Raw genomic sequence first — 43,958 nt, forward strand, 5'->3', positions numbered from 1 at the left:
CGTCCAGGCCCCGCCGCCGCTTCGCCGCTCTGCCGCGCCCGCCCCGCCCCGCCCCGCCCCGCCATCCAGGCCCCGCCGGCGCCACGCTGCGCCCGCCGTCCACGCCTCTGGACGAACCCGCCTTGACCGGCTCCCCATCAGCGTGTTAGAGCTACGCACATCAGGTGTTCAGAACACTGGTGTTCAGAACGCGCAACGGGGAGCACCGGCCGACCCGGCCGGAGGGGAGAGGGACATGAGGAACTCATTCGCACGGGGTCGCGCCACGCGCACCATCGCCGCCGCCGCGGCGACCGCGCTGGTCGCCGTCGCCGCCACGGGCTGTGGCAGCGCGAGCGACTCGGGCTCGTCGTCGGCCGGGGCGTCCGACGGGCCGAAGTCGGGCGAGAAGTTCGTCATCGGCTTCGAGCAGCCCCTCGGCGGCCAGCCGTGGCGCGAGATGGGCCTCGCGACGCTGCAGGCCCTCGCCAAGCAGCCGCAGTACAAGGACAAGATCGAGCTGAAGATCGTCCGTACGCAGGACAACGACCCTGCCCAGCAGGCGGCCGCGATGCGCAACCTGATCTCGCAGGGCGTCGACGCGATCATGTTCGACCCGGCGTCCCCGACGGGCGCCAACCCGGTCATCGCGCAGGCGAAGGCCAAGGGCATCCCGATCATCGCCAACGGCGGCCCCGTCGCCTCGAAGGACGCCTACGTCGTCTCGACCGACTGGGTCAAGGCCGGCGAGACGGGCGCCAAGTGGCTCGCCGAGAACATGAAGGGCTCCAAGAACGTCGTCGTCCTCGAGGGCTTCAAGGGCGTGCCGATCAACGAGGACGCGATGCCGGTCGTGCGCAAGACGCTCGAGGCGGGCGGCGCGAAGATCATCGCCCAGGACACCAACGGCTGGGACGAGGCCACGGCCCAGAAGAACATGGCCAACATCCTGCGGTCCAACCCGAACATCGACGGGGTCTACTCGTTCCTCGCCGGTGGCCAGGGCGTGCCGGAGGCCTTCAAGCAGGCCGGCCGCAAGTTCGTCCCGACCGTCGGCGGATCCGGCTACAACGGCGAGGGCTGCACCGTCAAGAAGTACATGGGCGACGGCCTGACCGCCGACCTCGTGTCGGGCCAGCCGGCGATCTACGCCAAGGGCCTGGAGGAGACGGTCAAGCTGCTCGAGGGCCAGAAGATCGAGCGCGAGCAGTACTTCGCGCCGCTGGACCTGCAGACCGAGGACGCCGCGAAGCGCTGCCTGGCCGACAAGCCGCCGCTGTTCGCCATCGGCTACGAGTTCCCGGGCCTGGACCTGCCGCTGCCGGCCACGCTGGCCGAGTACAAGGGCTGAGCGGCGGATGACCTCGCCCACCAGCACGCTGCCCGGCGCGCCCGCCGGCGCGTCCCACCCCGCCCCGGCCCCGGCCGAGGCGGGCGGCGCCGCCCCGGGATCCCGCGGTGACGCCGCCCCGGTCCTCGTCGCCGAGAACCTGACGAAGAGCTACGGCACGGTCCACGCCGTCCGGGACGTCAGCCTGGCGTGCCTGGGCGGGGAGGTGCACGCGCTGGTCGGCGAGAACGGCGCCGGGAAGAGCACCGTCGCGAAGATGCTCGCCGGCGCGGTCGTCCCCGACACCGGGGCCGTCCGCGTCGGTGGGCAGGCGCTGTCCTCGGGCAGCGTCCGCACCGCCCGCCGCCACGGCGTGCAGTGCGCGTTCCAGGAGCTCGCGCTCGTCCCGGACTGGACGGTCGCCGAGAACCTCTGCCTGCCGGACGGGTCGTCGCTGCGGCGCTTCGCCCGCGGGCGCGAGACCCGTGACGCCGAGCGCGTCCTGGCCGCCTTGGACCTCGAGCACATCGATCCGCGGCGGCCCGTCCACGAGATGCCGCTGGCCGACCGCCAGCAGGTCGAGATCGCCCGCGCGGTCTCCGGCGACGTCAAGGTCCTGATCCTCGACGAGGCGTCCTCCGCGCTGACGCCCCCGGGCGTCGAGTGGCTGTTCGCCCGGATCCGCGAGCTCACCGCCCGAGGCGCCGCCGTCGTCTACGTCTCCCACCGCCTGGGCGAGATCCGCGAGATCGCCGACCGCGGCACCGTCCTGCGCGACGGCGCCGTCGTCTCCGACTTCCAGCGCGGGTCGTGGACCGACGACGAGCTGATCTCGTCGATGGCCGGCCGCACGGCCGCCCGCGCGTTCCCGGCCCCGCCCGAGCTGCGCACGAGCGACGCCCCGGCGGCGCTCGAGGTCGAGGGCCTGTCCGGCGAGGCGGTCCACGACGTCGCGCTGACCGTCGCGCCGGGGGAGATCCTCGGCGTCGGCGGCCTCCAGGGCCACGGGCAGGCCGAGCTCCTGCGCAGCCTGTGGGGCGCCGAGCCGGCGACGGCCCGCACCTGGAAGGTCGCCGGCAGGGCGATCAGGCGGCTGGACCCGGTCCGCGCGGTGCACGCCGGGATCGGCTTCGTGCCGGAGGACCGCAAGCGCGAGGGCCTCGCGCTCGAGCTGGGGGTCGGCGAGAACCTGCTCGCACCGTGGGTCAAGCCCCACCAGCGTGGCGGTGCGCCGCGCCTCAAGCGCGAGAAGGGCTGGATCGACGAGGTCCTGGGCGGCCTGTCCGTCCGCACCCGCGGCGCGAAGGAGCGGTCGGGCGCGCTCTCCGGCGGCAACCAGCAGAAGCTCGTCTTCGGCCGGTGGGTCGGACGCGACCGCAAGCTGGTCCTCCTGCACGACCCGACGCGCGGCATCGACGTGCGCGCCAAGCAGGAGCTGTACGACGCCATCGTCGCCCTCGCCCGGGAGGGCGTCGGGGTCGTGTGGTTCTCCACCGAGGTCGAGGAGCTGGTCCACGTGTGTCACCGAGTCGTCGTCCTCTACCGCGGTGCGGTGGCGGACGAGCTGCAGGGTGAGCGCCTGACCGCGGACGCGGTCGTCGGCGCCGCCGTCGGACGGAAGGTCGCCGCATGAGCGCCCCCGCGATCCCACTCGGCGCGCGCTTCCGGCGCTCTCCGGGCCTCGTCGGCCTCAAGCGCGAGGGTGCGATCGCGCCCGTGCTGGCCTTCGTCCTCTTCTTCGTGATCTACGTCGCGATCAACCCGGAGCTGCTCACGCGCTTCCAGCTGCAGACCGCCGCCAACCTCGTCGCCCCGCTGGCGCTCGTCGCGCTCGCCCAGCTCCTCATCGTCCTCGTCGGCGGCATCGACATCTCCGTCGCGGCGGTCATGAGCCTGACCAACGTCGTCTTCGCCACCCAGCTGGAATCCGCCTCGCCCGTCGTCGCCGGCGTCCTGGCAGTCGCCGTCGGGATGGGCTGCGGGCTCTTCAACGGCCTGCTCTCCGCCTACGGGCGACTGCCGGTGATCGCGGTGACCCTGGCGTCGTCGTTCATCTTCGGCGCCCTGGCCACCGAGGTCCTCGACCGCCCGGGCGGCGCGGTCTCCGAGGGCGTGACGCTGGCCACCAGCGGCGAGCTCGCCCCGTACGTGCCCGTCGCGCTGGTCTGGGTCCTGGTCGCCGCCGCGCTCCTCTGGCTGCTGCTGCAGAAGACGTCGCTCGGCCGCCACATCTACGGCGCGGGCTCCAACGCCGAGGGCATGCGGGCCGCCGGCCTGAACGCCCGGGCCGCCCAGCTGACCGCGTTCGTCCTCGCCGGCGGGCTCGTCGCGCTCGGGGCGATCCTCCTGGCCGGCTCCACCGCCACGGGCGACCCGAAGAGCGGCGACCCGTACCTGCTCAACGCGATCGCCGCCGTGGCGCTCGCGGGCGCCAGCTTCACCGGCGGCAAGGGCAGCGTCGTCGGCACGATCTGCGCCGCGGCGATCCTCGGTCTCGTCGGCAACGTCCTGTTCTTCGCGGGCGTGGACTCGTACTGGCAGTACGTCGTCGGCTCCGTGATCATCGTCGCCGTCGTCGGGATCCCGGTGATCGTCCGACGTCTGGGCGTGCGGCTGAAGGGGGCGTCGGCATGAGCACCGTCGCGGCCCCGCCCCGCCCGGGCACCGAGAGCGACGGCGACGCGCGGCACCGGCTGGGCGAGGCCGTGCGCCGCGTCCCGGCCGCGGCCTGGCCGCTGGTCGTCTTCGCGGTCCTCTTCCTCATCGGCGGCATCGTCCGGCCGAACCTCCTGACCCTCGAGGCGCTGTGGTCGACGGCGGCCTTCGCGATGATCGTGGCGATCGCCTCGTCCGGCCAGACCCTCGCGGTCATCCAGGGCGGGATCGACCTGTCGGTCCCCAACACGATCACCCTGTCGGCGCTGACGTTCCTCTCCGCCGTCGACAGCCTCGGCGCGTTCGGCGCGTTCGTCGCCGCGATCGCCGCCGGCGCGGTCGTCGGCCTGGTCAACGGCACGATCATCGCCAAGCTCTCGCTGTCGCCGATCGTCACGACGATCGCGATGAACGGGTTCCTCTTCGGCGTCGTGCTGCTGACGTTCGACTTCTCGCAGCTGACGGACATCCCGAAGTTCGCCTCCGACATCACGTCGGCGAAGATCGGCTTCCTCGGGACGGAGGTCGCCGCGGTCGTGCCGGTCGGGCTGGCCCTCCTGCTCGCGCTGCAGGCGCTCCTCTCCTGGACGGGGTGGGGCCGGGCGCTGTTCCTCGTCGGCGCGGCGCCGGACGTGGCCCGGCTCGCCGGCCAGCCCGTGGACCGGATCCGGATCACCGCCTACATGCTCTCCGGGGCGCTGGCGGCGTTCGCCGGCATCGTCATCGTCGGGTTCTACGCCCAGACGTCGACCGGGATGGGTGCGCCCTACCTGCTCGGATCGGTCGCGGCGGTCGTCGTCGGCGGCGCGTCGATCTTCGGCGGTCGCGGATCGATGATCGGCACCCTCGGCGGGGCGCTGGTGCTCGGCCAGGTCGCGACGCTCGTGGCGGTCGCGAACCTCGGCGTGAACATCCAGCAGCTGATCTACGGCGTGATCATCCTGTTCGTCGTCGCGCTCTACGGGCGGCGCGCGGCGGCCTGAACGGCGGCCGGCGGGCCGATGGCGGCCCGCCGGGCGGTCCTCGCGGATCCGCACAACCGTTGTGCGATCCCCTCCGTACAAGCAGGGGACGGTCCGCGCCGGGCACGCGACGCGGACCGCCTTCCTTGTCTCTGCCCGATCGGCCGGCGTCCGACGCACCCGGGCGACCGATCCCGTCGCCGGACCGGTCCGGCGGGGCGCCCGTCGAGCACGAGAGCCGTCAGTGCAACAAGCCATCGCCACCGGGATCGCCCTGGTCTACAAGTCCGCCTACGGCCGCGGACCGACCAAGGTCACCGCGCACGCCCTGCCCGGCGCCGTCGTGGTGGTCCTCGAGGACGTGACCACCCCGGCCGAGGCGATGCTCCTGGAGCTCGGCGAGACCGACCTGGTCGACACGGTGCACGCACGGCTGCAGCGGGGGCTGGCGCCGCGGCTGGTCGCGGTCGTCGAGGACCTCACCGGCCGCACCGTCCGCAGCTACGTGCCGGGCCTGGACGCGGCGAACGGGACCGCGGTGGACACGTTCCTGCTCGCCCCGGCCGTCGCCGAGGCCTGAAGGGCCCGCCGGCGGCCGGACGTCGGCCGCTCAGCCCTCCGCCGCCCCGGCGTGACGGGCCCGCCCGAGCGCGCGGACGGTCCCCGTCAGGTCGCCGCACGGGGTGCAGAGCAGCGTGTCGATGCCGCCGGCCGAGAACCGGGCGAGCCGCTCCTGGAGGGTGTCCGGGGTCGCGGCGATCGTCACCGCGTCCAGCAGCTCCGTCGGGATCGCCGCGGCCGCCGCGGCCTGGTCGCCGCCGAGCCAGCGGTCCTGGATCTCCTCGGCCGCGGCCCCGTAGCCGTAGGCGTCGACGAGGTCGACGTAGAAGTTCTTGCCCTTGGCGCCCATCGCCCCGAGGTAGAACGCGATCCACGGGCGCACGGCCTCGCGGGCCTCGTCCAGCGTCGGCGCCACCGACGTCGGGACGATGCAGCAGGTCTCGAACGTCTCGTCGTCGGCGCGGCCGGCGTCGGCCAGCGCCGAGCGCAGCGGGTCGAGCAGCGGGCCGGGGCGCTCCGGGTCCACGAGGAAGCCGATCCAGCCGTCGCCGATCGTGGCGCACTGCTTCAGCCCGCCCGGCGCGGAGGCGCCGAGGTAGATCGGCACCGAGGTGCGCTCCGGGCGCACGAGCAGACGCAGCGGCTTGCCCAGGCCCGAGACGCCCTCCGCGTCCTCGGACACCTGCACCGGCACGTTCTCCCCGGCCAGCGCCTGGCGCAGCGTCGCGACGTACTCGCGGGTCCGCTTGAGCGGCTTGCCGAACGGCTCGCCGTACCAGCCCTCGGAGACCTGCGGACCGCTCGGGCCGATGCCGATCGTCAGCCGGCCCTTCGACATCACGTCGAGCGACGCGATGGCCATCGCCGCGCTCGTCGCCGGGCGGGCGGGGACCTGCATGATCGCGGTGCCCAGGCGGACGTTCTCGGTCAGGACCGACAGCGCGCCGAGCATCGACACGGTGTCCTGGCCCCAGGCCTCGCTGACCCAGACCCCGTCGAGGCCGAGGTCGTCGGCGAGGACCGCCATCTCGACCTGCTGGGCGTACGTGAACCAGGGCCAGTAGGCCAGCGAGATGCCGAGCTTGGGGATGCCGGTGCCGGTCGGGCTCATCGCGACGCCTCGGCCGGGTCGCCGGCGAACTGCGGGCGACGGCGCTCCGCGAACGCGGTCATGCCCTCGCGGGCCTCGTCGGTGGCGACGCGCTCCAGCAGGCTCGCGCGCTCCGCGTCGAGCTGCTCGCCGAGGGTGGCCCCGAGGCTGCCCCGCAGCAGCCCGCGGATCGCGCCGATCGCCCCGGTCGGGCCCTGCGCCAGTTGCCCGATGACCTTCGTGGCCCGCTCCTGCAGCTCGTCGTCCGCGACGACCTCGGTGACGATGCCGGCCTCGCGCGCCGCCTCGGCGTCGAGCGTGGGGTTGCGCAGGATCATGTCGGTCGCCCGCGCGACGCCGACCTTGCGCGGCAGCGTCCAGGTCATCCCGCCGTCGGGGGTCAGGCCGACGTTGGAGTAGCCGGCCATGAACTTCGCCGACGCGCCGGCGAGCACGACGTCCGCGATCGAGACGAGGCTGAGGCCGACGCCCATCGCGGGTCCCTGGACCACGGCGACGATCGGGGCATCGCCCTGGGACAGCGAGAGGACGGCGGCGTGCAGCTGCTCGGACATCGTGTCGAGCGTCGCGCGCGGGTCGTCCGAGCCGGCCATGAACGCGACGTCGCCGCCGAAGCAGAAGACCTTGCCGGCGCCGCGCAGGACGATCACGCGGACGTCGTCGCGGCCGGCGACCTCCTCCGCCGCGGCGAGCAGGTCCGCGGCCATCGCGGTCTCGAACTGGTTGCCGGCCTCCGGGCGGTTCAGGGTCAGCGTCGCGACGCCGCCCTCCACCTCGAGCAGGAGCGTCTTGTCGGCGCTCACGAGCGGCCCCCGGACCGGGTCGGTCGCCCCGCGGGTCGGGGGACGGCGTCGAGGATCGGGCGCGGTGCTCGCATGCCCTCATCCTCCCCGGTGGAGGGCCCCCGCAACCATGACCCGTGGACGGTGTCCTTCTCTCCCGTCCGGTGGAGGCGCGGGGCACGGCACCCCGAGCCGGTCGTGGGACGTGCGTACGGCCGCAACCCCCGATCCGCACTGGCATCTCGACGTGATCACCGGGGCGGACCACGGGTCCGCCGGCCGGGTGGGCTCCCGATGGACGACGTGTCCGATATCCCGTCCCTCCGGTACGGTCGGCCGGACGGCGCCCGGCCGTCGACGGCGGAGAGGACCACGATGAAGCGGACCCTGTACAGCGACGAGCACGAGGAGTTCCGGCTCTCGTTCCGGCGGTTCCTGGAGCGCGAGATCGCGCCGCACCGCGAGGAGTGGGACCGCGACCACGCCGTCCCGCACGACGCCTTCCGCGCGGCCGGGGCCGCGGGGTTCCTCGGCATGGCGGTGCCGGAGGAGCACGGGGGCGCCGGGATCGACGACTTCCGGTTCAACGCCGTCCAGGGCGAGGAGATCCAGCGGCTCGGCCTCATGGGCTTCGGCATGGGCCTGGGGCTGCACAACGACCTCTGCCTGCCCTACCTGCTCGAGTTCACGACGGACGAGCAGAAGGCGCGCTGGCTGCCGGGCGTCGTCTCGGGCGACCTGCTGCCGTCGATCGCGATGACCGAGCCGGGCACGGGGTCGGACCTGGCGAGCATCGCCACGACGGCGATCAAGGGCGACGACGGCGCCTACCGGGTCGACGGGGCGAAGACCTTCATCTCCAGCGGCATCAGCACGAACCTCGTGATCCTCGCCGTGAAGACCGACCCGGCGGAGCGCCACCGGGGCCTGAGCCTCGTCGTGGTCGAGGGCGACACGCCCGGCTTCGAGCGCGGGCGGCAGCTCGAGAAGATCGGCCTGCCCGCCCAGGACACGGCCGAGCTGTTCTTCTCGGATGCGCGCGTCCCGGCGGAGAACCTCCTCGGCGAAGAGGGCCAGGGCTTCCGCTACCTGTCGCGCAACCTCGCGCAGGAGCGGATGTCGATCGCGATCCAGGCCGTCGGGGCGGCGCAGGCGGCGATCGACTGGACCGTCGAGTACGTCCGGGAGCGCAAGGCGTTCGGCAAGCCGATCGGGGCGCTGCAGAACACGCGGTTCGTGCTCGCCGAGTGCCGCACCGAGACCGACGTCGCCCAGGCGTTCGTCGACGGGTGCATCGCCGAGCTCGTCGAGGGCACGCTGTCGGCGGAGGACGCCGCGAAGGCGAAGTACTGGTGCAGCGAGGTCCAGGGCCGCGTCGTCGACCGCTGCCTGCAGCTCTTCGGCGGCTACGGCTACATGACCGAGTACCCGATCGCCCGGGCCTACCAGGACGCGCGCATCGCCCGGATCTACGGCGGGACGACCGAGATCATGAAGGAGATCATCGGCCGCTCGATGCGCCTGGAGGGCTGAGGGGCCGCGGGGCGCGGATCACGGCTCGACGGAACCGCGTCGCCTGGTGACCGACCCGCCCGGTCAGCTGCGGCAGCGCACGAAGGACTCGACGACGGCGACCGGCGTGGAGTCCTGGAACGACTGGCCGCGGTAGGGCCAGCGGCCGTCCTTCGGGCACGAGGTCGTCGCGATCCAGTTCTTCGCCGTGGTGCGCAGCCGGCCCTCGATCAACGAGATCGGGGTGCCGGCGACGACCTGCAGCTCGTCCGGGATCGTGGCGGTCAGGCGGTAGCCGCCGTACTTGCCGCCCTTCTCGACGACGCCGGTGATCGGGGTGGTCACCCGGGCGGGGTTCTTCAGCACCGTGTAGAGGTAGACGCGCTTCGCGCCGCCGTTGACGAGCTGGAACGTCGGCCGGGTCTTCACCGTGTCCGCCCACGCGGTCGCGGTGCCGGAACCGGTGACGGCCTTCGCGCACTTGCCGGTCAGCCGGTCGCGGTCGTCGAGGCGGGCGCGGTCGAGCTCGGCCTTGCTGCAGCGGTACGGGTAGGACCCGCCGAGGTAGAGCGAGCCCTTCGGGAAGTCGATGATCCCCTTCTGCACGATCGGCTTGTTCACGCCGTCGGGCCCCGACGTGCTCCAGGCGACGCTGACGTCCAGCCGCACCGACTGCGGCTTCTTCGGCGTCCCGGCCTTGTTCGGCGTGACGATCGGCTTCACCGTCAGCGTCGTCACGGCCTCGGGGGCCTGCGCGGCGGCCGGCAGGGCGGCGACGGCCAGCACGGCGACGCCGGCCAGACCGGGGACGAGAGCTCGGGGTGTGCGCATCGGGGGCTCCTGGACGGGGACGCGGGGACGCGGGGACGCGAGCCTACCCTCGGAGGGGCGGTCGCAGGGAGCCCTGGCCGGGTGGTGCGGGACGAGGCCGGCGTCAGCAGAGCGGGGCCGTCGCGAACGACCCGCCGACGGTGACGATCTGCTCGTCGCCCCGGGCGTCGCGCGCGGTGCACTCCCACGCGTCGTCGCGTGCGGTGCATCGGGTGATCCGCCGCTGCCCGTCCGCGCCGCCGCATCGCACGAGGGCCCGTGCGGCGGCGATCGCCTGGTCGCGGGTCAGGCCTCCGGGCGGATCGGAGCGGCCGGCGCTCACGAGCACCGCCGCGACCGGCACGGCGACGATCAGGACGAGGACGACGACGAACACGCGCACGCACGCAGGGTATGCGGCGGGTCCCCGACCATCGGCATCGGGCCCGGCATCCGGCCCGGGGCGCCCCGGGCCCGGCCCCTACGCCCCCGCGCCGTCCCCGAACCCCTCGGCCAACCTCCCGAACGCCTCGTCGAGGAGCGACAACAGGTCGCCTCCCTCCTCGATCCAGACGCGGAAGGCGGCGGTCGAGGCGCCCAGGGCGGCCTGGGCGACGACCGCCGGCTCGAGGTCCTCCGGGCGCAGTCCGCGGCGGGCGGCGACGAACTCGGCGATCGCGTCGCACCACTCGGCGTGGCGGAGCATCGCGTGGCCCTGGAGCGCCGGGACGCTCGTGATCAGGCGCATCCTGGTGCGCAGCTCGGGCTCGGCGTCCGGGCCGTAGTCGTTGAACGCGACGACGCTGCGGCGCAGGACCTGCATCGTCGGCTCGTCGTCCGGGGCCGCGGCGAGGGACTCGCGGAAGCGCGCGACCTGGCCGGAGAAGTCGCCCCACACGATGTCGTTCTTGGACGGGAAGTAGCGAAACAGCGTCCGGCGGCTGATGCCCGCGGCCTTCGCGATCGCGTCGACGGTCGTCGCGTCGTAGCCATCGCGCTCGAAGAGGTCGAGCGAGACCTCGGTGATCGACAGGGCGTCGGTGGCACGCGGTCGCCCGCCGACGGCGGCGATCTCGGCGCTCGGGGGCCCGGGGGTCGACGACACGCGCCCAACTGTCCCACGAACGGTTGTCGCACCGGGTGCCGAAAGTTCTGGCATCGAGTGCCGAAACCTGGTATTCGTGTCGGGACGCACACAGCGACCACTCCCGAGAGGCAGCGATGAACCCGAGCACCGACAGCACCACGAGCGTTCCGGACGAGGACGTCACGACCGAGGCCACGGCCACCGTCGAGGCCCCCGCGCCCGCCGCCCTCGTCGAGCAGGACCTCCTCGTCGAGGACGTGTCGATCGACGGCATGTGCGGCGTCTACTAGTCCGATGAGCACGCCGACCATCACGTCCGCCGGCGCGGACGCCCCGACCGCGACGACGCCCGAGCAGGCGGACGTGGTGGCCCGGCGCCGCCTCGACTTCGACCCCGCCGCCGCCTGGACCCTGCACCCGCAGGTCGCCCTGCGCCCCGAGCGCTTCGGCGCGCTGGCCTACCACTTCGGCACCCGCCGGCTCTCGTTCCTGAAGAGCCCCCGGCTGCTCGCCGTCGTCGAGGCCCTGGCCGACCACCCCACCGCCGTCGACGCGCTGGAGGCCTGCGGCATCGCCCCGGCCGAGCGGCCCGCGATGGAGACCGCGCTGGCCACCCTGGCGCGCACCGACATGATCGCCCGCAGGAGCCCCGCATGAGCACCGTCCTCCCCGGCCCCACCGCCGCGAACGCCGCATCGACCCGCACCCCGATCGACGCGGTCCTCGCGGCGTCGGCCGCCACGGCCGCTCCGGCCCACCGGCCCGTCGGCCGCCTGGTCGACGAGTTCCAGTCCGGCCTCGACGCCCCGATCTGCCTGACGTGGGAGCTGACCTACGCCTGCAACCTGGCGTGCGTCCACTGCCTCTCCTCGTCCGGCCGCCGCGACCCGCGCGAGCTGTCGACCGCCGAGTGCAAGTCGGTCATCGACGAGCTCCAGCGGATGCAGGTCTTCTACGTGAACATCGGCGGCGGCGAGCCGACGGTGCGCAAGGACTTCTGGGAGCTCGTCGACTACGCGACCGCCCACCAGGTCGGCGTCAAGTTCTCGACCAACGGCTCGCGCATCGACGCGGCCGTGGCGCAGAAGCTCGCCGGCTCGGACTACGTCGACGTGCAGATCTCGCTCGACGGCGCCACCGCCGAGGTCAACGACTACGTCCGCGGGCCCGGCTCCTTCGACACGGCCATGACCGCGATGGGTCACCTGAAGGACGCGGGCTTCTCCGGCTTCAAGCTCTCCGTCGTCTGCACCCGCCAGAACATCGGCCAGCTCGACGAGTTCAAGGCGATCGCCGACCACTACGGCGCCCAGCTGCGCCTGACCCGCCTGCGCCCGTCGGGCCGCGGCGCGGACACGTGGGACGAGCTGCACCCCCTGCCGGGCCAGCAGAAGGAGCTCTACGACTGGCTCGTGGCGCACGGCGAGGACGTCCTGACGGGCGACTCGTTCTTCCACCTCGCCGCCTACGGCGACGCCCTGCCGGGCCTCAACCTCTGCGGTGCCGGGCGCGTCGTCTGCCTGATCGACCCGATCGGCGACGTCTACGCCTGCCCGTTCGCGATCCACGAGGAGTTCCTCGCCGGCAACGTGCGCTCGGAGGGCGGCTTCCAGACGGTCTGGCGCGAGTCCGAGCTCTTCCTCGAGCTGCGCGAGCCGCAGTCCGCCGGCGCGTGCAACTCGTGCCAGTTCTTCGACAAGTGCCGCGGCGGCTGCATGGCCGCGAAGTTCTTCACCGGCCTGCCGATGGACGGCCCGGACCCCGAGTGCGTGCTGGGCCACGGCGAGGAGCTCCTCAAGCAGCGCGGCGACGCCCTGCTGCCGAAGCCGTCGATGGACCACTCGAAGACGCTGTCCAAGCGCCAGCGCCTCGAGGCCGCCGCGAAGAAGCGCGGCATCGAGCTGCCGCCCGAGGGCGCGTCCGCCGAGACCCCGCCGCTGGACCTGCGGGCGATCGCCGCCATGCCCGACAAGGCGTGCGACGAGAATCCGCTCGCCGGATTCGGATCGGCCGAGGTCGTCGACCGCGCCGCATCGGGAGGCGCGGGCGACCGCTCCGCCCTCGCCGGCTTCACCGTCCGCAACGCCCAGGAGGGCTGAGCCGTGGCCAGCACCAAGGACTGGTTCGAGTCCGTCGCCGAGGCCCAGCGCCGTGCGAAGAAGCGCCTGCCCGCCTCGGTCTACGGCGCGCTGATCGCCGGGGCCGAGTCCGGCGCGACGGTCGACGACAACACCGCCGCGTTCCGCGAGCTCGGGTTCTTCCCGCGCATCGCCACCGGCCTGAACGAGCCGCGCGAGCTCGGCACGACGGTGATGGGCCAGGAGCTGTCGATGCCGGTCCTCGTGTCGCCGACCGGCGTCCAGGCCGTGCACCCCGACGGCGAGGTGGCCGTCGGTCGCGCGACCGCCGCCGCCGGCACCGCGATGGGGCTCTCGTCGTTCGCCTCGAAGTCGATCGAGGAGGTCATCAAGGCCAACCCGAAGACCTTCTTCCAGGTGTACTGGATGGGCGGCCGCGAGCGGATCGCGCAGATCCTCGGCCGGGCGAAGGCCGCCGGCGCGCCGGGCATCATCCTCACGCTCGACTGGACCTTCGCGCACCGTCGCGACTGGGGCTCGCCCGCGATCCCCGAGCACCTCGACCTGCGCGCGATGGCCAAGCTCTCGCCCGAGGTCCTGCGCCGGCCGCGCTGGCTGGCGGAGTTCGTGAAGTCCGGCGCGCTGCCCGACCTGACGGCGCCGAACATGACCCACGGCGAGGGTCCCGCACCGACGTTCTTCGGGGCGTACGGCGAGTGGATGATGACCGAGAAGCCGTCCTGGGACGACATCGCGTGGCTGCGCGAGCAGTGGGACGGCCCGTTCCTGATCAAGGGGGTCACGCATCCCGACGACGCGCGGCGCGCGGTCGACGCGGGCGCCTCGGCGATCTCCGTCTCCAACCACGGCGGCAACAACCTCGACGGCACGCCGGCCACGATCCGCGCGCTGCCGGCCGTGGTCGACGCGGTCGGCGACGAGGTCGAGGTGCTGCTCGACGGTGGCGTCCGTCGCGGCTCCGACGTCGTCAAGGCCGTCGCCCTGGGCGCGAAGGCCGTCATGCTCGGCCGCGCCTCGCTGTGGGGGCTGGCCGCCAACGGCGAGACGGGCGTCAACAACGTGCTCGAGATCATGCGCGCGGGCATCGACGAGACCCTCGTCGGCATCGGCGTCCGGTCGATCCACGACCTGACGCCCGAGGCGGTCGTCGTGCCCGACGGGTTCGTGCGCCGCCCGACGATCACGGTCTAGGGTCCGGGCGGTGCCGGCGCTCTCGGACCTGCGCTGGACGGAGCTCCCCGACCCGTCGGGGCTGCTGCTCGTCGTCCCGGTCGGGGCGACGGAGCAGCACGGCCCGCACCTGCCGTTCACGACCGACACCGACATCGCGGTCGCGCTGGCCGAGGCGCTGGACCGCGAGCGGGACGGGGTGGTGGTCGCCCCGGCCGTCGCGTTCGGCTCCAGCGGCGAGCACCAGGCGTTCCCCGGCACGCTGTCGATCGGCCGCGAGGCCACGGAGCTCCTGCTCGTCGAGCTCGGCCGCTCCGCGACGGAGACCTTCGACCGGGTGCTCTTCCTCTCGACCCACGGCGGCAACGTCGACCCGGTCCGGGGCGCGGTGGGGCTGCTGCGCCGCGAGGGCCGTGACGTCCGGGCGTGGAGCCCCCGCTGGGAGGACCTGCACGCCGGGCACGCCGAGACGTCGGTGCTGCTGGCCCTCGCGCCCGAGCGCGTCCGGGCGGACCGCGCGGTCCGCGGCGACGTCCGGCCGCTCGCCGAGGTGCTGCCGCTGCTGGCCCGGGACGGGGTGCGCCCCGTCAGCCCGACCGGCGTCCTCGGCGACGCCACCACCGCGAGCGCCGACGCCGGACGGACGCTGCTGCGCCGCGCGGCGGCGGACCTGGCCGCGTTCGTCGCACCGTGGTCCGCGGCAGCGGGCGAGACCCGCGAGCCGTCGGCGGTGGGGCGTGCCCGGAGCTGAGCCGGGGCCGGAGGTCGCGGCGTTCCCGGACGCGTTCGGGCTCGTCCTCGACGCCGCGACGTCGGTCGGGGACGGCGGGCGCGTGCTCGTCGGCGGCAGCCCGCGGCGGGTCCTGCGGCTGAGCGCCGCGGGGGGAGCGGTGGTCGCGGAGCGGCTGGCGCGCGGGCCGGTGGCGGAGGAGATGCCGATCGCCGCGGAGCATCCGACGGGCGCCCCGACCGCCCCGACCGCCGCGGCCCGCCTGGCGCGGCGCCTGGTCGACGCCGGGGTCGCGCACCCCGTCCCGCCTCCCGGGGCCGGGGACGTCCGCGACGTGACGGTCGTGATCCCGGTGCGCGACCGGGCGGCCGAGCTCGCGCGGTGCCTGCGGGCGCTCGGCGGCCACCCGCACGTCCTGGTCGTCGACGACGGATCGGTCGACGCCGCGGGCGTCCGCGCCGCGGCGGAGGGCGCGGGCGCCGAGCTGCTGCGTCGCGACGGGTCCGGCGGTCCGGCGGCGGCGCGCAACACGGCACTGCCCCACGTCCGGACGCCGCTGGTCGCGTTCCTCGACAGCGACTGCGTCCCGCCGCCCGGCTGGCTCGCCCCGTTGGTCGCGCACCTGGAGGACCCGGCGGTGGCGGCCGTCGCGCCGCGGGTGCGGGGGATGGAGGACGGGGGCGCGTCGGCGGAGCGCCGCCCGTCCACCGTCGCCCGCTGGGGCGCCGCCCGCTCGCCGCTGGACCTCGGTCCGCGACCCGCCCGCGTCGTCCCGGGCACCGCGGTCTCCTTCGTGCCGACCGCCGCGCTGGTCGTCCGCCGGTCGGTCCTGGGCGAGGGCTTCGATCCGGCGCTGCGCCACGGCGAGGACGTCGACCTGGTCTGGCGGCTGCACGACGCCGGGCACCGCCTGCGGTACGAGCCCGCGGTCGTGGTCGGGCACGACGAGCCGGGCGCGGCGACCTCGTTCCTGGTGCGCCGGTTCCGGTACGGCACGTCCGCCGGACCGCTCGCGCGTCGCCACGGGGACCGGCTGGCGCCCCTGGTCCTCGCGCCGCGGCCCGCGGTGGCCGCGGGGCTCCTCCTCGCCGGCCGTCCTCGGGTGGCGGCGCTGCTCGTCCTCGCCGAGGCCGCGCGCGCGGAGCGGGGCCTGCGCGGACCGGGCGTCGCCCGTGGCACCGGCGCGCGTGCGGCCCTGCGCACCGCCGGCTCCACGCTCGACGGCCTGTCGCGGTCGGCGGCGATGTTCGCGCTGCCGCCGCTCGTCGGCCTGGCCGTCGCCCGCCCCGCGGCGCGCCTGCCGGTCGCCGGACTGCTGGTCGGCGCACCGGCGGCGGAGTGGGTCCGTGCCCTCCGCGACGGCCGGACCGCCGGGCTCGATCCCGTCCGCTGGGTCCTCTGCGGGCTCGCCGACGACGTCGCGTACGGCAGCGGCGTCTGGGCCGGGGCGGTGCGGTCGCGCGCGCCGCGGGCCGTGCTGCCGAAGGTCGTGCGGACGTCTGGGCCCTCGCGCTCGACGGGACCGGGCGGATGAGCGCCGGCTCCCTCCGTCCCGACGTCGTGATCGTCGGCGCCGGCTCGGCCGGGTGCGTGCTCGCGGCGCGGCTGAGCGAGGAGGCCGACCGGTCCGTGCTGCTGCTCGAGGCCGGTCCCGTGTTCGCGGACGCGGCGACGTACCCCGAGGTGCTGCGCGACGAGCGGACGTTCCCCCAGGACCACCTGTGGCGCTACGACGGCTTCCACGGCGCCGACGACGTGTCGCCCGCGGCGATCGTCCGGGGCCGCGTGCTCGGGGGCTCCGGCGCGGTCAACGGCATGCTCTGGCAGCGCGGGCTGCCCGAGGACTACGACGGCTGGGGTCTGCCGGAGTGGTCGGCGGCCGAGATGGCCCACGCGTTCGACCGCCTCGAGGACGACCGCGACGCGCCGGAGCGCTCCGCGTCCCTCGGCGGCCCCGTCCCCATCGCCCGCCTCGGCCGGGAGCACTGGGCGCCGGCGCACGTCGCGTTCCACGACGCGCTGCGCGACCTCGGCACGCCGGCCAACCCCGACCTGCTGCGCGCGGAGCACCAGGGGGTCGGGGCGTACGCGCGCAACGGCGACCAGGGCCGGCGGATGGGCGCGGCGCTCACGCACCTCCTGCCCGCCCTCGGCCGCCCGAACCTCACGGTCCGCGGCGGCGTGCAGGTCGCCCGGGTGGTCGTCGAGCACGGCCGCGTCGTCGGCCTCGACGTCCGCGCCGACGGCCGGGAGGAGCGCATCGACGCCGGCGAGGTCGTCCTCTGCGCCGGCGCGGTCGAGACGCCGCAGCTGCTCGTCCACTCCGGCCTCGGGCCCGCGGAGGCGCTGACCCGTCTCGGACTCCCCGTCGTCGCCGACCTGCCGGGCGTCGGCGCGGGACTGACCGACCACCCCTCCGTCGTCCTCACCGTCCGCCTGCGGCCCGAGGTCCGCGCGTGGGACCTGCGCTGCCTCGTCGGCGACGTCACGACCTCGGCGTCGGCCCGTGCGGCCGGGCGCCGCAGCGACCTGCAGACCCTCGTCATGTCCGGCCCGTACGTCGGCAACAACGCCGGGCACCTGCCCCAGGCCCAGGACCCCACGACGGTCGACGCCGTCCTGAACCCCATCCTCTACGCGCCCGAGAGCGTGGGCCGGGTCGAGACGGTCGACGTCGATCCCGACGTGCGGCCACGCATCCACTACGGGTACCTGCGCTCCGTCGCGGACCGCGCCCGGATGCGCGAGGCCGTCCGGCGCGCCGCCGACGTCCTCGCCCATCCCGCTTTCGCGTCCCTGGTCGCGGACGCCGGCGGGGCACCGGACCGGCGGACGCTCGACGACGACGCGGCCCTCGACGCCTGGATCTCGCCCGCGGTGCAGAGCACCCTGCACGGCTGCGGCACGTGCCGGATGGGCCGGGAGGACGACCCCGACGTCGTGGTCGACGCCCGTTGCCGGGTGCGCGGGGTCGACGGCCTGCGCGTCGTCGACCTGTCGATCGTCCCGCGTGTCCCGACCGCGCCGACGAACGCGACGGCGATGGCCGTGGCGGAGCGCGTGGCGGCCTGGGGCTGACCGGCAGGGCCGGGCCGGCGTGCCCGCCCCGCGCCCGGGGCCCGCGTGCTCGCCCGGCCCCCGTGCCGTCACCCGCCGTCGTCGACGAGTCCCGCGTCGTGGGCCAGCAGCGCGACCTGCACGCGGTTGTTCAGGTCGAGCTTCTGCAGCACGCTCGAGACGTGCGCCTTGACCGTCGCGACGCTCATGTGCAGCTCGGCGCCGATCTCCGCGTTGGACCCGCCTCGGCCCAGGCCGACCGCGACCTCGCGCTCGCGCTCGGTCAGGTCGGTCAGCCGCTCCTCCGCCCGCGCCCGACGGTCGTCGCGCGCCGGGTCGGCGACGTGGTCGATGAGCCGGCGCGTGACCGCGGGGGAGAGCATCGCCTCGCCGGCGGCGACGAGCCGGATGGCCCGCGCGATCTCCGCCGGCGGGGTGTCCTTGAGCAGGAACCCGGCTGCCCCGGCGCGCAGCGCCCGCAGCACCTGGTCGTCGGCGTTCAGCGTCGTCAGCACCACGACCTGGGGCGGACCGCCCGTGCCCGGCGAGGTCTGCGACCGCAGGCGCTCGGTGGCCGTCAGCCCGTCGACGACCGGCATCCGGATGTCCATCAGCACGACGTCGGGCCGGTGCTCCTGGACCGCACGGGGCACGCCCTCGCCGTCGTCCGCCTCGCCGACGACCCGGACGCCCTCCGCCCCGTCGAGCATCATCGTCAGCGCCTGGCGGACGAGCGCGTCGTCGTCCACCAGCAGGACCCGGACCGGACCGCTCACGCGACGCTCCACGGCAGTCGGGCGCGCAGGAGGAAGCCGCCGTCCGCCGTCGGTGCGGCCTCGAGCCGGCCGTCCGCGAGCTCGACGCGCTCGCGCAGCCCGACGAGCCCCGTGCCGGTGCCGGGGATCGGCACGTCGGGCCCGGCGCCGACGGCCGCGGGGGTGGCGATCTCGACGGTCAGACCCTCGGCGGCGGAGCCGGCACAGCGCACGCGGACGGTGGCGCCCCACGCGTGCTTGCGGGCGTTGGTCAGTCCCTCCTGGACGACGCGGTAGGCGGTCCGTCCCGTCGTGGCCGCCGGCTCCTCGGCGGGCAGCGCGAGCTCCTCCTGGATCCGCATCCCGGCGTCGCGGGACTCGCGCAGGAGCGCGGGCAGGTCGCGGATGCCGGGCTGCGGCCGGACGTCGCCCGGGACCGCCGCCGCCGGGCCGGACGAGTCGCCGTCGCGCAGCACCCCGATCACCTGGCGCAGGTCCTCGAGCGCCTCGTGGGCGCTGGTGCGGATGATCCCGGCGGCGCGGGCGACCTCCTCCGGCGTCGCGTCCGGGCGGAACTCGAGCGCCCCGGCGTGCAACGACACGAGCGAGATCCGGTGGGCGACGACGTCGTGCATCTCGCGCGCGATCCGCGCCCGCTCCAGGTCGCGGGCCTGCGAGACCCGCAGCTGCTGCTCGCTCTCCGCCCGGACGGCCCGCTCGCGCAGCGACGCGAGCAGGTGGCGCCGGGAGCGCACGAGCATGCCCCAGGCCATGCCCGCACCCAGGAGGGCGTGCACGAGCACCACGAGCCAGACGTACGGGACCTCCTCGTCCGGCCAGATCGCGGCGTAGGCGAAGATCGACGGCGACTGGATCGCCGCGACCAGCGCGACCCAGCGCGGGTCCCGGTGGACGCCGACCGAGAACAGCATCACGGCGCCGGCCCCCGCGGACGACAGCGAGTACGTCCCGATGACCGCACCCAGGATCGCCAGGGCGACCGGGTGCCGGCGGCGCCACCAGAGCCCGCCGACCATGACCACACCGCCGGCCAGGTCGAGCGTCGCGGCCGTGTCCCCGAACGGCGACCCGTAGTGCGGCAGGTAGCCGATGGCCCCGAACGACACGGCCACGGCCAGGCAGAGCGCGTCGACCGCCCAGTCGCGGCGGGAGCGGGGGCGGCGTCCGGCCTCGAGGTCGGTCTTCGACGGCGGCGGCAGCGCCCGCCGGACGACCGCGCGGAGCGTGCGTCCCGGCACGGCGGTCGTGGAGGCGGAGGCCATGCGCGCAGCGTACGGGCGCGCGGGGGAGGCCACCACCGACCGAGGTCGGTGCCGCACCGCCGAAGGTCGGGGGTGCGGGGCCCGACCACCGCCCTCCGTCGGGGGCGACGGTCGACCGGCGGCCGATGTGCGGCGGGGGCCGCGACGGCAGGCTCGGTGCATGATCGAGATCGACGACCTGACCCGGCGCTACGGCGCCCACACCGCGGTCGACCACGTGTCGTTCCGCTGCGAGCCCGGCACCGTGACCGGCTTCCTCGGGCCCAACGGCGCGGGGAAGTCCACGACGATGCGGATGCTCTGCGGCCTGACCCCGCCGACGTCCGGCCGGGCGACGGTGCTGGGGCGCCCGTTCCGCGACCTGCCCAACCCGGGCCGCGAGGTCGGCGTCCTGCTGGACGCCTCCGCCCAGCACGCGGGACGCACCGGCCGCGAGATCCTGACCGTGTCCGCCCGGGTGCTCGGCGTCGGGGACGACCGCGTCGAGGAGCTGCTGGAGACGGTGGGCCTGTCGGGCGATCGCGCGGCCCGCCGGGCCGGCGACTACTCGCTGGGCATGCGCCAGCGCCTCGGGATCGCCCACGCCCTGCTCGGCGATCCCCGGGTCCTCGTCCTCGACGAGCCCGCCAACGGCCTGGACCCGGAGGGCATCCACTGGATGCGCGGCCTGCTGCGCGACTTCGCCGACCGGGGCGGCACCGTCCTGCTCTCGTCGCACCTGCTCCACGAGGTCGAGGCGGTCGCCGACCGGCTCGTGGTGATCGCGGGCGGCCGGATCGTCGCCGACGACGACCTGGGGTCGCTCCTCAGCGGCGCCGGCGTGCTGGTGCGGTCGCCGGAGTCGACCGCGCTGCGCCGGGCGCTCGCCGCGGAGGGTCTGCCGTCCACGACGACCGCCGACGGCGCACAGCGGGTCGAGGCCGACCCCTACGCCGTCGGACGCGCGGCGCTGGAGCACGGCGTCGTCCTGACCGAGCTCCGGCCGGCCGACAGCGCCGGCCTCGAGGACCTGTTCCTGACCCTGACCACCACCGACGCGGCCGCCCCGGCCGAGGAGATCCCCGCATGAGCACCGCCACCCTCACCCCCGACACCTCCGTGCGCGACGCCGCGTCGCCGCGCGGCAGCGCGCCGTCGACCTGGACCCTGATCGCGGTCGAGCTGCGCAAGATGACCGACACCCGGGCCGGCCGCTGGCTGCTGCTGGCGACCGGTCTCGTGGCCGCGGCGGCCGCCGTCGCGCAGGGCCTCACCGGCGACGTCGCGAACCGCACGTTCGTCGACGCGGTGCAGATCACGATGCTGCCCCTGGGCGTGCTGCTGCCGATCATCGGCATCCTCGCCGCGACGGGCGAGTGGTCGCAGCGCACCGCCGTGACGACGTTCGCGCTCGTCCCGCGGCGCGGGCGCGTCCTCGCCGGCAAGGTCGGCGCGGTCCTCGTCCTGGGCGCGGGCGGCTTCGTGGTCGCGCTGCTCGCCGCGGCGGTCGCGACGGTCGTCGGCAGCGCGGCCGCCGAGCTGACCGATCCGTGGCGGATCGACGGCGGTGCGCTCGCCCAGGCGCTGCTGTTCCTGGGGCTGAGCGTCGTGTGGGGCCTGGCCTTCGGCCTGCTGCTCGTGCAGCCCGGCCTGGCGATCGTCGGCTTCTTCGTCCTGCCGACGATCTTCACGGTCGTCGGCCAGCTCGCCTCGGGGCTCAAGGACGCCCTGGAGTGGATCGACCCCAACGTCGCCCTCGCCCCGCTCTCCGACGCCACGACCTCCGGTGCGGACTGGGGGCGGATCGCGACCGCCTCGATCCTCTGGATCGCCGTCCCGCTGGCCCTGGGGATCCGCCGCAACCTGCGACGCGAGGTCAAGTAGGGGCTGGTCGGGCCGCGGCGGGCGGGGGCGAGCGGGATCCGCCCCCGATCCCGCCTCTGCGGCCCACCGCCGCCCTTCACCCGGCCCGCCCCGTGGCTCAACCCGCCCTGAGAGCGATCGCACGCAGAGGTGGCACGGCGGGGCGCAGCTGGCGCGTTCGCGGTGGGTAGGTGGCCGGCATGGACGCACAGGTCGACGCCGGACTCCCGCTCTGGGGAGGGTTGCTCCTCTTCCTCGTGCTGCTCATCCTCGTCGACCTGCGGGTCGGCTCGGCGAAGAAGCACATGGACGTGCGGACGGCCGCGATCTGGTCCGGGATCTGGGTCGGCGTCTCGATCCTCTTCGGTCTCGGCCTGCTGCTCTTCGAGGGCGGCGAGGCCGGCTCGACGTTCTTCGCCGGCTACGCCATGGAGAAGGCGCTGTCGCTCGACAACGTCTTCGTCTTCACGCTGATCTTCGCTGCGCTGGCGGTCCCGAAGGACGAGCAGCCGCGGGTGCTCCTGTGGGGCATCCTGATCGCGCTGGTCCTGCGCACGATCCTGATCTTCGTCGGCGCCGAGGCGCTCGAGCGCTACAGCTGGATCGCCTGGCCGTTCGCCGCGCTGCTGGCCTGGACGGGCTACAAGATCCTCAGGAGCGGGGACGAGCACGACGCCGGCGACAAGATGGTCGAGCGGATCCGCAAGCGCTTCCCGGACCTCAAGCCCGCCGCGGCCGCGCTGGTCGCCGTCGCGTTCGCGGACGTCATCTTCGCCGTCGACTCCGTCCCGGCGATCCTGGCGATCACCACCGACACGTTCGTCGTCTTCGCCGCCAACGCCTTCGCGCTGCTCGGCCTCCGCGCGTTGTTCTTCCTCGTCGCCGGTGCTGTCGCCCGCTTCGCGTACCTGCAGACCGGCCTGGGCATCCTGCTGATCGCGATCGCCGCGAAGCTGGCCTACGGCGAGATCACCGGCGACAAGATCCCGGTCGGCATCACCCTCGGCTCGATCATCCTCGTCCTGGGCGTCGCGGTCGGCGCGTCGCTGGTCAAGGAGCGTCGCGAGAAGCGGGCGGGCGGCCCGACCGCGGGTTGAGCGGGGCCGGTCGGCCCGGGCGCGGCCGGCGACCCCAACGGCCGGGGTGGCGACGCGGCGACCGGCGCGCTCAGGGGCGCACCGCCGACGGCGCCCGACCCTCGTGCTCGCGCCCGGGGAGGTGGTGCGGGCGGGTGGGTCCGGCGTGCTCGCCGGGCTCCTGGACGTCGATCCGGGCCTTCGCGGCCCACGCCACGAGGGCGACGAAGAGGACGAGCAGGACGGCGCTGACCGGCCCGTCGCCGAGTCCCAGGCCCCCGTTGTCCGGCTTGCTGAAGCCGTCGGCGAACGAGGCACCGAGGGGACGGGTGATGACGTACGCGATCCAGAACGCGGCGATCGGGTTCAGCAGCCCGCGCCACCAGAGGAGCGCGGGGACGGCCATCAGGACCGCGAAGAGGACGGCCGAGCCGAAGTACCCGAGGTTCAGGGTCATCGCCGTGAGGTCGCCGGCGGCCGTCCCGAGCGCGAACGTCGCCAGGACCGCGGTCCAGTAGAACGCCTCGCGTCGGCGGGTCGTGATGCTGTGGATCGAGAGGGTGCCCTCGCTGCGGTGCCAGGCCCAGAAGACCCCGGCGACGCACAGGGCGAAGAACGGGGTCGTGACCGCGTAGGAGAGGCCGGCGCCGTCCTTGATGCCGTCGGCGACCATCGTCCCGAAGACGGCGACCATCATCACCGCGAACCAGTAGACGGGTGCCCGGTACTCGCGGGCGCGCAGCTGCATCCGCAGCGCGACGACGAAGCCGCCGACGCCGACCAGGGCGGCGAGCGGGATGCTCGTCTGGCCCATGAAGTCGGACAGGGCCTCGCCCATGCCGGTGGTGAGGAGCTTCAGCGCCCAGAAGAGCGCGATGATCGCCGGGACCTTGGCCGCGAGCGGTTCGAGGCGGGGCGTCTTCGGCGTCGCGGAGCGGGGCATGGCGCGGAACCTAGGCGGGCGTGATGAGCCGGGGATGAGAGGGCCGGCTCAATCGCGGTCCGCCGGGGCGGGCTCGCCGAGCCGGCGCTCGATGACGTCGCGCTTCGTGATGCTCAGGAAGGTGACCAGGGCGAGGATGATCGCGAGGAAGACGAAGCTCGTCCCCGTGGTGCCGAGGCCCAGGCCGCCGTCGTGCCTGGTCTGGGACATCAGGTCCCCGATCGAGGCACCGAGCGGTCGGGTCATGATGTAGGCGAGCCAGAACGCCAGCACCGCGTTGAGCCTGAACACGAGATGGGCGACCGTGATCAGCGCGATCACGCCGGCGAAGATGAGGACCGACACCGTGTAGCCCAGCGCGGCCTTCTCGGCGACGAGGTCGCCGGCGGCGGTGCCCAGCGCGAAGGTGAAGAGGATGGACGTCCAGTAGAACGCCTCGCGCCTGGTCGTCACGATGCTGTGGATGGAGAGGGTCCGCTCGCTCGCGAACCACGAGGCGAAGACGAGCGCCAGGACCACCGTGAAGACCGTCGTCGAGGTGGTGAGCGCCACGCCGTGGGCGTCGGTCAGGTTGTCGGTGATGAGCGTCCCGAAGACGCTGATCACCACGATCGTGGCCCAGTAGACCGCGGGCACGTACCGCCGCGAGCGGAACTGGAACGCCAGCAGCACGACGAGCAGCGCGCCCGCGACGTACGTCGTGTTGCTCAGTCCGAAGCCGAGCGTGTCGTTCAGGTAGTCCGCCGCGGTCTCGCCGACCGTCGTCGCGAGGATCTTGATGATCCAGAACCAGAGGGTGACCTCGGGGACCTTGTTCAGCATCCGGCGCCCGCGCGATGCGGTCGTCGTCCCGGCGTGGGTGGTGGTGGCAGTGCTCATGCCCCCACCGTGGCGAGCGCCGATGAGACCACCATGAGCGCGCTCCAGATCCTCGCCCGAGCGCCGCCGCGCCACTCATCTCGTCCTCATCCGAAACAGGCATAGGGTGCCCTCATCAGGGCGACCGAAGGACGTCATCGATGTCGGCAGCACCCACGATCTCCACCACCCCCGGGAACGCCTCGCGCGCCGAGTCCCGCTGGTTCTACGCCTGGTTGATCACCGTCCTCGGGCTCCTGGCCCTCGCGGTGGTCGCCGGCTGGAACGCGGCGGGCGGCACGGTCGATCCGACCGACGCCGGCAGGACGCTGAGCCGGACCACCGTCGTCGTCAACAGCGCGGTCCTCGTGCTCCGCGAGGGCCTCGAGTGCATCCTCGTCCTCGCGGCGATCACCGCCGGGCTGCGCGGTCCCGCGGCCGGGCAGCGGCGGCCGATCGCGGTCGGTGGCGCCGTCGCGTTCGGGCTCTCGATCGTCACCTGGTTCGCCGCGGTCTGGGTCATCGGGGCCTTCGGCGACACGGGCGTCAACGTCCAGGCGGCGACCGGGATCCCCGCGATCCTCGTCCTGCTCCTGATCATGAACTGGTTCTTCCACGACACGTACTGGACCGGGTGGATCAAGCGGCACAACCGCAAGAAGAAGGGCCTGCTGCACGCCGAGGCCGGCAGCCGGAAGCTGCTGCTCGGCCTCGGGCTGCTCGGCTTCACCGCGGTCTACCGCGAGGGCTTCGAGATCGTGCTGTTCCTGCAGTCGCTGCGCGTCGGGTACGGCTCCTCCGTCGTGCTGGAGGGCGTGACCCTCGGCCTGCTCTTCACCGCCGCGGCGGGCGTCGTCACCTTCGTCCTGCACCGCAAGCTGCCCTACAAGCGGCTCCTGATCATCACCTTCGCGCTGCTCGTGCTCGTGCTCTTCGTGATGGTCGGCGAGCAGGTCAACGAGATGCAGCTCGCCGGCTGGATCGGCACCTCGACCTTCTGGGACAGCCCCGGCTGGCTGGGGACCTGGTTCTCGATCTTCGGCAACTGGGAGACGGTGATCGGCCAGACGCTCGCCGTCGGCGCGGTCGTCGGCTCCTACGTCGTCGCCCGCGAGGTCCAGGTCAAGGGTCCGCAGCGGCGGGCCCGGCGGGCGAGCGCGAGCTGACCGCCGACCCGCGCCGGGCTCACCGTCCCTCGTCGCCGTGCCCCGCGGGCGCGGTGGCCGGGACGTCGTCCCAGACCGACCGGGCACCGGCCTCGCCCGTCCGGTAGATCCAGATCCCGGAGATCACGGAGAAGGCGAGGACCAGCAGCGTCAGCGCGGCGGCGACCTGCGGCTGGCCGGGGAAGGCACGGGCGGACTCCCCGCGGAGGCCACCGATGCGGTCCAGCACCGTGGACCGGGCCGCGTGCGCCTCCGCGGTGGAGCCGTCCGCGCCGACGGTCTCCGCCCGGCGGCGGAAGCGGACGACGACCATCGCGAGGATCAGGATCACGCCGTAGGCGATCATGATCGTGCCCATCTGGTCGCCCAGCTCGGTGTGCTTCTCCAGCAGCGGGCTGGGGTCGACGCGCGCCTCGAGCTTCTCCCCCGTCGACGGGGTGACGAGGCCGAGCACGATGCTCAGCACCCCCGTGACGAGGAGCGGCCAGCTGAGCCACCGGCGGAAGCGCGGTACGAGGGCGAAGGCCAGGCCTCCGATCGTGGCGCCGGTGGCCACGACGACGGTGAAGTGCACCATCAGGGCGTGGGTCGGCAGCCCGTTGACGTTGTTGAAGAGGTCGGCGAGCACCATGGGCCTCCACCTTCACGACCGGGTGTGCAAGCGCGGTCGAACGAATCGACAAGAAACGGCAAAGGTCGGGGGGCCGGCGCCGCGGGCGGGGCCGGCCTCGATCGCCGCGGGCGGGGCCGCGCCCCGCAGCGGTGATCCGACGACGCGCTACGAGGCGTGGGGCACGCGGGCGGGCGTGACGACCGGCCCGCGGCGGGAGACGGTGGCGCGTGCGGCCAGCACGGTCCCGGCGAGCGCGACGACGCAGCCCTCGATCCAGAGGCTGGCCAGACCGAGGCCCTCGGTCCAGTTGCCGACGTCGCCGTGGTCCTGCGGCAGCCCGGTGGTCCGGGTGAGGACGTAGCCGACGATCGCGCTCCCGGCGAGTCCGGCCGCCGCCGCCCAGGCGAGCTTCGATCCGGTGCGCAGCAGCTCGGCGCCGACGGCGATCGCGGCGAGGATCAGGGCGATGTACATCCAGAACATGTAGGGCGTCTCGGTGTACTTGCCCGGCGCGTCGAGCAGGTGCACGAGGCCGATGCCGGCCATCCCGAGCACCCCGACCGCGCGGGCGACGGCGTCGCGGACGGTCGAGTCGACGGTGGGATCGGTGGGGGTCATGGTGAGGCTCCTGGTGCGGTCGGGGTCGGGGAGGCGACGGGGCGACGACTCCTGCATCCATGGTGCGCCCCGCCCCGCCAACCGCCGCACAGCCGCAGGACAACCTTTGGCAAAGGCCCGTTCGCGGCCTCCTCGGGGCCCTACGATCGCCGTGTGGAGCGCCTACTCGTGGTCGAGGACGACGACAGCATCGGGGAGCCCCTCGTGCGCGCGCTCCGCCGCGAGGCGTTCGAGGTCGAGCACGTCACCACCGGCGAGTCCGCGCTGGTGCGCCTCTCGAAGGTGCGGTTCGACCTCGTGGTCCTCGACATCGGCCTCCCGGGGATCGACGGCGTCGAGGTCTGCCGGCACGTCCGGCGCGACCACCACGCCACCGCCGTCCTCATGCTCACCGCCCGCAGCTCCGAGCTCGACGAGGTCGTCGGACTGGACGCCGGCGCCGACGACTACGTCACCAAGCCGTTCAGCCTCGCGGTCCTGACCGCCCGCGTCCGCGCGCTCCTGCGCCGCCAGTCCGCGCCCACCGTCGGGCCGGACGCCATCGAGGTCTCCGGCCTGCGGATCGACCGCACGTCCCGGCAGGCGTGGCGCGGGGACCACGAGCTCGAGCTGGCCCCGAAGGAGTTCGACCTGCTCACGATCCTCGCCGCGCACGCCGGCGAGGCCGTGCGACGCGAGCAGATCATGAGCGAGGTCTGGGACGAGAACTGGTGGGGCTCGACCAAGACGCTCGACGTGCACATCGGGTGGCTGCGGCAGAAGCTGGCCGATCCCCCGCTGATCACGACGGTCCGCGGCTACGGCTTCCGGCTGGAGCGCACGTGAGGCGACGGCTGCTGCGCTCCACGCTGGCGATCGCCCTGGTCGCCGTCGTCGTGCTCGGACTGCCGCTCGGGGTCGTCGGGACCGCGATGCTGCACCAGCGGGCCGACATGCGGCTGGAGCGCCGGGCCGACGCCGTGGCGCTCCGCGTCGCGCGCGCCGAGTCCGCCGGCACGCCGCTGCGCACGGCCCTGGTGGCCGACCTGCTCCCGCCGCGCCAGGCGGTGCAGGTCACGGTCGACGGCCGCACCGTCGTCCTGGGCACGCTGCCCTCCGGCGACGTCACGCGCGTGACGTCCGGGGACGGCGGCCCGCTGCGTGCGACGCTCGTCGCGCCCGCGGCCGTCCGCAGCGACGACGTCGGGACGGTGTGGGTCGCGATCGCCGGCCTGGCGATCCTGGCGCTCGGGGCCGCCGTCGCCCTGGCGAGCGTGCAGGCCCGGCGCCTGGCGGCGCCGCTGGAGGAGCTGTCCCGTCGGGTGGAGCGGGTGGGCGAGCCGACCTACGACGACCGACCCGTGACCGGGCAGGTCCCGGAGATCGACCGGGTCCAGGTCGCCCTGAACGAGGCCGACACGCGACTCGCCGAGCTGATCCGCCGGGAGCGGGAGTTCACCGCCAACGCGTCGCACCAGCTCCGCACGCCGCTCACCGGCCTGCGGATGCGCCTGGAGGAGCTGCGGGCCCTCGCCGACGGTCCGGCGATGACGGGCGAGGCCGACGCGGCGCTCGTCCAGGTCGACCGCCTGGTGACGACGATCGAGCACCTCGAGACCGCCGGGCGGCGCCCCGACACCGTCGCCGGGTCGATCGACCTCGGTGCGGTGGTCACCGCACACGTCGACGGTGGTCGGTGGCCGGCGGTCTTCGGCGAGCACGGACGGGACCTCGTCGTGTCCTCCTCGTCCGGGGCGCTGGGGCGCGGGAACCCGGAGACGGTCCGGCAGATCCTCGACGTCCTGCTGCAGAACGCGCTGGACCACGGGGCCGGCGTGGCGCACGTCGCGACCACCTCGGCCTCGGGCTTCGTCCGGGTCCGCGTGGCCGACGACGGCGACGTCGGCGGCGCGGGCGCGCAGCAGATCTTCGGCCGCGGCGTCGGCTCCGGCCGCGGCATCGGCCTCTCGGTGGCCCGCGAGCTGGCCCGGCGCGACGGCGGGGACCTCCAGCTCCTCGACCGCGGGACCACGACGTTCGAGGCGCTCTTCCCCGCGGACGAGGGCTCCGAGGGAACCGCGTGAGCGCAGCGGCATGGCATCCGCCGCGGACGGGGGCTCAGCCGGGTCGACCGCCGTCCGGGCGCAGCCGGTAGCCGGCGCCGCGGACGGTCTCGATCGAGGTCACGCCGAACGGTCGGTCGACCTTCTCCCGCAGGTACCGGACGTAGACCTCGACGACGTTGCTGCGGTGCTCGTAGTCGTAGTCCCACGCGTGTTCCAACAGCGCGTAGCGGTCCATCACGCGGCCCGGCCGCCGCATGAAGGTCTCCAGCAGCGCGAACTCCTTCGAGGACAGCGCGATCTCGGTCCCGCCGCGCCGGACCACGCGCGTGGCGGGATCGAGCTGCAGGTCGCCGACCTCGAGGACGACGGGCCGCTCGACCGGTCCGCGTCGGGCCAGGGCCCGCAGCCGGGCGGTCAGCTCGGCGAACGAGAACGGCTTGGTCAGGTAGTCGTCGGCCCCGGTGTCGAGGCCCCGGACGCGGTCCTCGACGGAGTCGCGCGCGGTCAGCATGAGGACGGGCGACCAGATCCCGTCCTCGCGCAGGGAGCGGCAGACCTCGAAGCCGTCGCGGTCGGGCAGCATCACGTCGAGCACGATCGCGTCGTAGGCCGTCGCGCGGGCGCGCAGCACGGCCGAGCCGCCGTCGGACACGACGTCGACGGCGAGGCCGTCGGCGAGCAGCCCGCGCTTGATCAGGCTGCTCATCTTCACGTCGTCCTCGACGACCAGCACGCGCATGGCCCGATCATCCTCCGGGCGGATGAGCGCCGGATGAGAGCGGCAGCCGCACCCACACCTCGGCCCCGCCCTCCGGCCGGTTGACGGCCCCGGCGGACCCGCCGGCCGCCACGGCGGTCGATCGGACGATCGCCAGACCGAGCCCGGTGCCGCCCCGGCCGCGGGCCTCGTCGGCCCGGGCGAACCGCTCGAACGCGCGGGGGAGGAAGGCCGCGGGGAACCCCGGCCCGTCGTCGAGGACGCGGATCTCGACCATGCCGGCCCGGTGCGACCCACGCACCTCGACCCGCCGTGCCCCGGCCTCGGCGGCGTTGCGGACGACGTTGCCGAGCACGCGCTCGAGCACCACCGCGTCGCCCGGGACCTCCACCGACGCGTCGGCGTCGTCGACCACGACCTCGCGCCCGGCGACCTGCCCGCGCACGCGGTCGACCAGCACGCCGAGGGGCACCGTGGACCCGCCGCCCAGCACGACCCCGTCCTCGGCGCGCGCCAGGACGAGCAGGTCCTGGGCGAGGGCGACCAGCCGGTCGTTCTCCTCCGCGGCCGACGCGATCGCCTCGCGCAGCTCCTCGATCGTGGCGCCGTCGCGCATCGCGAGCTCGAGCTCGCCCTTCACGAGCGCCAGCGGCGTGCGCATCTCGTGGCTGGCGTCGTCGACGAACGAGCGCTCGCGCCGGAACGCGTCGTCGAGCCGGTCGAGCATCTCGTTCAGCGTGACCGCCAGGCGGGCGACCTCGTCGCCCGCGGGCGGGACGTCGAGCCGCGTGCCGGAGCGGCCCGTCCTGATGGTCGCGGCGGCCTCGCGCATCCGGTCCATCGGCCGCAGCGCCCCCGCGGCGGCGCCGTATCCGGCGAGCGAGGCGAGCAGCAGCAGGACGGGTCCGCCGACGAGCAGCAGGCCCGCGAGCCGGTGCTGCGCCACCTCGACCGGCTCGAGGGTGGCGCCCACCACGACGATGACGCGACGGCCGCCGGCGGTCACCGGCCGGGCGAGCAGGCGGGTCGTGTCGTCGCCGTCGACCGGGTGGACGACGGTCGGCCGCTCCGCGTGGATCGTCCCCGCGCGGGCCCGCCGCACCTGGTCGGGCGTCAGCAGCCGCGTGCCGCCGAGCGCCGCCGAGGAGTCGACCACCCGACCGTCGACCGAGAGGATCTGCGCGACGGTCTCGCCCTCCGCGGTCAGCGGGCTCGGCCCACGGGGCTCGGCGGCCGCGTCGGCGGCGAGCGCCGCGACGTCGGAGGACCGCGACCGCAGCCCGTCGTCGATGCTCGAGCGCAGCGTCGCGCCGAGCGCCGCGTACAGCCCGACGCCCGCCACGACCAGGAGCAGCGCCATCACCAGCGCGAACGTCGCGGCGACGCGGATCCGGATCGGGATCCGGGCGACCGCCCGGGCGCGTCGTCCGGCCGGGTCCTCCCCGCGGGTCACAGGCACGCCCGGAGGATCGCCGCGGCGGATGAGACCCGGATGAGGGCCTCCGCCGGGACGGGTCGCGTGGTCGCTCTCATGTCCCGCTCATCCCCGCTCCGGACGATACGACCATGAGCGCGCCCCGTCCGACCCGCCTTCTCCGCCAGGCCCCGGTACGTCGCCGCGCCCCGACCCCCGGGCACCGCCGACCCGCGGCCCCGGCGCGCGGCCGGGCCACGGCGGCTCCCGCACCACCCGCCCGGCACCGCGACCCGGTCGGTGACCGCCCGTGAGCACCACGATGCACCTGTGGCAGGCGGTCGTCCTGGGCGGCGTCGAGGGGCTGACCGAGTTCCTGCCGGTCTCGTCGACCGGGCACCTGACGATCGCGGAGCGGCTCATGGGCTTCCGGCTCGACGACGCCGGCCTGACCGCGTTCACCGCGATCGTGCAGGCCGGGGCGATCCTCGCCGCCGTGGTGTTCCTGCGGGCCGACGTCGTGCGGCTGGTCTCCGCGTTCCTGCGCGGTCTGACCGCTCCCGCGGCGCGCCGCACGCGCGACTTCCGGTTCGCCGTCTTCCTCCTCGCGGGATCGGTTCCGATCGGGGTCGTCGGCCTCGCGTTCAAGGACCAGATCGAGACGACGCTGCGGTCGCTCTGGTTCGTCGGGATCGCCCTGATCCTGTTCTCGGGCGTGATGTGGTGGGCGGACCGCGTCGGCACGCAGGAGCGGTCCGAGGACGAGATCACCCTGCGCGACACCGTGCTGGTCGGCGTGGCGCAGTGCATCGCGCTGATCCCCGGCGTGTCGCGCTCCGGGGCGACGATGTCCGCCGGACTCGTCCTGGGCATCGACCGCGTCGCCGCCACCAAGCTGTCGTTCTTCCTGGCCATCCCGGCCCTCGCGGGCGCGACGCTGCTCGAGGTCGTCTCGAAGGCCTCGGACGTCTCGCGCGGCGTGGGCTGGGGACCGACCCTCGTCGCCACGCTCGTCTCGCTGGTCGTCGGCTACGCCGCGGTGGCCTGGCTCCTGCGCTTCGTCGCCCACCACGGCCTGGGCGTCTTCGTCCGCTACCGGGTCGCCCTCGGGGCGGTCGTGCTGGTGCTCGTCGGGGTGGGGGCGGTCTCGCCGACCTGAGGGCGGGTCGGATCCGGGGGAGGGGATCCGGGCGGACACGGTGGACCTGCGGCCCGGGTCGCAGGGCGCGCGCGATGCCGGTCCCGGTCTCGGCCGGCGCCCGGGCGCGAGACCCGGATCGGTGTCGCCCAACGGCCACGATCCCGGTCTCGGTCGGGGTCCGGGTGCGAGACCCGGATCGGTGTCGCGTGGCGGACACGATCCAGGTCTCGGCCGGGCCCCGTGCGTGAGACCGGTAACGGTGTCGCCTGGGGCCCACGATCCCGGTCCGGGTCGCGAAGAACCTCGAGACCTGGATCGTGGCCGGCGGCGCCCGCGCCCCCGGCGCCTGCGCCGGGCCTCGGCGCCCGCGCCTCAGGGGCTCGGCGATCGAGCCCGCCTCATGCCGCCGTCCCCGATCAGTCCCGGATGGCGAAGTAGCCGTCGCCGTCCAGGACGATGCCCGACGTCGGATTCGCCGGGGTCGCCCCGGTCTTGTCCTCCGGGAAGATCCCGAGGAGCTCGATCCGCTCCTTGCCGTCGGCGAACGCGAGGCGCAGGGTGCGGTCGGCGCGGATCTCGTAGGTGCCCTTGCGGTCCGCCGGGATCGCCGCGAAGTCGCCGCCGGGGTTGCTGCCCGACGTCACGGCGCCGCGGACGAACGTGCCGTCCGGCTTGAACGTCAGGTCCTCCGTGAAGTACGTGCAGGAGAGCGGGCAGAGGCCGAACGAGTTCGAGTAGGTCAGGGTGACGTCCCACCGCGCCCCGGGTGTCGCAACGCCGAGCAGCGAGTGGCCCTGGCCGTCCTCCGTCAGCTGGGTGCCCTCGATCGTCGCGGGCTTGCCGTCGATCGTCAGGGCCTTCGTCTTCGGGTCGAACGTGTAGGGCTTGCAGTCCTCGGACACCGCCGCGCACGCCGGGGCGGCGCCGTCCGGGTCACCGGTGAAGACGAGGTCGGGGCCGGTGAAGTAGAGCGTGTACTGCTGGATGCCGTTCGTGGTGAACAGCGAGCCCCAGTACCAGCGGCCCGTCAGCGACTCGGGCGGCGCGGGGGCGGCCTTGGGTCCGAACGCGATCCGGCCCGACGCGACGGCCGCCTTGCCCTTGCGGACCCGCAGGCCGAACGCTCCTGCCTTCGGTCCCGACGCCGTCCGGCGCAGGGTGACGCGGACCTTCACGCTCTTGCCGGCCCGTAGGGTCCCGAGGCGGCGCACGCCGCCCTTCGCACCGCTGATGCTCGCCCGGACGCCCTTGAGCCCGGCGCCGCGCAGGGTCAGGCCGGTCACGCGGGCCTTGCCGGTGTTGCGGACGGTGACCGTCGACCGGGTGCCCTTGGTCGACAGGTTCTTCGTGATCGCCGTCGCGGAAACGGAGACCGACGGTGATGCGGCGTGGGCGGCCGGGGCGACCGCGAGGCCGGCGGTCACGGCGATCGCGGCGGGCCAGAACAGGAGCTTGGGCATGGGATGGGGGAGGTCGGCGTCGGGTGGCGTGGCTGCACTCCCGACAGGGGAAGCGCGCCACGCCCGGTGGGGGCAACATAACCGAGGGGAGCCGGACCGACAGGGGTTCGGGACCGGCGCGGCGGCCCGTCCGGGTCCGGCGCGGCGGCGGATCCGGGCCCGGGGCGGCCCGTCCGGGCCCGCGTGGAAACCCGTCCCGGCCGGGGCGCGCGTGCTCAGACCGGAACGGCAGGGCCGGCCGTCGCGCCGGACCGGGCGGCGGGCCTCGATAGCGTCGTCCGCATGCCCGCCGTCACCGTTCCCGCCTTCGGCGATCCCGACGTCCTGACCCTCGCGGAGGTCCCCGTCCGGGACCCCGGCCCGGGCGAGGTGCGGATCGCGGTCGCGGCCGCCGCCGTCAACCCGACCGACCTGACGACCCGCAGCGGCGCGGCGGCCGCGCGCTACCCCGACGTCGCGCTGCCGATCGTGCCGGGCATGGACGCCGCGGGGGTCATCGAGGCGATCGGTTCGGACGTCACGCGCCTCGCCGTCGGCGACCGGGTGATGGCCGCCGTGCTGCCGATGCGGCCCGAGGGCGGCGCGTACCAGTCGTCCCTGGTCGTGCCGGCGGGATCCGTCGTCGTGGTGCCCGAGGGCGCGTCGCTGGAGGAGGCCGCGACGCTGCCGATGAACGCGCTGACCGCCATCCTCGGCCTCGACCTGCTCGACCTGCCGTCCGGCGCGACCCTGCTGGTCACCGGCGGCGCGGGGTGGCTCGCGACGCTGGCGATGCCCCTGGCCCGGGAGCGCGGGCTGCGGGTCATCGCCGACGCCCGGCCCGACGAGCACGACCGCGTCCGTGAGCACGGGGCCGACGAGGTCGTCGACCGCGGCGACGGCCTGACCGACCGCGTCCGGGCCCTCGCGCCGGGCGGCGTCGACGGGGTGTTCGACACCGCGCTGGTCGGCCCGCCCCTGTTCGGGGCGATCCGCGACGGCGGCGGCTGGGCGGTCGTCCGCGGTCAGGACGACGAGACGGAGCGCGGCATCGTCCGCCACGCCGTCTGGGTGAAGACCCGCCTGGAGGACACCGCGGCGCTCGAGCACGTCCGTGACCTCGCCACCGCCGGCCACCTGCCGATGACCGTCGCGGAGAGCTACCCGGCGGCGCGCGCCGCCGACGCCCACCGTCGCCAGGAGGCCGGCGGCGTGCGCGGCCGGCTCGTCCTGACCTTCTGAGGCGGAGGCGGGCCCGGGGCTCGTCGCTCGCCGGGCCGTCGCCTCCGCGGGCCCCCGGCCGCCGTGTTCCAGGAACGTCGTCCCTGGTATCGCTTCTCGGGAACGCGGGGTGGAGATGGGCCGCCGGGCGGGGCCCGGGACCGCCGTGTTCCAGGAACGTGTTCCCTGGGATCGCTTCCCGGGAACGAGGGGCCACTACCGATGCGGGGCGGCGGACCGATGAGTTCGCCCGCGCCCGCCGGTCGGAGGAGCATGAGCACCTTCGCGCTGATCCACGGCGGTGGCGGAAACGCGTGGGACTGGCACCTGGTCGAGCCGGAGCTGGCCCGGCGCGGCCACGCGTCCGTCGCGATCGACCTGCCGATCGAGGCGCCGGAGGCGACCCTCGAGGACCACGCGGCGGCGATGGTCGCGGCGCTCGACGGCCACGACGAGGTGATCGTCGTCGGGCACTCGCTCGGCGGCATGGTCGCGCCGCTGGTCGCCGACGTCCTCGGGCCTCGGGCACGCGGGCTCGTGTTCGTCGCCGGGATGGTCCCGCGCTTCGGCGAGACGTTCGGCGAGTGGTGGGAGGGGGTCGACCACGCCGCGGCCGTCGCGGAGCGCGACGCCCGGGAGGGCGCACCGCCCGAGGGGGACGTCGAGACGTTCCTGCAGGACGCCGATCCGGTGCTGGCCGCCGAGGCGCTGTCCCGCGCCCGCGACCCGCACGAGCACGCGCTCTCGCTGCCGTGGCCGCTTCGGCAGATGCCCCGGATCCCGACCTGGTCGCTGCTCTGCCGACAGGACCGGATGTTCCCCGCACCCCTCATGCGCCGCGTGGCGCACGACCGGCTCGGGGTGACGTGCGACGAGATGGACGGCGGCCACATGCCGATGCTCTCCCGACCGGTGGACCTCGCGGAGCGGCTGGCCGGCTACGCGGAGGCGACGGCGTGAGCGCTCCGGACCTGGGCCTTGCGCGGGCCTCCTCCCGTCCCTACGGTCGCGTCGTGCGCCCGCTCCGCTACTCGATCAACATCACGCTCGACGGCTGCTGCGACCACCGCGAGGGCACGCCGGACGAGGAGACCCACCGCCACGCGGAGGAGACCATCGCCCGGGCCGACGCGCTCATCCTGGGCCGCGTCACCTACGAGCTGATGGAGTCGGCCTGGCGGCCCCCCGGGATGCTCGAGGGGATGCCGGACTGGATGCTGCCGTTCGGCCGCACGATCGACGCGGCGAAGAAGTACGTCGTGTCGAGCACGATCGGGACCGTCGACTGGAACGCGGAGCTCCTGCGCGGCGACCTGCGCGAGGCGGTCCTCGACCTGAAGCGGCAGCCGGGCGACGGCCTGTACGTCGGCGGCGTGCAGCTGCCCCTCGCGCTGGCCGACCTGGGGCTGATCGACGAGTACGAGTTCGTGGTGCACCCGCGGCTGGCGGGGCACGGCCCGACCCTGTTCGCGGGGCTGTCGCAGGTCGTCGACCTGAAGCTGATCGGGCGGCACGAGTTCGCCTCGGGGGCGATGGCGCTGCGCTACGAGCCGCGGACCCCGGGCCCGACCGACTGACGCACGGGCGGCGCGGGCCGACCACGCACCCCGCACCACGGCGGCCCTCCCCGTCGGCGCGTCCTCACCCGTCGGCCCCGGGGGACGCCTCCGCGATCCGCCGCTCGACGTCCGCGCGCAGCTCCGTCACCTCGTCGGCGAGCCGGCGCAGGTGGTCCCGGTCGAGGTCGGTGGGCATCCGGTCGACGTAGTCGGCGCACGCCAGGGACAGGTGCTCGCCGGCGATCAGCGCGCGCAGCGGCCCGGCGACCGGGGGGCCGAGGTCGAGGGCGAAGCCGTCGGGGCGTTCGCTGAGGTGCAGGGCCCGGAGCTCCGGCCACGAGCCCGGCGCGGCGTCGGACGCGGGCCCGAGCAGCGTCGCGTGGTCCGCCTCGCGACCGAGGTCCGCCAGGAGGCTGCGGACGCTTCGGGATCCCGACCGCGACCCCGTTCCCGTCACGGTCGGTCGGTCCCGCGGCTCGTCGGGTCCCGGCAGGACCGGTCGCCCCCGGACCTCGCCCGGTCCCCGCTCCGCCGCCCCGTCGTCCCGGAAGGCGGTCGCCCCGGCCACCCCGTCGTCCCGGAACGCGGCCGCCGCCGGCGCCGCGGCCGCGGCGTCCGCGCGCAGCAGCCACCAGAGCGTGGTCGTGGTCTCGACGAGGGACCGGAACGCGACCTCGTGCACGAACGCCCCGTCGGCGGGAGCCGGGCCGGCGAGGCCCCGGGCGAGCTTGGCGGCCCGGACCAGCAGGCCCCCGACGACGGCCCGGTCCGGGTCGAGCCCGGGCGCAGTCGCCTTGCCGCAGGCCTCCGCGAGGAGCCACCCCCGCCGGAGCGCGCGGCGGCCGACCGCGTCGAGCGGGATCCGACCGTCCGTCGCGGTGAGCTGCTGCAGGTCCTCCGGGTCCACCCCGAGCACCTCGTCCTCGGGCTCGAGCGGGCGGCGCGTCCCGCCGGCGACGACCGCCAGCGGGTCCGTCGCGGACGAGGGGGTCGGGATCGGGAGGGCGGCGAGGCAGTCCTCGCAGACCGTGCCGCGCAGCATCGTGGGGCCCACGGCCACCCCGACCCCGCGGACCGGGAGCCCGACCCGGCCGCAGGTCGTGCACCGCGTCGGCTCGCCGGCCGGCGGGTGCCCGAGCCGGTCCTGCAGCACCGCGAGCACCGCCTCGGTGCACGCGGTCCGGCGACAGCTGCGCAGGTCGGGGACCGACGACAGCCAGACCGCCCCCTGGTGGGGGTCCTCGACGAGGTGCGGGCAGACGCGCATCGTCGGGCCGGCCGCCCGGAACCGCCGGATCAGGTCCAGCACCCACGGCGTCGTCGTCGCCCCGAGGACCGGGGCGACGGGGCGACCGTCGTCGGCCGCGGGCACGAACGAGATCCCCGGGGCGCCGCTCGAGGTCCCTCCGTCGCCGACGCCCATCCGCCCATGATCCCAGCGGTTGCGGGACGGGGGCCTCGGTCGTATGCGACGCCGGGTAGCGGCGGTGGTGCGGGTCCCCGCCCGCGGGTCAGGTCGAGGGGTGCTCACCCCCGTCGACGATGAGGTTCGTGCCGGTGATCCACTGCGCGCGGTCGGAGGCGAGGAACGCGACGGCCTCGGCGATGTCGCGCGGGTCACCGGGGCGACCGAGCGGGATCGCACCCGTGGTCTCGGCCAGCGAGACGCCGAGCGCGTCGGCGAAGTCCTGGCGGATGGCGTCGGCGCCCGGCGTGAGGACGTTGCCGGGCGTCACCGTGCTGACGCGGATGCCGACCGGGGCCAGCTCGGAGGCGAGGGCCTTGCCGTACGAGATCAGCGCGGCCTTGGCGGCCCCGTAGTGGATGAGCGCGGGCGGCGGGGTGAGCGCCGCGACGGAGGAGACGTTCACGACGGCTGCCCCCTCGCCGGACTCCCGCAGGGCGGGGAGCAGCGCGTTCGTGAGTCGCACGACCGAGAGGTAGTTGAGGTCGAGCGCGTCGATCCACTCCTCGTCCGGGATCGCGTCAGCGCCGCCGAGGTGGGCGCGGGCCGCGCCGGCGTTGTTGACGACCAGGTCGACGCCTCCGAGGACGTCGAGCGCGGCGGCGGCGAGCGTCCGGACCCCGGCGAGGGTGCTGACGTCGCCGGCGATGAACGTCGCGCCCTCCGGCGTGACGTCGGTCCGCGTGCGGGCGCTGGTCACGACGGTGGCGCCGCCGTCGAGGAGACGCTGGACGATGGCCGCGCCGATGCCACGCGAGCCTCCCGTCACGACGGCGCGGCGGCCGGCGAACTCGGTGGGGTCGGGCGATGCTGTGGTTCTGAACATGCGGTCCAATATAGCTCGTTCTGGACCGTGCGTTCAGAATTTCTGGACCAAACGTTCAAAACGGCCTAGGATGGGGACATGGCGCGCCCGAGGACGTTCGACGAGCACGAGGTCGTCGCGGCCGCACGGCGGCAGTTCAACGAGACCGGGTTCCACGGCACCTCCGTCGGGGAGCTCTCGAGGGCGACCGGTCTGAGCAAGGGCAGCCTGTACGGCGCGTTCGGGGACAAGGACGGCCTGTTCCAGCGCGCCTTCGACGACTACTGCGCCGGGACCGACGAGGGCGCCGCCGCCCGCCTCGAAGGGCCCGAGGGCGAAGCGCTCGATCGTGCCCGCGAGTGGTTGCGGACGACCGCCCGCAGCTCGGACACCAGCGGCTGCCTGCTGGCCAGGGGCACGGCGGAGCTGGCCTCGGAGAATCCGGCCGTCGCCGCGCGCGCCGACGCCGCCTACGCGACGCTGCTGGCCGGATGCCGGGGGCTCGTCGAGCAGGCCCAGCGCGCCGGCCAGGTCGACGCCGGCGCCGACGCCGCCGCGCTCGGCGGCCTGATCCTCGCGACCCAGCGGGGACTCGAGGCGCTCGGACGGGCCGGCGTCGATCCGTCCGTGAGGGTCGCCATCGCCGACGCGGCGATCGACGGCATCACGGCTGTCCGCGCACCTTCCTGAGCGCGGGTCGGCGAGGGACGTCTCAGAGCGCGCAGCGGGTGAGCCCGGCACCGCGGACGACGAGCCGGTACCGCTCACCTCCCGTGCCGCGGACGACGAGATTCGAGGGGCTGCTGAGCCACACGAAGACGAGGTGCTTCCCGGCCGGGAGCACCGCCGACCCGGTGCCGCGACGGCCGGGGGCCGCGTGCAGCTCGGGCTCGTAGCCCGAGAGCGTCTGCTCCTCGACGTCCCCGGGGGAGACCCCGGCGTTGATCCGCGTGTACCGCCGCGAGCGGGGGAGCGCACCGGCGTCGAGCTCGACGCCGACGCGTGCGCGGCGCCGGAGGCAGAAGACGAGACCGTCGCCCTCCCGGGGGAGGGCCCTGGACCCGGGACCCGACGGCCACGTCACACGGGTGGCCGCGGCGGGCGTGGCGGCGTTCGACGGAGGGTCGTCGCCTTCCGATGCACCGCAGCCGACGCCGCCGAGCGCCATCAGGCCGACCACCGTGAGCACGCGCCGCACGGGGTGAGTATCGACGATGGTGCCCTGTCGGAGGTGGCGACCGAGGCTCGAAGGACCGTCCCGCCTGCCTCGCCGTCGCGCCGGGCTCAGCCACGCAACCGGCCCACCACTGCCAGGACGATCCCGGCGACGACGGTCGCTGCACCCGCTCCGGCCCAGAGCGGGCCACGACCGGGGTCGAAGACGTCGAGGCGGGACGGCCGGGCGCTGACGGACTCAGAGAAGTAGGCGCCCTCGATCGACTCCGGACCCAGGAGGAGCCCGACGCCGACCAGGACCAGGCCGACCGCGATCACCGCGAACGGGACGAGGCGCCGACGCGTCATCGGGCGAGGCTACCCGCGTCGCGGAGCGGACGGGGGCCGGGCCCACGGGCCGGATCGCCGCGCCGAGGGCTGTTCGGCGTGGCGGGACGCCGCTATCGTCCGCCTTCATGCGAGCTTCGGTGCGGCGGACGGCGGCACGATCAGCGGTCGCCGCCTCCCTGCTGCTCCTGCTGCTCGGCGTCGGCGCTCGACCAGCGTCGGCCATGGACCAGGTCACCGGGGCGCAGGACGTCGTGGCGGCGTTCAGCGACGATGACGACTGGATCGGCGGCGGTGAGCGACACGTCTGGCGAGCGAGCGACACGCGGATCGATTCGGGTGCGTCGGACGGCCAGGTCGCCGTGTCGGTCACTGCCAACGGGCGCTCGTTCGACCAGATGAGCTTCGTCCTGGCCGCCCCGGTCGGGCGACCGCTGACCACCGGCGTCTACGCCGGGGCGGAGCGTCCCGGGTTCGGGCGCAGCGACCGCCCCGCTCTCGAGATCACGAGCACCGGGCGCGGCTGCAACAGGATCGGGGGATCGTTCGAGATCCGCGACATCGCCCGCGACGCCGAGGGTCGGCTGACCCGGCTGTGGGCCATCTACGAACAGCTCTGCGACAGCGGGACCGCAGCGCTGTGGGGGGAGATCCGGATCGGCATGCCCCCGACCCAGGACGGGACGGTGGTCGTTCCGTCGATCGTGCGCTGGCCCGCCGCCGACCGGGGCACGGTCCGCGCCGACGTCCCCGTCACGGTGCTGGCCGGCGACGCGCCCTTGGACGTCGACCGGCTGGCGGTCACGGGCGACGATCCCTCGGACGTCCGGACGGTGAGCGATCGCTGCTCGGGCACGCTGGTCCGGGCCGGAGGCCGCTGCGAGGTCTGGATGACCTTCGACCCGGCCCGGCCGGGGCTGCGTCAGGCACGCCTCGACGTGCTCGACGCAGGCGGTGGCCGGCACGGCGCGCAGCTTCAGGGCTGGTCCTTCGGTGGCACGACCCGCATGCGCCTGGACGGCGAACCGGGGGAGTGGCTCACACAGGGAGGATCCACCGACGTGTCCCCGGCGGACCTGGGTTTCGTGGTCGACGGGCGCGCGGACGAGGCGCTGGTCGCGAGGCTCGTCAAGACGCGTCGCTCGCGCTTCCTGCTGCTGTTCGTCCCGCCCACCGGCGAGGAGCTGACCGTCGGGACGACGTACGTCGGCACCCAGCGGGGCGCCGACGGGTCTGGCGGACCGCGGATGGCCGTCGACGTCGGCAGCCGGGTCTGTTCGGACCAGACGGGCAGCTTCACGATCGAGCACGCGCGCCGGCTGCCCGACGGATCACCGCGCAGTGCGGCAGTGCGGTTCGAGCAGCGTTGCGACGCCGGTGCGCCCCTGGCCCGGGGCACCCTGCAGTGGCGGGTCGGCGACAACGCGACTCCGGCACCGTGGATGTCCGCTTCGGACGCCGTGACGCCCGTGCCCGCTCCGGCAAGCCCTTACGTGGACGCCGATCCCGAGCCGGAGCCCCCGGTGGACCCCGGGCCGGGTCCGACCGCCCCCGCCGCGCCTCCGGCCGACGCGGGGACGGGCGTCCTCGCGCCGGCCACCCTCGCCCCAGCACCGGGAGGCCCGACCGACGCGGGGACGACGCCGCCGGTCGCTCCGCCCGGCGCCCCGACGGCCGGCGCGACGGCCGCGTCCGTCGGGCCGGCCACCGTGCGGTTCCTCGGAGTCCGGTCGCGCGGCCGGACGCTGCGGTTCGTCGTCCGGACCCGGTCGGCGGGCCGGTTCCGGCTCGCCCCGACCCTCGTGCTCCGCGGACCCGCCGGTCGCGCCCGGAGCGTGCCGCTCGGCGCGAGGACCGTCCCGACCACAGCTGCGGGCGTCCGGACGATCGACGTCCGGCTGCCCGCCGCGGTCGTCCGTCGGCTCTCGCGGGAGCGCCGCGCCCGCCTGGTCGTCCGAGGTCTGTGGCGACCGGCGTCCGGTCGCGTCGAGCGCACGACCGCCCGCCTGATCGTCCGGGTCCGCTGACGCGGGGCGCCCCTTCGACCCGCCCCTACGCCCCGGCGTCGACCTCGTGCCGCGAGCCGCCCGGGTCGCGGTCCAGCAGCGGGCCGAGGTCCGTCACGGCGCCGTCGCCGGCGCGCCAGGCGAGGTAGGCGTCGTGGTGGTCGGTGGAGTCCCAGCGGTTCAGGACGGTGATGTGGTGCGGGTCGTCGAGGTCGCGGATGACGGTCGCCTCGCGGTTGCCGTCGAACGCGCGGGTGTCGACGAGGATGCGGTGCAGGACGGCGGCGACGTCGTCCGCGCGACCGGGGGCGGCGTGGAGATCGAAGAGGGCGACGACGAGCATGGGAGTCCTTCGGTGGGGGGTTCGGGCTGGAGTGCGGCGGGCGGACCGGGGTGGACGGGGCGCGGCGGGGCTCACGCCGACGCGCCCAGCAGGGCGGTCAGCGTGCGGACATCCGGCAGGCCGGCGAGGTCGTCGACCGCGGCGACGATCCGCCCGGCGCGGCCCTCGCCGACGACGGGGACGGCGTTGACGTAGAACTTCGCCCGGATCTCGTCCTGGGTGAGGGGGGACGAGGCGCTGCCGCGGACGTCGGGGATCTCGAGCTCGCGGACGGTGCCGTCGGTGCTCGTCGCGCGCAGGTGGGCCGGGAAGCGGGCCGGGAAGCCCGAGTCCTCCCACGGCTCGGGGCGGATCCGGGCGGCCAGCGCCAGGGTGTCGGCGTCGGTGGCGATGCCCTCGACGTCGGCGCTCGTCAGGTGCCCGCGCAACAGGACGCGGGCGACGCAGACGGGCAGGCTCCAGCGGGCGTCGTGGTCGCTCGCCGGCGCCAGCTTGCGGTCCCATGGCTCCGAGACGATCGGCGCGGCGCCGGTCGGGACGGCGAGGACGAGCTCGTCCAGGTCCTCCGGGCGCAGGCCGTCGTCGAGCAGCTGCTCCGCGCCCTGCAGGAACGGATGGATGTAGTGGCAGCACGGGTAGCGCTTGAACGCGGCCTCCGGCAGCGCCCACGTCTCGCCCAGCCGCGGGACGAGCGCGGCGAAGCGGCCCGCCGCGTCCGGGTCGCGCGTGTAGGAGGCGAAGAAGCCGAACCGGTCCTCGAAGACCGCGGCCGGTCCGCCGACGCCCGCACGGGCCAGGTCGACGGCCATCAGGCCCGAGTGCGCGGCCCAGCCGGCGTGCATCGCCTTGACCGTCGACGCGTCGCTGAGGAACGCGAACGTGCCCGAGGCCTGGCTGCCGCAGATGCCGAGGGCGGCCACGAGCGTCGGGGCGTCGACGCCCGCGAGCAGCCCCGCCGAGATCGCGGCGCCGAACGGACCGGCGGCGGCGACGGTCTGGAAGCCGGCCTCCTGGAACCCGCCCGGGCTCGCGAGGCCCAGCAGGATCAGCGCCTCCCAGCCGGCGGCGACGGCGACGAGCAGCTCGGCCCCCGAGGACCCCTCGCGCTCGGCGGCGGCCAGCGCGGCGGGCACGACGACGGCGCTGCCGTGGATGACCGACGGCACGTGCGTGTCGTCGAACTCCATGGAGTGGATCAGGGTGCCGTTGGCCAGGGCTGCCGCGGCCGGCGACAGCCGGTCGGCCCGCCCGAGGACCGTGCCCTCGCCCGGCCCGAGGCGGCCGAGGTCGCCGCGCAGCG

Annotated in this window: 45 protein-coding genes; 25 read left to right on the forward strand and 20 right to left on the reverse strand. The window is 74.9% G+C overall.

Annotated elements, in window-relative coordinates:
* Positions 1-235 precede the first annotated feature (235 nt).
* The 5 genes from Q7T67_RS05820 to Q7T67_RS05840 all read left to right on the forward strand — a co-directional run bounded on the left by Q7T67_RS05820 (position 236) and on the right by Q7T67_RS05840 (position 5,506).
* The gene (locus Q7T67_RS05820; protein ID WP_304786926.1) at positions 236-1,330 is read left to right on the forward strand and encodes a substrate-binding domain-containing protein; all 1,095 of its coding nucleotides are present in this window, start codon (positions 236-238) and stop codon (positions 1,328-1,330) included.
* A 7-nt stretch (positions 1,331-1,337) separates the two neighbouring features.
* Positions 1,338-2,942 (forward strand): sugar ABC transporter ATP-binding protein, encoded by a 1,605-nt coding sequence (locus Q7T67_RS05825; RefSeq protein WP_304786928.1) that lies wholly within the window; start codon positions 1,338-1,340, stop codon positions 2,940-2,942.
* Positions 2,939-3,943 (forward strand): ABC transporter permease, encoded by a 1,005-nt coding sequence (locus Q7T67_RS05830; protein ID WP_304786930.1) that lies wholly within the window; start codon positions 2,939-2,941, stop codon positions 3,941-3,943. Before Q7T67_RS05825 ends, Q7T67_RS05830 begins: the two co-directional genes overlap by 4 nt.
* Positions 3,940-4,947, forward strand: coding sequence for an ABC transporter permease (locus Q7T67_RS05835; protein ID WP_304786932.1), 1,008 nt, complete (start codon positions 3,940-3,942; stop codon positions 4,945-4,947). Before Q7T67_RS05830 ends, Q7T67_RS05835 begins: the two co-directional genes overlap by 4 nt.
* Before the next feature lie 223 nt (positions 4,948-5,170).
* Positions 5,171-5,506 carry a Na-translocating system protein MpsC family protein gene (locus tag Q7T67_RS05840; RefSeq protein ID WP_304786934.1) on the forward strand — a complete coding sequence of 112 codons (336 nt, stop codon included), beginning with the start codon at positions 5,171-5,173 and terminating at the stop codon, positions 5,504-5,506.
* A gap of 30 nt (positions 5,507-5,536) precedes the next feature.
* Here Q7T67_RS05840 and Q7T67_RS05845 read toward each other — a convergent pair whose 3' ends face one another.
* Both Q7T67_RS05845 and Q7T67_RS05850 read right to left on the reverse strand, forming a co-directional pair.
* Positions 5,537-6,598: an LLM class flavin-dependent oxidoreductase gene (locus Q7T67_RS05845; RefSeq protein WP_304786936.1), complete on the reverse strand. Its 1,062-nt coding sequence runs from the start codon at positions 6,596-6,598 to the stop codon at positions 5,537-5,539.
* Positions 6,595-7,401, reverse strand: coding sequence for an enoyl-CoA hydratase/isomerase family protein (locus tag Q7T67_RS05850; protein ID WP_304786938.1), 807 nt, complete (start codon positions 7,399-7,401; stop codon positions 6,595-6,597). Before Q7T67_RS05850 ends, Q7T67_RS05845 begins: the two co-directional genes overlap by 4 nt.
* A gap of 354 nt (positions 7,402-7,755) precedes the next feature.
* Here Q7T67_RS05850 and Q7T67_RS05855 point away from each other — a divergent pair, with 354 nt between their 5' ends.
* Entirely contained in the window at positions 7,756-8,913 is a 1,158-nt protein-coding gene (locus Q7T67_RS05855; protein WP_304786940.1) for an acyl-CoA dehydrogenase family protein, read from the forward strand.
* A gap of 63 nt (positions 8,914-8,976) precedes the next feature.
* Here the strand turns inward: Q7T67_RS05855 and Q7T67_RS05860 are convergent, their stop codons facing one another.
* From Q7T67_RS05860 to mftR, 3 genes are all read right to left on the reverse strand, one after another.
* Positions 8,977-9,723, reverse strand: coding sequence for a hypothetical protein (locus tag Q7T67_RS05860; RefSeq protein WP_304786942.1), 747 nt, complete (start codon positions 9,721-9,723; stop codon positions 8,977-8,979).
* A 103-nt stretch (positions 9,724-9,826) separates the two neighbouring features.
* On the reverse strand, positions 9,827-10,105 hold the full coding sequence (locus Q7T67_RS05865) for a hypothetical protein (RefSeq protein ID WP_304786944.1): 279 nt from the start codon (positions 10,103-10,105) through the stop codon (positions 9,827-9,829).
* A 78-nt stretch (positions 10,106-10,183) separates the two neighbouring features.
* The gene (mftR, locus tag Q7T67_RS05870) at positions 10,184-10,807 is read right to left on the reverse strand and encodes a mycofactocin system transcriptional regulator (RefSeq protein WP_304786946.1); all 624 of its coding nucleotides are present in this window, start codon (positions 10,805-10,807) and stop codon (positions 10,184-10,186) included.
* Between the two features lie 116 nt (positions 10,808-10,923).
* Between mftR and mftA the strand changes: the two genes are divergently transcribed.
* Genes mftA through Q7T67_RS05905 form a run of 7 tightly spaced genes read left to right on the forward strand, consistent with a single transcriptional unit; the run spans position 10,924 to position 17,866 of the window.
* The gene (gene mftA, locus Q7T67_RS05875; protein WP_304786948.1) at positions 10,924-11,079 is read left to right on the forward strand and encodes a mycofactocin precursor MftA; all 156 of its coding nucleotides are present in this window, start codon (positions 10,924-10,926) and stop codon (positions 11,077-11,079) included.
* A gap of 4 nt (positions 11,080-11,083) precedes the next feature.
* Positions 11,084-11,446 (forward strand): mycofactocin biosynthesis chaperone MftB, encoded by a 363-nt coding sequence (gene mftB, locus Q7T67_RS05880; RefSeq protein WP_304786950.1) that lies wholly within the window; start codon positions 11,084-11,086, stop codon positions 11,444-11,446.
* Entirely contained in the window at positions 11,443-12,888 is a 1,446-nt protein-coding gene (gene mftC, locus Q7T67_RS05885) for a mycofactocin radical SAM maturase (protein ID WP_304786953.1), read from the forward strand. The genes mftB and mftC overlap by 4 nt, the downstream gene beginning before the upstream one ends.
* 3 nt (positions 12,889-12,891) lie before the next feature.
* Positions 12,892-14,079 carry a pre-mycofactocin synthase MftD gene (gene mftD / locus Q7T67_RS05890; RefSeq protein WP_304786955.1) on the forward strand — a complete coding sequence of 396 codons (1,188 nt, stop codon included), beginning with the start codon at positions 12,892-12,894 and terminating at the stop codon, positions 14,077-14,079.
* Positions 14,080-14,089: 10 nt separating this feature from the next.
* Entirely contained in the window at positions 14,090-14,809 is a 720-nt protein-coding gene (mftE, locus tag Q7T67_RS05895; protein WP_304786958.1) for a mycofactocin biosynthesis peptidyl-dipeptidase MftE, read from the forward strand.
* Complete coding sequence (mftF, locus tag Q7T67_RS05900) at positions 14,796-16,322, forward strand: mycofactocin biosynthesis glycosyltransferase MftF (RefSeq protein WP_304786960.1); 1,527 nt, start codon at positions 14,796-14,798, stop codon at positions 16,320-16,322. The genes mftE and mftF overlap by 14 nt, the downstream gene beginning before the upstream one ends.
* Positions 16,319-17,866 (forward strand): GMC family oxidoreductase, encoded by a 1,548-nt coding sequence (locus Q7T67_RS05905; RefSeq protein ID WP_304786962.1) that lies wholly within the window; start codon positions 16,319-16,321, stop codon positions 17,864-17,866. The genes mftF and Q7T67_RS05905 overlap by 4 nt, the downstream gene beginning before the upstream one ends.
* A 68-nt stretch (positions 17,867-17,934) precedes the next feature.
* On the opposite strand, the gene Q7T67_RS05910 is transcribed toward Q7T67_RS05905, so the two are convergent.
* The gene (locus Q7T67_RS05910; RefSeq protein WP_304786964.1) at positions 17,935-18,621 is read right to left on the reverse strand and encodes a response regulator transcription factor; all 687 of its coding nucleotides are present in this window, start codon (positions 18,619-18,621) and stop codon (positions 17,935-17,937) included.
* Positions 18,618-19,883 (reverse strand): sensor histidine kinase, encoded by a 1,266-nt coding sequence (locus tag Q7T67_RS05915; protein ID WP_304786966.1) that lies wholly within the window; start codon positions 19,881-19,883, stop codon positions 18,618-18,620. The genes Q7T67_RS05910 and Q7T67_RS05915 overlap by 4 nt, the downstream gene beginning before the upstream one ends.
* A gap of 160 nt (positions 19,884-20,043) precedes the next feature.
* On the opposite strand from Q7T67_RS05915, the gene Q7T67_RS05920 reads away from it, so the two are divergent.
* The 3 genes from Q7T67_RS05920 (at position 20,044) to Q7T67_RS05930 (ending at position 22,822) form a co-directional block, all read left to right on the forward strand.
* Entirely contained in the window at positions 20,044-20,952 is a 909-nt protein-coding gene (locus Q7T67_RS05920) for an ABC transporter ATP-binding protein (protein ID WP_304786968.1), read from the forward strand.
* Positions 20,949-21,746 carry a hypothetical protein gene (locus Q7T67_RS05925; protein ID WP_304786969.1) on the forward strand — a complete coding sequence of 266 codons (798 nt, stop codon included), beginning with the start codon at positions 20,949-20,951 and terminating at the stop codon, positions 21,744-21,746. The genes Q7T67_RS05920 and Q7T67_RS05925 overlap by 4 nt, the downstream gene beginning before the upstream one ends.
* A gap of 179 nt (positions 21,747-21,925) precedes the next feature.
* On the forward strand, positions 21,926-22,822 hold the full coding sequence (locus Q7T67_RS05930; RefSeq protein ID WP_304786971.1) for a hypothetical protein: 897 nt from the start codon (positions 21,926-21,928) through the stop codon (positions 22,820-22,822).
* Positions 22,823-22,892: 70 nt separating this feature from the next.
* Here Q7T67_RS05930 and Q7T67_RS05935 read toward each other — a convergent pair whose 3' ends face one another.
* A complete protein-coding gene (locus Q7T67_RS05935; protein ID WP_304786973.1) occupies positions 22,893-23,744 on the reverse strand; it encodes a hypothetical protein in 852 nt (283 codons plus the stop codon).
* A 48-nt stretch (positions 23,745-23,792) separates the two neighbouring features.
* Positions 23,793-24,623 carry a hypothetical protein gene (locus Q7T67_RS05940; RefSeq protein ID WP_304786976.1) on the reverse strand — a complete coding sequence of 277 codons (831 nt, stop codon included), beginning with the start codon at positions 24,621-24,623 and terminating at the stop codon, positions 23,793-23,795.
* A 140-nt stretch (positions 24,624-24,763) separates the two neighbouring features.
* Here Q7T67_RS05940 and Q7T67_RS05945 point away from each other — a divergent pair, with 140 nt between their 5' ends.
* Positions 24,764-25,768: an FTR1 family protein gene (locus Q7T67_RS05945; protein ID WP_304786978.1), complete on the forward strand. Its 1,005-nt coding sequence runs from the start codon at positions 24,764-24,766 to the stop codon at positions 25,766-25,768.
* 19 nt (positions 25,769-25,787) lie between these two features.
* On the opposite strand, the gene Q7T67_RS05950 is transcribed toward Q7T67_RS05945, so the two are convergent.
* Positions 25,788-26,399 (reverse strand): DUF2231 domain-containing protein, encoded by a 612-nt coding sequence (locus Q7T67_RS05950; protein WP_304786980.1) that lies wholly within the window; start codon positions 26,397-26,399, stop codon positions 25,788-25,790.
* Between the two features lie 147 nt (positions 26,400-26,546).
* Positions 26,547-26,999: a hypothetical protein gene (locus Q7T67_RS05955; protein ID WP_304786982.1), complete on the reverse strand. Its 453-nt coding sequence runs from the start codon at positions 26,997-26,999 to the stop codon at positions 26,547-26,549.
* 153 nt (positions 27,000-27,152) lie between these two features.
* On the opposite strand from Q7T67_RS05955, the gene Q7T67_RS05960 reads away from it, so the two are divergent.
* Positions 27,153-27,824, forward strand: coding sequence for a response regulator transcription factor (locus Q7T67_RS05960; RefSeq protein ID WP_304786984.1), 672 nt, complete (start codon positions 27,153-27,155; stop codon positions 27,822-27,824).
* Positions 27,821-29,062: a HAMP domain-containing sensor histidine kinase gene (locus Q7T67_RS05965; protein ID WP_304786987.1), complete on the forward strand. Its 1,242-nt coding sequence runs from the start codon at positions 27,821-27,823 to the stop codon at positions 29,060-29,062. Before Q7T67_RS05960 ends, Q7T67_RS05965 begins: the two co-directional genes overlap by 4 nt.
* Positions 29,063-29,096: 34 nt before the next feature.
* Here Q7T67_RS05965 and Q7T67_RS05970 read toward each other — a convergent pair whose 3' ends face one another.
* The gene (locus tag Q7T67_RS05970; protein WP_304786989.1) at positions 29,097-29,783 is read right to left on the reverse strand and encodes a response regulator transcription factor; all 687 of its coding nucleotides are present in this window, start codon (positions 29,781-29,783) and stop codon (positions 29,097-29,099) included.
* Between the two features lie 7 nt (positions 29,784-29,790).
* On the reverse strand, positions 29,791-31,221 hold the full coding sequence (locus tag Q7T67_RS05975; protein ID WP_304786991.1) for an ATP-binding protein: 1,431 nt from the start codon (positions 31,219-31,221) through the stop codon (positions 29,791-29,793).
* A 277-nt stretch (positions 31,222-31,498) separates the two neighbouring features.
* On the opposite strand from Q7T67_RS05975, the gene Q7T67_RS05980 reads away from it, so the two are divergent.
* Positions 31,499-32,335 (forward strand): undecaprenyl-diphosphate phosphatase, encoded by an 837-nt coding sequence (locus tag Q7T67_RS05980; protein WP_370695366.1) that lies wholly within the window; start codon positions 31,499-31,501, stop codon positions 32,333-32,335.
* A gap of 398 nt (positions 32,336-32,733) precedes the next feature.
* On the opposite strand, the gene Q7T67_RS05985 is transcribed toward Q7T67_RS05980, so the two are convergent.
* On the reverse strand, positions 32,734-33,777 hold the full coding sequence (locus Q7T67_RS05985) for a hypothetical protein (RefSeq protein WP_304786995.1): 1,044 nt from the start codon (positions 33,775-33,777) through the stop codon (positions 32,734-32,736).
* A gap of 282 nt (positions 33,778-34,059) precedes the next feature.
* Between Q7T67_RS05985 and Q7T67_RS05990 the strand changes: the two genes are divergently transcribed.
* The 3 genes from Q7T67_RS05990 to Q7T67_RS06000 all read left to right on the forward strand — a co-directional run bounded on the left by Q7T67_RS05990 (position 34,060) and on the right by Q7T67_RS06000 (position 36,554).
* Positions 34,060-34,998 (forward strand): NADP-dependent oxidoreductase, encoded by a 939-nt coding sequence (locus Q7T67_RS05990; RefSeq protein ID WP_304786997.1) that lies wholly within the window; start codon positions 34,060-34,062, stop codon positions 34,996-34,998.
* Between the two features lie 252 nt (positions 34,999-35,250).
* The gene (locus tag Q7T67_RS05995) at positions 35,251-35,937 is read left to right on the forward strand and encodes an alpha/beta fold hydrolase (protein ID WP_304786999.1); all 687 of its coding nucleotides are present in this window, start codon (positions 35,251-35,253) and stop codon (positions 35,935-35,937) included.
* Positions 35,938-35,990: 53 nt separating this feature from the next.
* Positions 35,991-36,554, forward strand: coding sequence for a dihydrofolate reductase family protein (locus Q7T67_RS06000; protein ID WP_304787001.1), 564 nt, complete (start codon positions 35,991-35,993; stop codon positions 36,552-36,554).
* 64 nt (positions 36,555-36,618) lie between these two features.
* Here Q7T67_RS06000 and Q7T67_RS06005 read toward each other — a convergent pair whose 3' ends face one another.
* Both Q7T67_RS06005 and Q7T67_RS06010 read right to left on the reverse strand, forming a co-directional pair.
* Positions 36,619-37,959: a hypothetical protein gene (locus Q7T67_RS06005; protein ID WP_304787003.1), complete on the reverse strand. Its 1,341-nt coding sequence runs from the start codon at positions 37,957-37,959 to the stop codon at positions 36,619-36,621.
* An 88-nt stretch (positions 37,960-38,047) separates the two neighbouring features.
* Entirely contained in the window at positions 38,048-38,827 is a 780-nt protein-coding gene (locus tag Q7T67_RS06010) for an SDR family oxidoreductase (protein WP_304787005.1), read from the reverse strand.
* Between the two features lie 78 nt (positions 38,828-38,905).
* Between Q7T67_RS06010 and Q7T67_RS06015 the strand changes: the two genes are divergently transcribed.
* Positions 38,906-39,496: a TetR/AcrR family transcriptional regulator gene (locus Q7T67_RS06015; protein ID WP_304787007.1), complete on the forward strand. Its 591-nt coding sequence runs from the start codon at positions 38,906-38,908 to the stop codon at positions 39,494-39,496.
* Positions 39,497-39,518: 22 nt separating this feature from the next.
* Here the strand turns inward: Q7T67_RS06015 and Q7T67_RS06020 are convergent, their stop codons facing one another.
* Together Q7T67_RS06020 and Q7T67_RS06025 are read right to left on the reverse strand one after the other, a co-directional pair.
* Positions 39,519-40,004, reverse strand: coding sequence for a hypothetical protein (locus Q7T67_RS06020; protein WP_304787009.1), 486 nt, complete (start codon positions 40,002-40,004; stop codon positions 39,519-39,521).
* 86 nt (positions 40,005-40,090) lie between these two features.
* On the reverse strand, positions 40,091-40,330 hold the full coding sequence (locus Q7T67_RS06025) for a hypothetical protein (protein ID WP_304787011.1): 240 nt from the start codon (positions 40,328-40,330) through the stop codon (positions 40,091-40,093).
* A 107-nt stretch (positions 40,331-40,437) separates the two neighbouring features.
* Between Q7T67_RS06025 and Q7T67_RS06030 the strand changes: the two genes are divergently transcribed.
* A complete protein-coding gene (locus Q7T67_RS06030) occupies positions 40,438-42,336 on the forward strand; it encodes a hypothetical protein (protein WP_304787013.1) in 1,899 nt (632 codons plus the stop codon).
* 25 nt (positions 42,337-42,361) lie between these two features.
* Here Q7T67_RS06030 and Q7T67_RS06035 read toward each other — a convergent pair whose 3' ends face one another.
* Both Q7T67_RS06035 and Q7T67_RS06040 read right to left on the reverse strand, forming a co-directional pair.
* Entirely contained in the window at positions 42,362-42,658 is a 297-nt protein-coding gene (locus tag Q7T67_RS06035) for a putative quinol monooxygenase (RefSeq protein ID WP_304787015.1), read from the reverse strand.
* 71 nt (positions 42,659-42,729) lie between these two features.
* The coding region (locus tag Q7T67_RS06040) for an MmgE/PrpD family protein (RefSeq protein ID WP_304787017.1) at positions 42,730-43,958 on the reverse strand (1,229 nt) is incomplete at its 5' end.

The organism is Patulibacter sp. (genome assembly GCF_030655195.1).
Taxonomy (GTDB): Bacteria; Actinomycetota; Thermoleophilia; order Solirubrobacterales; family Solirubrobacteraceae; genus Patulibacter.

Excerpts from the sequence above, each read along its gene's own strand:
- mftA (WP_304786948.1), top strand. The coding sequence starts at position 10,924 with ATGAACCCGAGCACCGACAGCACCACGAGCGTTCCGGACGAGGACGTC.
- Q7T67_RS05950 (WP_304786980.1), bottom strand. The coding sequence starts at position 26,399 with ATGGTGCTCGCCGACCTCTTCAACAACGTCAACGGGCTGCCGACCCAC.
- mftC (WP_304786953.1), top strand. The coding sequence starts at position 11,443 with ATGAGCACCGTCCTCCCCGGCCCCACCGCCGCGAACGCCGCATCGACC.
- Q7T67_RS06025 (WP_304787011.1), bottom strand. The coding sequence starts at position 40,330 with ATGACGCGTCGGCGCCTCGTCCCGTTCGCGGTGATCGCGGTCGGCCTG.
- Q7T67_RS05990 (WP_304786997.1), top strand. The coding sequence starts at position 34,060 with ATGCCCGCCGTCACCGTTCCCGCCTTCGGCGATCCCGACGTCCTGACC.
- Q7T67_RS05825 (WP_304786928.1), top strand. The coding sequence starts at position 1,338 with ATGACCTCGCCCACCAGCACGCTGCCCGGCGCGCCCGCCGGCGCGTCC.
- Q7T67_RS06030 (WP_304787013.1), top strand. The coding sequence starts at position 40,438 with ATGCGAGCTTCGGTGCGGCGGACGGCGGCACGATCAGCGGTCGCCGCC.
- Q7T67_RS05835 (WP_304786932.1), top strand. The coding sequence starts at position 3,940 with ATGAGCACCGTCGCGGCCCCGCCCCGCCCGGGCACCGAGAGCGACGGC.
- Q7T67_RS05845 (WP_304786936.1), bottom strand. The coding sequence starts at position 6,598 with ATGAGCCCGACCGGCACCGGCATCCCCAAGCTCGGCATCTCGCTGGCC.
- Q7T67_RS05855 (WP_304786940.1), top strand. The coding sequence starts at position 7,756 with ATGAAGCGGACCCTGTACAGCGACGAGCACGAGGAGTTCCGGCTCTCG.
- Q7T67_RS05985 (WP_304786995.1), bottom strand. The coding sequence starts at position 33,777 with ATGCCCAAGCTCCTGTTCTGGCCCGCCGCGATCGCCGTGACCGCCGGC.
- Q7T67_RS05980 (WP_370695366.1), top strand. The coding sequence starts at position 31,499 with ATGCACCTGTGGCAGGCGGTCGTCCTGGGCGGCGTCGAGGGGCTGACC.
- Q7T67_RS05820 (WP_304786926.1), top strand. The coding sequence starts at position 236 with ATGAGGAACTCATTCGCACGGGGTCGCGCCACGCGCACCATCGCCGCC.
- Q7T67_RS05830 (WP_304786930.1), top strand. The coding sequence starts at position 2,939 with ATGAGCGCCCCCGCGATCCCACTCGGCGCGCGCTTCCGGCGCTCTCCG.
- Q7T67_RS05935 (WP_304786973.1), bottom strand. The coding sequence starts at position 23,744 with ATGCCCCGCTCCGCGACGCCGAAGACGCCCCGCCTCGAACCGCTCGCG.
- Q7T67_RS05930 (WP_304786971.1), top strand. The coding sequence starts at position 21,926 with ATGGACGCACAGGTCGACGCCGGACTCCCGCTCTGGGGAGGGTTGCTC.
- Q7T67_RS06035 (WP_304787015.1), bottom strand. The coding sequence starts at position 42,658 with ATGCTCGTCGTCGCCCTCTTCGATCTCCACGCCGCCCCCGGTCGCGCG.
- Q7T67_RS06015 (WP_304787007.1), top strand. The coding sequence starts at position 38,906 with ATGGCGCGCCCGAGGACGTTCGACGAGCACGAGGTCGTCGCGGCCGCA.
- Q7T67_RS05915 (WP_304786966.1), bottom strand. The coding sequence starts at position 19,883 with ATGGCCTCCGCCTCCACGACCGCCGTGCCGGGACGCACGCTCCGCGCG.
- Q7T67_RS05940 (WP_304786976.1), bottom strand. The coding sequence starts at position 24,623 with ATGAGCACTGCCACCACCACCCACGCCGGGACGACGACCGCATCGCGC.
- Q7T67_RS06010 (WP_304787005.1), bottom strand. The coding sequence starts at position 38,827 with ATGTTCAGAACCACAGCATCGCCCGACCCCACCGAGTTCGCCGGCCGC.
- Q7T67_RS06005 (WP_304787003.1), bottom strand. The coding sequence starts at position 37,959 with ATGGGCGTCGGCGACGGAGGGACCTCGAGCGGCGCCCCGGGGATCTCG.
- Q7T67_RS05995 (WP_304786999.1), top strand. The coding sequence starts at position 35,251 with ATGAGCACCTTCGCGCTGATCCACGGCGGTGGCGGAAACGCGTGGGAC.
- Q7T67_RS05860 (WP_304786942.1), bottom strand. The coding sequence starts at position 9,723 with ATGCGCACACCCCGAGCTCTCGTCCCCGGTCTGGCCGGCGTCGCCGTG.
- Q7T67_RS05920 (WP_304786968.1), top strand. The coding sequence starts at position 20,044 with ATGATCGAGATCGACGACCTGACCCGGCGCTACGGCGCCCACACCGCG.
- mftB (WP_304786950.1), top strand. The coding sequence starts at position 11,084 with ATGAGCACGCCGACCATCACGTCCGCCGGCGCGGACGCCCCGACCGCG.
- Q7T67_RS05970 (WP_304786989.1), bottom strand. The coding sequence starts at position 29,783 with ATGCGCGTGCTGGTCGTCGAGGACGACGTGAAGATGAGCAGCCTGATC.
- Q7T67_RS05905 (WP_304786962.1), top strand. The coding sequence starts at position 16,319 with ATGAGCGCCGGCTCCCTCCGTCCCGACGTCGTGATCGTCGGCGCCGGC.
- Q7T67_RS05955 (WP_304786982.1), bottom strand. The coding sequence starts at position 26,999 with ATGACCCCCACCGATCCCACCGTCGACTCGACCGTCCGCGACGCCGTC.
- Q7T67_RS05925 (WP_304786969.1), top strand. The coding sequence starts at position 20,949 with ATGAGCACCGCCACCCTCACCCCCGACACCTCCGTGCGCGACGCCGCG.
- Q7T67_RS05945 (WP_304786978.1), top strand. The coding sequence starts at position 24,764 with ATGTCGGCAGCACCCACGATCTCCACCACCCCCGGGAACGCCTCGCGC.